The organism is Luteibacter sp. NPDC104163, from assembly GCF_055584245.1.
This window is the reverse complement of the sequence record NZ_JBVJMK010000012.1, coordinates 1-57,671: the sequence shown is the minus strand read 5'-3', so window position 1 is coordinate 57,671 and position 57,671 is coordinate 1. Positions and strand designations below refer to the sequence as shown.

Here is a 57,671-nt window from a genome sequence, read left to right as displayed (position 1 = left end):
GCACGCCGCAAGTGTGGCGCCAACCAGCTTGCGTGGCAGCGCTAGGGTTACGTTTCGAAGGGGCTTCTCGAGATACTGCCAGGTGCCCAGCGCCAGGATGAACCCTGCGAGCACAAGGCCGGCACGCGTCACCGCCGGGACCTCGCCAGGGATCGCCACCGCCGCCAATGCCAGCAACGGCCAGTGCCACAGATAAAACGGGTACGACACCTTGCCCACCAGCACCATCGCGGGCGACGCAAGTACGCGCCAGGCCCCTCCGTGCACCGTGGACGCATGCACCAGCATCGCCGCGCCTAGCGTCGCCGGCACGGCGCCGATGCCTGGAAAATGGCGCGTGGGGAATGCCATCGCAACGAGGATCAGCGATATGCCGGCTATGCTCTCCCAGCGTCCGCTACGCTGTCCGGCGGGCGGTGCCCACGCCACCAACGCACCCAATGAAAGCTCCCACCAGCGCGACGGCATCGCGTAGAAGGCTGCCTGGCTGCCGTGGTAAAGCGCCCACTCGGCATACGCCAATGATCCGGCCGCGCATGCGCCGAACACAGCACAACGGGCCCTGAGCGGGAGCTTCCTCGCCATCAACAACGCCACGGGCCAGAGCAGGTAGTACTGCTCCTCGACGCCCAATGACCAGAGGTGCAGCAGCGGGAGGTGGTTTACGTCGGGCCCGAAATAACCCCCGGTCGTGTACTGGAAAAAGATGTTGGCGCCGAACACGCACGATGCGGCAACCGAGCGGAGTGCCGCCGTCAGCTCGCCATACGGCGAGAGAATCGCAAAACATCCGGCGACCGTCGCCAGCAGCACGATTGCCAAGGCGGGCAAGAGCCGCCGGGCCCGGCGCGCATAGAACGCGGCCAGGTCGATGCGTCCGCTCCTGTCGAGCTCAGCCTCCAGAAGGGACGTGATCAGAAACCCCGAGATCACAAAAAACACATCGACGCCAACAAACCCACCCGGCGGGCCGAACCCGGCGTGATACAGGACGACGCCAAGAACCGCGATAGCGCGAAGGCCATCGACGGAAGGGCGGTAGGCGAGACCTGGATGGTCCGCTGTCGCTCGGGTGGCAGTCATCAAGTCGGTCGGCGCTCTGGAGTGGGCGCCACTATAGCCAATGTTCACCCTCGCCCGGGCTGATGCCGTCGCCTTTCTCTTGCTGAAGCAATGATTTGTGATCGGAACCCACTATTGTGTGGCCGATCGTTATTATTTACGATCCGCCGCGGGGGCGAGTGCCCACGGCCATGGAAGGGTTGCCCGATGCTCAATGACGACGACAAGATGGCTCTCCGGTGCCGCGTTCCCGTCAATGAGGCCATCCGTGAGCGCTAAAAGCACTTACGTATCGTTATGTGTGGCCTCCTTTGCGGTGACGGCGGTGGTGGCTGCGGTGATCGCGTACGTCGCATCCAAAGATCGATCGTTCATGGACGTAATGATGTCAATAGTCCATGCGGCGCCGCTCGTGCCTGCACGTCGCTGGTCGAGCGCCTCAAGCTATCCGGAGTTGTCCGAGCTTTACTACTTCTTCGTTTGGCCCTCATTTTTCGCGGTCCTCGGCGCGGTCGTCCTAAAAATTGGCAATCCACCCAATAAGTTCGGCTCTGACTTTACGGTCACCAGGCGCGTCAAGGCAGTTCTCGCGTCACTCCTTCTCGTCGGCTTCTCATTCCTGGTCCTTGCCAGTGCGCACGGTGGGGATATACGCGCATTCCTCTTCGGCACGTCGTTCCAAACCCTTCTTCTTTTCGGATGGTTCAATTTTGCGCTTACTGGCGTCCTGTCCGGCCTGGCCATTGTTGGTCTCGTTCAATGCGTCACCTACCGCAAGAACGACTTTTGACTGCCTTGGCTATCGCAAACAAACCGCTATGTCTGAGTTCGACACTGTAACGGGGGCGCTGGCGTGGAATATGGCAAAGGAGCGCCACACGGGATTACTCGTGATCGGATGACGGGAAATTATCAGGCTACGATCGCGGTGACACGGCTATGATCAATCGCTTAAGCGCACGGATTGCGTCCATACATGATGGCGGCTGGCAAAAGACCAGCACAGACTTTATGGGCGACATTCTTTCCGTGACGCCGCGGTCGATGCCGCGTTCAAGCCCATGCAATAAGTAAATCTGAGGTGCGCGCTTCGTGACGCTAGTGGTGGGATCACGAATGCGTCAGCGGAACTCTCCATGGAAGATGGCTGGCGCAGGGTAGTACGAATCGCCCGAGTGGAGCGTGCGAAACGAGTAGTCAAAGTTTAGGGTGTCAGGGCTGTCGACCTTACAGACCCGGTGCTATGTCCGATGAAATGGATGAGTTCACTGAGACTATAGTGCCTTCAAAAATACCATGAGGTCCCCTCGCTCCTGCGCCGTAAGCCCAATCGGGTAACCAGTATCGAGCCCTCGGTAGTAAACCTCTCGATCCACTGCGGCCTCAAGGCTAGGAACGCTCCCATCATGCATATAGGGGGCGGTCAGCCGCACCTCGCGTAATGACGGCGTGGCAAACGTCTCGATATCCGAAACCCTATGGCTCGCGGCAAAATGGCCGAGCTGGGCTTCGTCCGCGTGCGTGGCGATTCTGTCGCCGAGAGCGGCTCCGCCGAGGCTTCGTATTAGCACGCCTTGCGTCAGCTCGGGCAGGCGTGCCGCGATGTCGTCCATGCTCACGCCTGAGCGGTGGAAATCGTGATCGGTGAGTTGGGCGCCCTGGAGCGCATGGCAGGTCGCGCATTGTCCCTTGCCTGCAAAAATACGCATGCCGAGTTTTTCGCGCTCGTCGAGCGCGGTCGCATCGCCGCTGGCGAAGCGCTCGTACCGCGTGGGGGTAAGGCTCAGTTGCCGCAGATAGGCAGCGAGTGCATAGGCGATGGCTCGGTCAGCCTCGGTCAGTGGCGTATCCTTGCCTGCGGGAAACCACGTGGCGTATTCGGGCAGGGCAGTTGTCGTGGTGGCAATCGCTGTGCGCCCGTGAAGCCCCATTTCCACTGGGTTACTAAAGGGGTCCATCACCGCGTCTTCCAGACGGTCACGTCGCCCGTCCCAGAAGAACGTAGTTCGCTGCGATGCAATCGTGGTGGTCAGTGATGGGGTGTTGCGGGTGCCGGGAAGGCCGTGGACGCCAATGGCGACGGGCTTGCCGTCGCTGAAGGCCATTCCTGGGATGTGGCACGTCGCACAGCTGGTTCGCCCGTCCGCGCTAAGGCGTGGGTCGGCGAACAGCTTCTGGCCGAGCGCGACTTGGCTGGCATCAGCCGCCGTGGCTGACGCCGCCTGCGAATGCGCAAACGCAAACGCGAGTGCCCCGGCAAAGACAAGCGATATACAGGTGATGACGAGGACCGGGCGCATCCTTCGCTCCGAAGGCGCTACTGTCCCTTACATCGCTGCGACGCGGACGCGTGCACCCGTGGAGGCCAGCGTCTTCGACAGTTCATCCTTCCGGGCACCGTCGCCAACGACGAGCACGGTCACGCCCTTCAGCGTGTCAGGCTTCACTTCCTTGCCGAGGGCGGTGGTGAAGGCGTTAGTCGTTGCGGCATCCGGGCCGCCCAGGATCAGCAGGGCACCGGGAATAAGGATCGAACCGGCACCGTTCACGATCGAATCCGTTTCGTTCTTCCGCCTATCCTCGGCCATGGCGCCATCGCCAGCGGGAATCACGTAGATGTACGGCTTCATGCCGATATCGTCGGCGTGCACCTTGCCCTGGTCGGCCAGATACAGTCCCCAGCTGTTTTCGTCAGCGTTCGCTGCCGGGCGGGGTACCGTGGCTTTCCTCGCGGCAGTGGTGTCCCCGGCGGGGGTGGTTGCAGCCTGGTCGTTCGACTTGCTGCAAGCACCGAGTGCCAGGGCGGTGGCCAGCGCAAGGGCGCAGGCGGTCCATTTCTTCATCGATGTCATTCCGGACATGGGCCCGATCCCCCTCGGATCGGCGAGGCACGAGGCAGCTCCGCCCCGGCGTGCCGGCATTCATACCAGATCGTAATTACAAACGCACGCCTCGCAGGTCAGCGCGGATTCGGCAGGCGCATTGCGCAAGAAACTGTGATGAGCGTAGCATTCTGCGAATTCTGGGATCCGTACATTATTGCGACGTTACAGGGGGCCGGGCAGGGCAGCCGGCAGCGAAAGGGAAGGCTGGCGGGGTGCTGGCCACAGGGGATGTGCGTATGTTGTCGCAGGGATCGCGCGCCACGAGCGCGCGCAGGAGGCTCGCCTCGTGGTTTGTCACCGCCGCCGTCACTCTCCTTGCGGGAGTGGGGCCCGTCGCGGCGACACAGTACGTCTACGATGCGAACGGCCGGTTGGCCGTGGTCACCGACGATAGCGGCGAAAGTGCCCGTTACGTCTACGACGCCATGGGCAACATCCTTCGCATCGAGCGCGTGCAGGCCTCCGAGCTACGCATCTTCGCGATGACGCCGAGCCACGGCACGGTGGATACCCCGGTATCGATACGCGGCCAGGGCTTTTCGAGCCTTGCGGCTAACGACACGGTGAAGTTTAACGGCACGCCAGCCACGGTTTCTTCGGCGACCGCCAACGAACTTAAGGTCACGGTTCCCTACGATGCCACCACGGGCCCCGTCACCGTGGCCGTCGGTGGTCGCACTGCGACGAGCGAGTCTTCCTTCACTGTTGACGAGACCGGTTTGCCGCCGGCTATTGGTCAGGTGATGCCTGACATTGCAGTGGCCGGGACATCGATCGGTGTCGACGGATCGCACCTCTACCCTATCTCCGGCAAGACCTCGCTCCGCATCGGTGGGCGCTCGCTGGATGTCGGTCAAGGCACCACCAACCAGCATCTGGTAGCCGTCTTGCCTCCCTCCGCGAGTAGCGGCCGTGTCCGTGTGCAGACCCCGTACGGCTCCGACGAAAGCGTCCAAAGCGTTCTTGTCGTACCTGCGGGTATCGACCCGGCGAACGTGCGTTCGCGCGGCGTTGCCACGATAGACGCGAGCCCGGCCCACGTTGACCTCGCGGGCGGTACTTCCTACGGCGCGGTGATGTTCGACAGCGAAGGCAAATTCTGGATCAGCCTTCAGCTGTCGAATTTCTCTGGCAGTTCAAAGAACATTGGCTACACCGTTTACGCTCCAGGCAACGTTGCTGTCCAGCAAGGAACGGTTTCGACAAGTGCCGCTTCCATCCACCTGGGCCGTGTGCGGGGTAGCGGGACCTATCTCGTGATGTTCCACCCGAATGACGCTGGCTCGTCGTCGTTCGACGTGGCATCGGTATCCAATGCTTCCTTCGGCAACGATGAGCTGACGCTCGTAACCCAGGCACCCTCACAGAGCGTACGCGCTACGTTTGATGCGCAGGCAAAAGACACGCTAGTCGTGAAGATTGCGGGAGCTACTACCGTACCGGTCAATGCCGCCGTGACCTACAGCGTGTATAGCCCCGCAGGCACGCTATATACGAGTGGCGTCGCGTCAGGCGTGGGCACGATCAACCTTGCGAACCTTCCGTCAGGCGGTTCATGGCAGCTGATTGCCTCGCCGGGTGTGGGTGTCAAAGGAAGCATGCGTGTGGCGGTGCTCAAGGGTACGACCGGCGTGCTCGTCCCGGGATCGGACCCCGTCTCGCTTGAGGCGAAGTCTCCGGGCCAGAACGTGTACATGAATTTCCACGCCAACCCGTTTGATGACGTGGAGTTGGTCGTCTCGAAGGCGTCTCTGACAGACACGACTCAGGTTGCTTATGAGCTGCATGTCTACGCCGCCGCCGGAAACGAGGTCACGTATACCAGTTGTAACGTGACCACGCCGGGTGGCAACTGCAACCTGCATCTCTGGTATCTCACCGAGGGTGACTATCAAGCGGTCGTGGTCCCTACACGTGGTGGCACATTGCACCTCAACGCGACTCTGCAGAAGCACCTCGCCGGCCGATCGATCACTCGCGATGCGACCCTCGGGATTGACCTCGCGTCAGGTCAGGCTGAGCGCATCACCTTCGACGCGCAGGCTGGAGACACGCTGGCGATGTACGTCAGCAATACGCGCACCGTTCCACAGAGTCAGAACATCCGCTACCTCGTCTACCGCCCGGATGCGGGTGCGATCACCACGCAGACCCCCGCATACATGGACTTCTCGACGAACGGGTCGCGAGTCGCGAATCTTCCGGATCTGCCGGTCGCAGGACGCTATACAATCCTGGTGCTACCTGACTATGGGTTGTCCGGCGCCGCACAGTTGAGCTTGATAACTGGGACGACGACGACGCTGCAGGCCAACGCCGCGCCCGTGGTGCTGGATACACACGTGAATGGCCAGTCGATGTACGTTGATTTCGACGCGACGGCTGGTGAGCGCCTGGAACTGACGCTGTCCGAAGCGGTGCTGACGGGTGCGACCAATACTGCGTACACCGTTGACATTCGCGACGCCGTGGGCAGGTCCGTCCAGAGTCGGACCTGCTATACGACCGCTTACGGCTGCCAGTTCCACCTGTGGTACCTGACCGCAGGGCATTATCGCGCAACGCTTACCATGAACTGGGGCGGTACCCTGCACGTGAAGGCCGCCCTGCGTGACGTGATCGTCGGACGAAGGATCGCGGCGGATACGCCGGCACACGTCGTGTTGGACGGCGGGTCGGCGGAGTACCTGACTTTTCACGCCAATGCGGGGGATACATACGCATTTGCCGTGAACAGTCTGGCTACGACGCCGCAGGGTCAGGGCGTCCGATACATCGTCTACCGTCCGGATGCGGGCGCAATCGCGACCAGCACGGCGAGCTACACGGAGTTCACCGCCACTGGTCCGCGCCTTCTAGACCTTCCAAACCTGCCTGTCACGGGCGACTACACCGTGGCAGTTCTCTCTGATGCGGGTGTCGGCGTCGATACAACGGTGCAGTTGATCACTGGTGAAGTGGGCAGCCTCCCTGCCGATGGCCAGTCAAGCCATTTCTCGACACGTAGCTCCTCGCAATCAACCTATATCGAGTTTTCGGCTTACCAGGGCGAGAGCCTCGAGCTTTCCTTCTCCAACATCGTGCAGACCGGAGCCAGCTACGGTGGTTTCGCCGTTGACATCCGGGATGGGGTCGGTCGCTCCATGGGAGGAGGCACTTGCGCCGTCGCGAACCCGGGCTGCGTGTACCATCTTTGGAATCTGCCTGCCGGTCGTTACCGCGTTAGCATCGGCTCCAACTGGGGCGGTACGCTATCTTTCGACGCGGCGGCACGCCCGCACAAAGTTTTCCCGCAACTGACCGGCGACGAGCCACTTACCGCCTCGCTAGGTCGAGGCGAAGCCGGACGTTTCACTTTCCACGCTAACGCTGGCGACACCCTTGCGCTGATCGAATCGGGTATCAAGACTGAGCCTCTTGGCCGAAACGTCCGCTTTGTTGTGTATCGTCCGGATGCCGGAACGATATCGACCGTCACTCCGGCATACACCGAATTCACACGCTCGGGCGATCAGCTTCTCGATCTGCCGAGCCTGCCGGTAACTGGCGACTACACGGTCATTGTCCTGCCAGAGTACGGTGTTCCTGCGGAAGTCCACTTCACGCTCATCGGCGGTGTGACCGGGTCGTTGCCAAGTGATGGCGCATCACACACGTTCGAGACCAACGCGGCTACCCAAACCACGTACATCGACTTCACGGCTGGGCGAGGTGACAACCTCGAGCTGGCTTTCTTCAATGTCGTGCAGTCGGGGTCTACCTATGCCGGCTATAGGGTCGATATACGTGACGACGCAGGCCGCAGCATCACCAACGCGACATGCAGCACTTCGGAGCCCGGATGTGAGTTGCACCTATGGGCGCTGGCTGGCGGAACATACCACGCGACCGTCTCGCTTATTGGGGGAGGCACGCTGAGGTTCGATGCCGCCGTTGTTCCGCAGCGATCGGGCCGTATCCTTTCTTTCGACGCGCCCGCGTCGTTCGACCTGGGCGTTGGGCAGGTCGAGCGGATGACTTTCCACGCGAGTGCCGGCGACACCCTGGCGCTGCAGGAAACCGGCATTGTGACCACGCCGGCAGGGAAGAACGTGCGATTCGTGGTGTACCGCCCCGATGCCGGGGTGATCACGACGAGCACGTCGCCCTACCTTGACTTCACGCGGACGGGTAACCAGGTCGCGGATCTAAGAAATCTCCCGGTGACGGGGAACTACACGGTTCTAATCATCCCCAGCGCCGGCGTTCCTGCGCACGTGCGCCTCGACCTGCTGCATGGAACGACGGGCGAGCTGGTGACCGATGCCCCGCCGCAGACCTTCAAAGTGCCCGGCGTAGGCCAGACATCTTTTCTCAAGTTCCACGCACGCTCATTTGATGACCTGGAGCTGTCATTCTGGAACGCGGTAGTCACCGGAGCTCTTTACGGGAACTACAACATTTATGTTGCCAACGCGCTGGGGCAGCAAGTGGCGACGAAGAGTTGCTACTACGCAGATCCGGGTTGCGATCTGCATCTTTGGCACCTCACGGAAGGCGACTACCAGGTTAGCGTCGTGATGAACAACGGGCAGGCCACGCAGTTCGACGCCATGATCACGTCGCACAAGCAGGGCCCCAAGCTCTCAGACGGCAATGATCTCGCAATCGTTCTAGGTAGCGGCCAGGCTCAAAGAGTGTCCTTCGATGCCATGGCTGGCGACACGCGCACGCTTCTTGTGCAGGATGTACTCACTTCGCCTTCGGGGCGTAGCGTGCGCCTTGCGGTATTCTCCCCTAGCGTAGGCGCGGTCACCACTTCGACACCTCGTATTTTCGAAGACGGAGCGGCAGGCAATCGCCTCTTCACGCTTTCGAATCTGCCGGCGACGGGTACATACACCGTGCTGGTCCTTCCAGATTTCGGCCTGCCTGCTTCGCTGAGGCTGACGGAAGCGTTCGTTCGTTCCGGCGATACACCCGCGCCTAAGCCCGCAAACCTGACCGTGGACGCGGCACCGAAGCACTTCGGTTGGACGGCGCCCGACCTGGCCGTCTCCATGGTGTTCAATTCCACGGGTGGCCAGAACCTTGACCTCGTCGTCACGGGTGCATCCAGTCCGGCCAGTTATTACTACGTCAACGTGTATGATCCGTCGGGCGCAAATGTCGGAAGTTCGACGTGCTACAACACGCAGGCCGCCTGCACGGCGGATGTGTGGAACACAAAGGTCGGTTCCTACACGGTTACCGTGTCGCCGAACAATGGTTCTGGCATGTCGTTCGATGCGATGGTTCACAGCAACCCGAAGGGTGGGGCGCTCGATCGCGGAACCACAAAGGATGTCGCTGCAAAGGCAGGCGATATAGTCCGCTACACCTTCGACGCAGTTCAGGACGAAACCCTGGCGCTCTATCTATCGAACGTTGCCGTTGCGGCACCGGGAACCAATGTCGGGATGCGTGTGTATCGTCCGGATGGTGGACTCATTCAACCAGGTTCACCGTGGAGCAGCGTCACCACGAATAGTCGTACGACCATCAATATCAATCGTGTCCCTGTCACCGGCACATACACGGTCCTGCTACATGCCGATTGGCTCCTCGCATTTAACGCAAAGCTCATGGTTGCGCCGGGCGCCGTCGGTTCAATACTCACCCCGGGTGCGACTACGCATATTGATGCAAACGCTCCGGGCGAGAACGCATGGGTCGATTTTGACGCGAGCGCCGGCGGTAACTTCGAGCTGTTCATTACGAATGCCAACCTTCAAGACGGCAACAACTACTACCAGGTAAGTATTTACAACGCCGCGGGTATCCAGGTGGATAACTTCAATTGCCGCCCGACGGACCCGTCCTGCTCACGTGACATGTGGAACCTTGGGTCAGGCACTTACCGCGTAGTCGTGCTCCCTCAGTACGGCACCTCCAAGCCTTCGTTCGACATCACGTTCGTTCGCAATAAGGAAGGTGGCCAGCTCGTGCGCGGCACCGCTGCGAACATCAGTCACGTCGGCGGCGACATTCTGCGCTATACCTTTGACGCATCGCAGGGGGAAACCATCGGCCTGAGTCTCTCTGGGGTGACCACCACCCCTGCGGGCTTCGCAACAGCTATCCGTGTCTATCGCCCGGACGGCGGCGTGATTCTGCCGGGCAATCCCTATTCGTCGATATCGACGACGGCAGTGAACACGCTCAACCTGACGGATCTGCCGGCCACGGGTACCTATACCGTGCTTGTCCACAGCGATTACCTGGTCGCCGGCAGCGGTCAGCTGACTCTGGTAGGGGCGGCTTCAGGGGCCACGCTTACCGAGGCGTCACCCCTGCATGCTTCGGCGAATTCGTCAGCGCAGAACGTGTACTTCGACGTTGACGTGGGCTCGGCGGGTGCTTACGAGCTCACCCTTTCAGGAGCGTCGTCCGGCGACGGTATTGATCATTACTACACGGTCACGCTGTTCTCGCCGTCCGGGGTGCAGATCGATTCATTCAACTGCTACCCGTCGTGGCCCAGCTGCGCGCGCGATCTATGGAACCTCAGAGCCGGCCGCTACCATGTTGTAGTACAGCCGGCGTATTTGTCCTCGACCCTGAGCTTCAATGCGATGCTCCGCGCCAATCCGCTCAAGGGCGCACTGACACGGAATACGCCGACGGACGTCACGCGCGTCTTCGGCGACGTGCTTCGCTTCACGTTCCAGGGGAGCACGGGCGAGGCTGTGGCGCTTCGTCTCGATAGTCCGTCCACAACGCCGACGGGCTACAACACGAATATCCGCGTGTATCGCCCGGACGGTGGGTTGATCACGGGTGGGGCGCCGTACAGCTCGATGGCCGTGCGGGATTCGCGGACACTGAACCTGCCATCGTTGCCTTCGACCGGCACCTACACGGTGCTGGTCAATTCCGACTACCTGGTGCCGGCTGCGGGGACGCTGACGTTAGTTGACGGCGCGACGGGACACACGCTCACCGAAGGGGTGGCGACGCACCTTGGAGCAGGTGTCGCTGGTCAGAACATCTACTTCGATGTCAACCTGACGTCGGGTGCGAGTTCCGAGCTGGTCCTCTACGGGATGTCGCAGGGCGACGGAGGCGACAACTATTTCACCGTAAACATATACACGCCAGCGGGTGTGCAGATGGATAGCTTCAATTGTTATCCTTCATGGCCGAGCTGCGCCCGCGCCCTATGGGACCTGCCGGGCGGCGTCTATCATGTAATGCTGCAGCCTGCTTATCCGTCGCAGCGACTATCGTTCGACGGCCTCATCAAGGCGAACAAGGCGAAGGGCGAGTTGGCACCCGGCGTGCCGGCCGATATCGCCCATGAGAATGGCGACGTGTTCCGCTACACCTTTAACGCTGGTGCGGGCGACACGGTGGCCTTGCGACTGTCGGACATCGCAACCATCCCAGCCAACCTGAATACGATGATCAGGGTCTACCGGCCGGATGGTGGTCGTATCGTCAGCGGTGCCTATTACGCCCAGGCGAGCACAAAGAACACTACGCTGATCAATCTGCCCGACCTTCCGGTGGGCGGTGCGTATACGGTCATTGTGAATTCGGACTACGACATGGCGGGCGTCGGAAAGATCACGCTCGTGCCGGGTGCCGGCGGTATTAATATAACCGGCGGTGCTACGGTGCACGCGCATTCCAACGCGCAGGGCCAGAGTGTCTATTTAGACATGGATGTGCCGGTCGCAGGCAACTTTGAGCTGACGCTCTCCGGTACTGCGCAGGATTCGTCGTCGAACTACATCAATGTCACGCTGTTCAGTGCGGCCGGCGCGCAGGTTGATAATTACAACTGCTACGTGTCTGGCAATTGCGCTCGTGACTACTGGAACCTTGCCGCTGGTCATTACCGCGTGGTCGCAAAACCCAATAGCGCGGATGGCCAGATCGGATTTGATGCACGGTTTCTGGCGAATGCCGAGCGAGGCGCCCTTGCCATGGATGTTCCGGTGGATATCAGCCGCGGACTTGGCGAGGTCGTACGCTACACGTTCACCGCCCATCGCAACGAGTCCGTGGCTGTTCGGTTAACCGGTGCGACGACTACGCCTGTTGGTGGGGCGACAAGTGTGCGCATCTACCGTCCTGATACCGGGCTCTTCAACCCAAGTGTCCGGTATGCAGCGCTTACGACGACCGGCAACGGTATCTTGAATCTGCCGAACTTACCGGTAGACGGGACCTATACAGTCGTAGTCAGCAGCGATCTTTTGTCGGCGGCGCAAGGCACGCTGACGCTTACCGCAGGGAGTTCACCGTGACCCACGATGTTCAGGCAGGCACGGTTATCAGCATGATCGAAGGAACCAAGGGGAAAGCCATGGACAAACGGACGCTGGCGGGTGCAATCTCGGTCGTCGCGCTAAGTGCGCTCGCGGTTGCGATCCAGCATCACCATCCCATCGCGCAGCGTGTCGTTTTTCCTGGGCCGTTCGCGACGGACCGGATGGCGGACGAATCGCAAGTCACACTCGGGGATGGCCGTTCATTGACGCTCAATAATGCGTCGCTGGCGCTTGGTGACAAGCGGTTCCCGCTTACCACGCCTCGCCATTTTGCTTCGCTCACCGCCATGCCAACAGGCCAGGTACTGATCTGGGGCGGTGTGGATAACGAAGGCCGCCTTGTTGAAACGGGCGAATGGTTCGAGCCCTCGACCGGCGCACTGGTAACGACGGGGAGGCTAGGCCTACCCGTGCGCGCCGCGCATACGTTGAGCGTGCTGTCCGACGGTTCGCTTGCCATGACGGGCGGTTGGGGTCCGGGTAACGTGCCAGCGCATGAGGTCGCCGTGTGGCGCCCACTGGATCGGAACCTCGAATTAAAGGCTGGCGACACAACCCACGTGCGCCTCGGTGGCCAAGCGTTGCTGTTGGCCGACGGGACGCTGGAGGTCACGGGCGGCATCGACGAAGTCGGCCGACCGGTGCACGATACATGGCGGTTCGGCACACCGGAGCGCCAGGATGCGGGCACCCCCGGCATCGCCGCGTCATATCCGCTCAAGGATGCCGGTAACGCGTCGCCGATCGGTCCGTTGGCGCTGCGCTTCGACGAGCCCATCGATGTTGCGCAACTCGGCCACACGGTGTCATTGCTCGGCCCCAACGGCGTGGTCAAAACCCGGGTGGTCGGTGCCGAGAATGGCCGTCTGGCCTTCATCCAGCTACCTGACGAGCTCTACCCGTCGGCGCGCTACACGATCTTCGTCCAGGGCCTGCATACTGCGGGCGGCAAGGATGTGCCCTACGAGGCCATCGGTTTCACGACCCGGGCGTCACGCAATGGCGTGGTGCTGGCCGGCGAAGGCAAGCGGCCTGGTGCTGATGTCGCGAAGTCGTCCGAGCCGGCGGTTTACGTCATGGCCGGGGAGGGCAGGGCGAAACCCTGCAAGCCAGGCGATGCCTTCCACCTGTGCCGCGACAAGGGCGAGGTGAAGGATGGTGCGTTCTACCCCGGCCAGGACAACGTGGCAACTGCCTCAGGCGGCCACTGGCGCCTCTACAAGGATCGCCAGACGCTTCCCGATACGAAGCAGCTGGAAGCGAACTTGCCCAGGGGCGCCACGGCCCTGATCGGCCAGGTCCGCCGGATCGACGACACCCCGGTGGCCAATGTGGCCATCACGCTCGGCGAGCAGACGGTGCAGACCGACGCACGTGGCGTCTTCGTGCTGCAGAACCTTCAGTCGGGCCGTCGCGAGCTGTTCGTCGACGGTGGTCCGGCCGGCAAGCCCGGCACCGAATATGGTCGCTTCATCGTGGGCGCGGATATCACCGCGGCGACCGTCAACCACATGCCGTTCGTGATGTACCTGCCGCGCGTGCTCGAGCGCGACAAGATCCCGCTACCGTCGCCGACCACCCGTGAGACGGTGCTCACCCACCCGGACATGCCCGGTCTCGAACTGCGCATCCCCGCCGGCGCCGTGTTCAAGGATCGCAACGGCAAAGTGCTCAACGAGATCGCGATCGTGCCCACCCCGGTGGACCACGCCCCGTTCCCGCTGCCCGACAACTTCCCGATGTACTTCACCATCCAGCCAGGCGACGCGGTGGTGCAGGGCATGACGCCGCAAGCAGCGAAGGGCATCCAGGTCGTCTATCCGAACTATGGCAAGCAGAAGCCGGCGGACAAGGCCGACTTCTGGGTGTACTCGGCCGAAAAGGGCTGGGAGATGTATGGGGCGGGGCATGTGTCGCAGGATTCAAGCCAGCTCGTGGCGGACAAGGACACGCGTCTGGTGTGGGCGCTGGGTGCGGGTGCGTCGACCAATCCGCCGAAGCCGGACAATGGCAAAAAGCCTAACGGGAAATGCGCAGGCGAGCCAGTAGATCTGCAGACGGGCATGTTCGTGCGTCGATGGACTGACCTCACCATCGGGGATACCCTCCCCATATCGATCGATCGATCTGCCGGGGACCTGAGTGATCCGGCGGCACCATTCGGGCTAGGTTCGGGTAGCTCGCTGAATATGACGCTCTCAAGCGCTGGAAATTTTGTATCGCCGCGGCTCACTCTACCTTGCGGCGAGCCGATCGCATTCGATCTCGTTGCAGGGCAGGCGGTGTGGCCACTGGTGGGCACCGTGTGGCGCCATTCGAAAACAAGGTCGGCGTTTTTTGGCGCAACGCTTCAGTTTCTTACCGACAACACGCCGGAAGGCGCCCATTGGATCATTACTCTTACCAATGGGATGCAATACTGGTTCGACAGGCATGCCCCAAACAAACTGTATCGTAAGGTTGACGCGTACGGGAACACAGTCCAGTACAGGTACGAATCCGGGCTGATCTCGCAGATCGTGTCGCCGAATGGTCGATTCATTAATATCTCGCACCTAAGTAACAACCTGATTGGATCGGTTTCCGACGCGATCGGCCGGACCGTAACGTACGAATATGCACCCTTGGCCGGGGTCAGTGGCGGTGGATCTCCAGTGTTGCGTCGCGTGACTTTTCCCGACGGGACTCATGAGGAGTACACCTATCGGACCGTCAATGGGGTTGAGACGCGCTACGTCGAATCCATTCTGAATCGGCGGGGCTACATTGACGAGCGTAACCACTTCGAATCCGAAAGTAGTTCGAGGGTCGTAAGCCAGGACTACGCGGACGGTGGAAGAATGCGCTTCGCTTATGAGACCAATAGCTCCGGAAAGATTGTGTCGGTTGTTACAACCGATCAAAACGGCGGCAATGAGCGTACGGATTTTGACGCGGTTACGGGATACCCGGTAAAGGAGATACTTGCGTACGGATCCTCGATCGAGCAAACACGCACGACGGAGATGAATTCGTCGGGGCAGATCGCGTCTCGCACTGACGTAGCCGGTCGGAAAACAAAATACGAATATGACGCGGTCGGCCGTATCCTTTCGAGCGATCGCCTCGTTGGGTCGCCTGATGAAAACAAGACCTCCTACACCTGGGCAGAAAACGGTCGAATCGCGTCAGTCACCGATGCTCTCGGTCACACATCACGACTTGAGTACCAAGGGGGCTGTGTCTCGAAGGCAACGGACCCGACGAACCGTTCGATGATGTTCACGTGTGACGGACAGGGGCGTGTGACGTCCTTCGTCGACGCCGAAGGAAATAAGACAAGGTTTATGTTTAGCGGTGGCGATCTTGTCTCAGTGGTCGATCCGCTCGGCCATGTATCAAACTTCGTCTACGACGTCGTCGGTCGCCGAGTCGCGGCCACGACCAGTGACGGTGGATTGAGGCAGGTGACCTATGACTTGAACGACAGAGTCATCTCATCGACTGATTCACTTGGCAACTCGTCCACTTTCACGTACGACGCCCTCGGTAATCCGCTGATGGTGACGCTTGCGAATGGCACGAGCATGAAGTATGCGTACGACGCAATCGGGAATCGCGTTTCGTATACGGATGCATCTGGTCGAACGACCCACTTTGGCTACGACCTGAAGGGGAACCTGGTTTCCGTCGAAGACCGTAAGCATCAGTTAACAACTTATGAGTACAACGCGCTCGATCTGCTCATCTTCCGGACATTCGCAGATGGATCTGGCACGTCGATTACGTACGGTCCGAATAACCGTCCGGTTGAATCGTTGGACACGGTGTCTGGCCGAATGACGTGGACCTATGATGATGGCGACCGCGTAACCTCTGAAGTTACCGACAAGAGTTCCGTGCAATACATGTACGACGCCGCCGGTCGGCGAATCTCGATGATCGTCGACGGCCGGGACGCCACGACTTACGAGTACGATGACGCGAATCGCCTTATTGCAGAGGGCGACGGGACGAGTTTCTATCACTTCGCTTACGACCCTCTGGGCAGAAGATCCTCGATTCAGTTTCCAAACGGGATGTCAGCGGTATACACCTATGATATTTCCGGGCGGCCGACCGCCATTCAGTATGTCGATTCAAATTCTCATGTGCTCGCTTCATCGGGCTACGCGTATGACACGGTCGGCCGTAGGAAGATCGCGTCGGGAGAGGGACAGAGTGATCTTTCGGATCCGACTGCCATTGACAGCTCCTTTGATGGGTCGAATAAGGTATTGTCGGCATCTGGAAAGTCATACACCTATGACGAGGACGGGAATCTCACGTCCGATGGTGTGCGTCAATACGAGTGGAATGCGAGAGGTCAGCTTGTCCGGGTCAGTTCAAGTGGTGTAGACCTCTTCCGCTTTACGTACGATGTATTTGGTCGTCGCACCGCGAAGACGTCTGATGTCACCAAACGCTATGTGTACGACGGAGTGAATGAAGCCAAGGAGGTTGTCGGTGATGAGGAGTTCCGTTTGGTTACCGGCCCTTCGGTGGATGAACGTCTGGCTCGCATCGGGTCGGCAGGTGCTCAGTTCTTCATGGCCGATGGCGTTGGTTCGTCCATTGGCCTGACTAACAGCGGAGGGCAAGTAGTAACCCGATACTCCTATGACGCCTATGGAAGGAGCTCCGTAGCGCCAGCGCCTCAGGACAACGCCTATCTTTTCACTGGGCGAGAACTCGATGGCGACGACCTCTACTACTATCGGTCTAGATACTACGTCCCTTCACTGGGGCGCTTTCTCAGTGAGGATTCATTTGGGCTGGCCGCTGGTCAGGAAAACCTCTATTCGTATGCCAGAACGTCGCCGACGAATTTCACCGATCCAAGCGGACACTGCCCTTGGTGCGCGGGGGCGGTGATCGGTGGAATAATTGGTGGAATCTCTGGGGGAGTTGGAACGGACAGCCAGGGCAATTTGACTTGGGACTGGGGCGGGGCGGTTGCGGGCGCGGCCGCGGGTGCTCTGACGGGCGCTCTCGGCGGTGGTCTAGTGGGGGCGGTGCAGAAGGGAGCTACCGCTCTCGGTGGTGAGATCGCCGGAATGTTAGGCGGCGCCGCGGCAACCTCTGCCTACGGCGCTGCATCGGGCGTCGCCGGCACGGTTGCGGGTAACGTCATGGGCAATAAACCTCCATTTAAGCGTGCTTCTTGGGGTGCCATGGTGGGGGCAGCGGCTCCGTTCATGACAGCCGAGGCGTTCGTGGCTGGCGCCGGCGAGGCTGTGGTGGGAAGCGGCGCAGTCGATACCTTCGGGGGCCTCAGTGGCGTCGTCGGCGCTATTGGTGGAAAGATGGATCCTTTGGCTGAATGCGCTGTCGCCGAGCCGCCTATGCCTGACAACCATTTTCCGTGGCCTTCGTTGAGCAGCTTTTAGGATCTTTGATGCAGCACACCTTCACTTACGGGCGGAGAAGGTACATCAGCGCCGCCATGGTTTTCGCCTTCTACGTTCTGGCGGGCTGTACGCTTGCGTTCGGAAAATTTCGCCCGGAAGATTGGTGGTATGCCGCCATCTTTGTCAGCCTGATGACAGTTGTCGCCGCCTTTTCGATGATCATTTGGCTTGATGTGGTGATAACTGACGACGGCATACGGAAGAGGATATTTGGTTCTGCTGGATGGTTCCTCAGCTGGGGCGATATTCGAGCCGTTCGCGTCACCCCGAACCAGGGTGGAAGCTGGGGATGCATGTTCTTACCTAGGGACCGTTCGGTGTTCAGTGCGATCCTTGTTCAATCTTCGATCAGGGATATCGAAATATTTGTCAACGTCGTGAACGAACAGCTGCGCCGCCACGGTATTCCGGTTCAGGAGTGGAAAGGCAATAGACTGAGTGAGTTGGAAGGCATTCCAAATCGTGGACGTGCCTGATTCTCCCTTGATCGGGGCGTACGCGAAGTTGTTGGCAAGTGACCCGCATCACTGCTGAATGCGACTGCGCCGTTGCCTAAGTTACCGTGTAACGGTATCTGGCGCCTGAAGTCTCGGCCTGATCTGAAACGAACAGAAGTCATTGTGCGACTGCAGATTCGATCAGAGTCTGGAAAAAATGAAAATGGAAACGCGCATCGCCAGGGCACTGCTCTTGTTTGGATGTGCGCGTTAGTTTTGCGACTCGACTAATCGCGTCAATCCGAACTCCCAACGCCCCACCGTGTACGTCCACCATTGCGACGTAACAAGCGGGCGGGCAGGCTAGGTGGTGGCGAAATGAAGGCCGGCACAGCGCCGGTGCAGGGGATGTCGTATGGTTTCGCAGGGATCGCGCGCTACAAGCGCGCGCAGGAAGCTCGCCTCGTGGTTCTCAATTGCCGCTCTCACGCTGTGTGCGTGGACGGGGTCAGTCGAGGCCACCCAGTATGTTTACGATGCGAATGGCCGCCTCACAGTCGTCACGGCCGACAGCGGCGAAAGCGCCCGGTACGTCTACGACGCCATGGGCAACATCGTGCGCATCGAGCGAGTGCAGGCCACCGAACTGCGTATCTTTACCATGGTCCCTTCACACGGGACGGTAGAAGCCCCAGTCACCTTACGCGGCCAGGGATTCAGCAGCACGCCCGGTGGCAACACGGTGCTGTTCAATGGGGTAGCAGCCACGGTCATCTCGGCGACAGCGAATGAGATACGGACCTCCGTCCCGTATGGCGCAACGACGGGGCCGGTCACCGTAGCCGCCTCCGGCCGTGAAGCGACCAGCGAAATGCCCTTCATGGTCGATGACACCGGGCTGCCACCCGCCATCGCCGACGTCACGCCGGACACTGCGGTGGCCGGAGCCATTCTTTCGGTGGATGGAAGTCACCTTTACCCCATTCCCGGGAAGACGTCCCTACGCCTGGCGGGTCGATCGCTGGATATCGAGCAGGGCAGCACAAACAGCGCGCTATCGGCGGTGCTGCCGCTGTCAGCCAGCAGCGGCCGTGCCTCTGTGCAGACTCCGTACGGTGTCGCCGAAGGGAGCCAGACCGTGCTGGTCCTGCCGCGAGGCGTCGACGCGGCGAAGGTGGCATCGCGTGGCGTCGCCACCATCGATTCGACCCAGGTCGCGTTGCAAATGCCTGCGGCGGGGCAGAGTGGAGCGCTGTTGTTTGACAACGAAGGCCACGCATGGACCTCCATCCAGATCAGCAATCTGGTTACCAACAATTCGAGCATTACATACACGGTCTACGCGCCGGGCAACGTTATCGTCCAGCAGGGAGCGATTGACCCAGCGCAAACGTCGCTACACCTTGCTCGGTTAAGTGCGTCGGGTACGTATCTTGTCCTCTTCACGGCCGCAGGTGGTCGAGCCAGCTTCACTGCCGGTGTTGAATCAAACAAGGTCATTTCTGATAGTCAGACGGTAATGTCTGTGCATGGCGTGTCTCAAAGCGTTCGCGGAACGTTTGAAGCGAAACAGGGGGACACCATCGTCGTGAAGATTGACCCGGCGAATACGTCCCCGGTTGGCGCGAACGTCGGCTATAGCGTGAGAACGCCGAGTGGCGTTGTATACACCTCAAGCAGCTTCACCGGTGTAGGCGGGCTGAACATCTCGCCTGTTCCAGAAGGCGGTACCTGGCAGGTGATTGCGTGGCCCGGTGCCGGGTACATCGGTGATATGAAGGTTTCGGCACGCCGCGGCAGTGCGGGCATCTTGTCCGCGACCGGGGACACGCAGCACTTTGACGCCATCACTTCAAAGCAAAACATCTACTTCGAGTTCGACGCGGACGCCCTGGAGAGCTACGAGCTGGCCTTCAGCAACGCAAAACTCCTTGGAACCGGATACACGCAGTACCAGGTCTATGTCTCCGGGCCGGGTGGGCAGCAGGTAGCGAACCCCACGTGCTACACCGGTGACGCAGCAGGGAGTTGTTCCCTCCATCTATGGTATGTCACCGCTGGCCATTATCGGGTGACCGTGGCGCCGGTTTACGACGGTGAGCTGCATTTTGACGCGGTGCTTCGCAAGCATCTCACCGGACGTACGTTGCCATTGGATGGGGAACTCGCATTCAAGCTGTCCACGGCCCAGGCCGAGCGCGCGACATTTGATGCCACGGCGGGCCAGAACGTCGCGCTTCACGTAGCCGACGTCGCTACGCAGCCAGCCAACCAAAAGGTACGCATCCTTGTGTATCGCCCGGATGCTGGAGCTATCACTACGCAGACGGTTGCCTACGCTGACATGAGTGTCTCACCGGCAGGCACGGTCAACCTTCCGCAACTACCCGTCAGCGGGAAATACACGGTTATCGTCCTTCCCGGCAGCGGCGCGGCGGCAGACCTCCGCCTCCAGCTGTTTTCGGGTGCGATGGTCACGTTGGCTGCTGACGGTGACGTTGGGCACCTTGCAACTCGCACGGATCGACAGGCCGGATACATTGAGTTTGATATCGCACCGAACGAGATGTACGAGCTCACATTGGATCAGCTGGTGCAGATTGGGTCAGCGTATCCGCAGGCGTATGTAAACATCTATGACACCGCGGGTCGAAACATTTCCGGCGCCTACTGCGTGCAGCCGCGCTGTGAATTCCACCTCTGGCGCCTTCCCCCTGGCCATTACAGAGCCGTAATCGATCCGACCTACGGTGGGACATTTACGGTGGATGCGTGGCTGAGAAAGCACTTGCGTGAACGGGTTCTTACCAAGGATACCTCGCTTGGTTTCGACTTGCCGACGAGCGTTGCCGAAGAAATAGGCTTCGACGGAACCGCGGGCGATACTATCGCGCTTCGGGTGGCAAACATCGTAAGTACGGGTGGACAGGGCGTTCGTTTTATCCTTTACACCCCGGAGGTCGGTGCAATTAGCGCGAGCACGCGCGCGTACAGCGACTTCACCAGTGGGGCGTCGGCATTGATCAATCTGCCGGACCTCCCCGCAACCGGGCGCTACACGCTTATTGTATTGCCCGTGGCCGGCGTTTCAGCGTCGGGCACCGTCGCCGTTGTGTCAGGCACGACGGGGCAGGTCAGCGAAGGCAGCGACGGATCCACGTTCGACACATCGGTTCCTTCGCAATCAGCCTACGTCGAGTTCGATATTGCGGCCAATGAGGATCTCGAGCTGACACTGGCTAACGTCATGCTGACGGGGTCGCAGTATCCTCAGTTCATGGTCGATGTACGCGACCAGACAGGTCGGTCGGTCGCGAGCAACTGGTGTGTCACGGTAAACAAGGGCTCGAGCTGCCAGTTTCATCTTTGGCAGCTGCCCGCAGGCCGCTACCGAGCGACAGCCAATCCTAGCTACGGCGGCACGGTGCATTTCAATGCAATGGTCCGGCGGCGCGCTAACGGGCCTGATCTTGGAAGGGACATAGCGACGCCGGTAACGCTTGCGCAAGGGCAGCCGATGGAACTTAGGTTCCAGGCGAATGCGGGTGATGGCATCTCGCTGAAATTCGAGAATGCCGACACGACGCCAACCGGTGCAGGCATTCGCGTGGTCGTCTATCGACCGGATGCGGGCGCGACGTTCCTCTCAACGCCGGCGTACTCGGATTTCAACGTGGGAACAGCGGGTCTGGTTGACCTGGTTGACCTCCCTGTTAGCGGATCATATCGCGTGGTGCTTCTGCCAACTGACGGTCTGCCTGCCGGAGCGACCGTCACCGCCGTGTCTGGCGGTCGGAAGCCCGTGCCTGTGAACGGCGGGGCGGTGCACTTCGATTCGCTTGCCAACAGGCAGGGCGCCTATGGCGAGTTCACCACGGCAGGGCTTCAGGATGTGGAGCTTACGCTGAGCAATGTCGCTGCCAGCGGTGCGGAGTATCCGCAGTTCTATGTTTATGTCTGGAATTCGGCCGGAGCGCAGGTCGCTTCGGCTTCCTGCGTCACCACGAATGCCGGGAATGGCTGCGAATTCCATCTGTGGGCGCTTCCGGCAGGCCATTATCGGTTTTCGGCATCCCCAAACTACGGCGGTATGCTGCATTTCGACGCGCGCGTGCAGACCTTCGTCGGTGGAGTTCTGGCGCCTGGCGTATCCACCCCTCTGGCGGCAGGCATCGGCCAGACCAGACGCTTTACCGTGAACGTCAACGCCGGCGACACGCTGACGCTTCAGCTCACCGATATGGTCACGGCTCCGGCGGGACCGTCCATCCGGTTCATCGTGTATCGACCGGATGTGGGCCCGATAAGGACAACCACGCCAGCTTTCGCGAACGTCCTGGCGAACGGATCGCGGGTCCTGGAGCTCGCGAACCTGCCGGTCGGAGGCGCGTATACGGTACTGGCGATCCCGGACTACGGTCTGGCGGCTAGCGGTCATATCAAGGCTCTGATCTCAGCGGGTTCAGACCAGCCGCACCACCAGCCGGTCAATCTTCCGATGGACGGAGCCAAGCACTCGTTCAGCTCCGGCAGCGCTGCGCAGGATATTACGCTGACCCTCGATGCCAATGCAGGCGACAATCTGGAGATCGCCTTCACAGACGCTCTTCGCAATGGCGGGAAGGGGGGCAATTCGTATATCCAGGTTTACGATCCGAACGGGAAAAATATTGACAACTTCACCTGCTGGCCGGTTGATCCGGCCTGTGCACGCAGCCTGTGGAACCTGATGGAAGGAACCTACACGGTGGTGGTGCGGTCATCGGGCGCAACTCTGGCGTTCCAGGTGACCGGACGCCCGAATACCGTGGTGGGTGCGATGACCCCAGGTGTGGCGGTGGACATCCGCCGTGGACTCGGCGAGGCGCTGCGTTACACGTTCCACGCGGAGGCGGGTGAGACCGCCACTCTCCATCTGGATAACACGGTATCGACGCCTTCCGGTTACTTCACCAACGTACTGATCTACCGACCTGACAGCGGGGCAATATGGGAAAGCAGTCCATATAGCAGCTTCTATTCACGCGATCGGACGACGCTAAACCTTCCGAACTTGCCGGTGTCTGGCGACTATGTCGTCATCGTGGGCGGAGACGGTGGTTTGCCTCAGACTGGCTCACTCACGCTATATAAGGCGCAGGCCGATACATCGGTCTCGGTATCGCATGCGAATCGCTTTGATGCTGCCGCAGGCAGCCAGAATATCTACATGAACGTCGACACCGGCACCGGCGGCGATTTCGAATTTACGATGTACCACGGTGTTAGCTCAGGATCGACTTACTACTACGTTTCGGTGTTCGACCCGGATGGTGTCAATGTCGATAACTATGTGTGCTACACCTCGGACCCCGCATGCACCCGCGACTGGTGGAATGCCCGCGCGGGCGTATACACCTTCGTCGCCCAACCGAATCCGAACGTAAAGATCGGTTTCGATGCCGTGCTTAAGCGGAATGTCGATGGGGGTGCACTGCAGCCCGGCGTCGCGACGGACGTGTCGCATGACCTGGCCGAAGTATTGCGCCTGAAGTTTCATGGAACGCTTGGCCAGACGGTAGCGTTGCGCCTTGATGGCGTCACGTCCTCGCCCGTGGGTTACAACTCGACCGTCATGGTATTCCGCCCCGATGGTGGTCTTGTAGCCACGAACAAGGCATACAGTTCCATGTACTCGCGAAACGGCCACATACTCAACCTTCCCGACCTCCCGGTCACGGGCGACTACATCGTGACGGTGGGAAGCGACTTCGGTCTCGGAGGAGGCGGCTCGCTCACGCTGGTTCCCGGTGTATCAGGCGATGTTGTGTCAGAGGGTACAACGCAGCACTTCCAGGCGAACGCCGGTGGTCAGGTTGTCTACTTCGATTTCGACAGCATTGGCGGTGGCGATTTCGAACTGGTGATGACAAACACCTCGAACGACGGGGGCAAGGCGTCCAATTACTATGTCTCCGTATTCGATCCTAACGGCGCGAACGTCGATAACTATTACTGCTACTTCAGCGATCCTGCGTGTGTCCACGACTTTTGGAATGCGAAAAGCGGCAAGTACCGGCTCGTCGTCCAGCCCAAGGACGAGGACAAGATCCGGTTTGATGCGACGATCCGGCGTAACCCCGACCTGGGGCCCATGTCATTCAATGAGCCCAAGGACTTCGGACACGGGTTGGGTGATGTCGTGCGTACGCGCTTTCATGGCGATCTGGGCCAGACCGTCGCACTGCGCCTGAGCGATCTGTCGTCAGTCCCCGGGGGGTACAACGTCACGGTGTCGGTGTACAGGCCGGATACCGGATTGATCTGGGTGTCAAATCCGTATGCACGGTACTACTCGCGTGATGCGCTTACGCTCAACCTCACTGATTTGCCAGTCGAGGGCGACTATGAGGTCATTATCGGGTCGGATTATGGCATGCCGGTGCAAGGCAAGCTCACGGTCGTCCCGGGCGTTTCGGGTTCCACAGTCTCGGAAACGACTGCCCAGCATGTTTCGGCTCGCGTGCCACGACAGACCATTTCGCTAAACGTCGATACCGGCACCGGCGGCGACTTCGAGCTCATCATGGAGGACATCAGCATCGTAGGTGCGAACGGAAGCTCGTTTGGGGTTACCGTTTATGACCCGGACGGTCGACAGGTGGATAGCTATTCTTGCGGCGCCTCTAACCCAGCCTGCATTCGCGATTGGTGGAACACCCGGTCAGGTGTGTATAAAGTGATCATCGCTCCAAACAGCGACAGCCTCGTTAGTGCGGATGTTTCTCTCACGCGGAATGCAAATCTCGGTCCCATGGCTTACGACGAGCCGAAAGACATGGCCAATCAGCGCATGATTGTTTCTCGCACATCGTTCACCGCGGATATCGACGACACGGTCACGCTGACCTTCGACGATATAGTTGCGGACATCGCGGGGAGGAGGGCGACGATTTCTGTATATCGGCCCGATGTTGGTCTCATCTGGCTGCAGAATCCGTATGCGCGCGTCACTACCGCACAGGCTACGTCACTAACGTTGCCAGGCCTTCCCGTGGGTGGGACTTACACGGTTGTTATCGGGACGGATTGGGGCGTTCCTGTGCGTGGACATATTTCTGTCCACAAGGTAGTTCATTGAGGCGTCGCCGGAAGTGATCCTTTGCGGCAGCGCCCATCGCGCGCAAGCGCGCTCCCACATACAAGCAGCCAGCATCACTCGTGCAGCGATGTCCTCCACGAGTGCGGCGTGCTTCCGGCAAATCGCTTGAACACCGTCGTGAAGTGCGCCTGCGTCCGGAACCCCACTTCCATCGCGATATCGATCAGCGAGCGGTTGCCTTCGGCCAACAAACGCTTCGCGCGCTCCACCCGGCACAGCTGCAGGTACTCATGCGGCTTGTGCCCGGTAGCCGCCCGGAACCGCGCCGCGAAATGCATCGGCGATAGCCCGGCGACCCGTGCAATGTCGGCCAGGGTGATGCGTTCCCCCAGGTTGGCATTCACGTAATCGGTCACGCGCACCAGCCGCCAGTTCGGCAGCACGCCGCGGGGCTGGCCCGGGTGGGTTCGGGCATGTTCCGCGCCCAGGTGGCGCAGTCGTACGACGATGGGTTTACCGAGGGATTCCGCGCATCGCGACATGCAGCCGATGTCGTGGGCGGCGAGCAGGGCGCGGGCGAGCTTGTCGATGGCCTCGTCACGGTAGATGCCGGCCTGCAGCGGCAAGGCCGCGATCTCCCGGGCCAGTTCGGCACCTTCCACGAAGGCGCTTTCCATGTGCAGGTGCAGCGTGTCGACGGGCTCGAAGAATTCGGCCGCGACCTCCTGCCGGGGCGAGGTCACCACGGTCGTCCCCACGGGAATGGCGCCGGCATGCCATGGCTTGCCGTCGACGTGGAGGATGCCGCGGGTAGCGCGGAGGAAGATGGCGACCACGTGCGTCCCCGGTGGGGTGACCGCGCGCAGTCCTTCAACGGGTGGCGAGGTCCAGCGCGAGGCGACGACGGGATCATTGCCGTCATCGGCGAAGCGCGGCACGCGCCAGGCCATTTCCCGGTGAACCACGGGAAAGGGTGTTACCGATTCTGTGTCATCCGTGAAACATGCTTCCAGGACTTCAGCACATGCTTCTGCACGACGAATCGCCACGGCCGCTCTCCTTATGGCAGGACCGTTGACCCCCTGAATTCGTATGCCGGCTGTCGCGCATCCTGGCGACGAAGTGTCCGACTACTGATGGTCAAAATATTAGCCATGGTTTTGCCGGATTCGCAAGAAGCTATGACACCGAAGATGTGAAGACGCAGGGGCCGGGCGAGGGCGGCCGGCCGGGCACGTCGCCTCCCGGCCGGCCGCCCACCCCGCACCGGGTGCCGTCAGTGGCTCATCGACGCGTAGTCGTCGTATTCCTTCTGGTTGAGCTTGCCATCGTGGTCGAGGTCGGCGTCGTCCCAATGCATCTTGAGCCCCTCGAGCCGCGGGTATTTCTTTTCGAGGGCGGGAGTGATCGCGTCGCGGTCGATCATCTTTTCGCCTTTCGAGATCGAGGCGAAGGAGGGGTAGTCCTTGCTTCCATCGGCCATGGCGGCCATGGAGAACGAGGCGGCGCCGGCAAGCGCGAGGGCTAGGAGCGTGTAGCGGGCCGAGATGAACATGAGGATCTCTCCTGGTGCGTGGGTGATCCGCTGGTGGTGCCAGCGGGGGTGGCGCTATCGGTGCGCCGCAAGCGTCGCCGCCACGCGGGCGGCGACATCTTGTTCGGGAAGCTTCCGGCCGTAGTGGTCGAGCAGGCGGCCATCGGGCCCCACCAGGTAGAGCACGGTGGAGTGATCCATGAGGTAGGTGCCATTGGCCGGCACCTTGTTGAAATAGACGTGGTAGGCATCGGTGACCCGCTGGATCTGCGCGTCCGAGCCGGTGAGGCCGATGACGTCGGGGCCGAAGGCGCGCACATAGGCCTTCATGCGGGCAGCGGTATCCCTTGCCGGGTCCACGGTCACGAATACGGGCGTCACGGTGATGCCGGTGCTCTCGCGCACGCTGCGCGACACCTGGACGATCTTCGCCAGGTCCACCGGGCACACATCCGGGCACGAGGTGTAGCCGAAATACATCAGCAGCGGCTTGCCGCGGTAGGTCGCGTCGGTGACCGCATGGCCGTCCTGGTCCACCAGCTGGAACGAGCCGCCGACATCGGCGCTGTTCGCGAGGGCTGGCGCGGCGATGAGCAGGGTGAGGAGGATCAGCCCACGGATCATCAGAAGGCGCCATTCAACACGAGCTGCATGCCTACCAGGTTGGAGGTCTGCCCACCCTGGCGTGAACGCCCGCCGGACAGGCCGACATCGATCAGCCCGGTCAGGTGATAGACCACGCTTGCTTCGGTGAGATATTCCGTAGAGCTCCCGCTTCCTGCCGGGGAAATGTGCCGGTTGGTGTGGGTCAGGCCCCAGGCCAGCCGGCCGGTATCGAGGGTTAGCGAGGTGGTGAGATAGGAGGTGTTGTAGCCCGGCACGCCGTTCTCGTTGTGCGTACGCACATACTCAACGAAGGGCACGAGATCGACATAGCGAGCGGCCAGGGTCGGCGAGAGCAGGGTCGTTGGCGCGAATGGGATGAGGTAACGCACAGAGGCAGTACGCGATTGCTCGTTGGCCGCGGTGGGGTTCGCGGCGTTGGTGTCGCCCTTGTGGTTGGCCATGTAGCCGAGCTGCACCTCGAGGTACGGCAAGGCGGCGGGCGCGCGCCAGTTCAGTACGGCGGCTACGTTATTGGGCTTGCCGGTGTTCGTGGCCCCGCCGTCGGAGCGCCGCGCCTGGCTCGAGGGGCGGAAATACGCGCGGCTCAGCACCGAGGTGTCGGCGGCATAGACGCTCAGGCTCGGTGCGAGGGTGCCGAGGGTGTAAGAGGAGAAGCGCCGCTCGTAGGTGCCGCCGATCATGCCGCCCAGCGCATAGGGCGCCACGAAATCCCCGGTGTAGAGGCCGGGCGCCGCGCTCTGCGCACGGCCGAACGGAACGTCGAACTTGCCCAGCCGCCACGTGTCTTCCTCGCCCTGGTGGTACCAGTGGAGGTCGGCTACGTTGAGGCCTGTCCCGCCGAGCCAGCGCCGCTCGCCGGGGCGCGTGGTCGTGACCGGGCTGATTTCCGTGCTCAACCAGATCTCGTTGTTCGGGTTGAAGCGGAAATGCATGTCGTTGGTGATATCGAAGTAGCCGTTCGTCGTGACCTTGTTGCCCTGGTCCGATGCGCGAAGGCCGCTGAAGTCGTACTGGACCGCGGTGCCGAAATCGATGCCGTAGCCGGGATAGCGGCCGGTGGAGGCTTGGGCGGTGATGCATGTGCCCAGGGCCAGGCAAGCACCCATCGCGCGCAAGCGCGCTCCCACACGAGCGTTGTCGCTCCTGTGGGAGCGCGCTTGCGCGCGATGGGTGCTCGCGACATGTTTCAAGGCGCACCCCCAAGCGGCCGCGCATCCTTGGGCGCCGTCTTGTCGATCGCCTCGCGCCCCGTATTCCGCAGGTACACGCAGGTCTGGTTATCGCCGTAGATCCCACCCAGCGGTTCCAGCTTCACGGCCTGCGCGTAATCCTCCGGCTTAACGACCTGGATGATCTGCATCATCCCGCCATCCTCGTGTTCCATGATGTGGCAGTGGTAGACGAACTTGCCGAGGATGACCGGATCGGTGAACGGCACGCGCAGCGTGATCGAGCCCAGCGCTGGGATGAACACGTTATCGCGGTAACCGATGAAATCGACGGGCTTGCCGTTGATCTTGGTGACCTGGAAATCGAGCTGGTGGATGTGGAACTGGTGCAGTTCCTGGCTCGGGTTGAACAGCGTCCATTCCTCAATGTCGCCGAGCTTCACCGTGGTATCGACCCGGCTCGGATCGAACCGGCGGCCGTTGATGAAGAATGCGTTGCCATCGTCCTCCGCATCCTGGAAGACGAAGCGCCGGTTCACCGCGATCGGTGCCTGGCGCAGGTCGCGCGCCTGCGGGTAGGGGCTGGTGATGCGAACCGTCGGCACCGTCTCGCCCGCCGACACAAGCGTGCCGAGGTCGGCCGCGGCGTAGGTATCGCCTGCCGGCCCGGTGTTCGCGGAACTCATCGTCAATGGATAGCGGCCAGGCGCAGGCCCCGTGACCAGCACGCTGATGCGCGCGGACGGGCCGAGCAGCATTTCATCGATATCGACGTCCTTCACTACCGTATCCGCATCCTGCGAGAGCAACTGCACATGCAAGCCCGCGAGGTGCATGCGGAAGTACTGGTTGGCGTCGACGTTGAAGATGTGCCAGAGCTGCGTTTCGCCTGGCTTGATCGAGATATCCGGCTTCAGCTGGCCGTTGATGGTGCGGATCGATGGCCAGCCCGTAACGATCTCGCTGGCCAGCCGGCCGGTCAGCGTGCGCTGGAAGTTGCGCAGGACAAGGATGCGTTCGCGTACGTCGCGCAGTTCCGGGAACTGGTCCTTGATGCCGTCGACCAGGATCGGCCCGGAAAGTCCGCCGGAGACCTGGCGTTCCGCGCCACGGTGGAAATGGCTGTGATACCAGTATGGCCCGGGCGAATGATCGTCGGGCAAGCGAAGGACGTACTCGCCCTTCGTGTGCGGCGCGGTATCGCGGAAGATGCTGTCGCCCTCGTCCAGCGGCGATACCTGCATGCCATGGAAGTGCAGGTTGGTGAGCTCATCCATCTGGTTATCCAGCGTCAGCCGGATCGTGCCGCCGGGGCGGGTGCGGATGAGCGGGGCATCGTAGCTGCCGTTGAACACCAGCGAGGTGTACGGCCGGTCGCCGACCATGACCGCGGTCTGCGCCGCGGTGAGCGTCACCGTGGTGACGCCATCGGCCCCGTAGGTGAATTGCTTCGGCTCGCGCAGTTCCTCGCCCGAGGGCGCGGCGTGCGCGACGCCGGCCAGCAAGAGGGCGAACACGAGCGCCACCGCTCTTGTGGGAGCGCGCTTGCGCGCGATGGATATGGCCGCAAGCTCCATCGCGCGCAAGCGCGCTCCCACAAGGGGTGGACTACATGGCGCGCTCGACGCCATCACATCACCAGTTACGGCCGTGCTGGTTCGCTACATCCGCCGCCAGGCGGACTTCTACATTGGCCTGGCTAAGCAGGTCCTTCGCACGCTGGGCATGGCCGCCGAGCTGATCGTCATTGGCCTGCTGGCCGCGGCTGATCGCCTGCCAGGCGGAGACGATATTCTCCTGCGCCGCACGCAGGTTGCCGTGGCGCTGCCCGATGTCGACAAACGGCGCCTCCTGGGCTACGACCGCGCAGCCGACCGAGATGACCGCGCCAAACAGCGCGCCCGCAAGAAACGCATTCGCTTTCATGATGTGCCCTTTAAAGATGAGTGCAGGCCGGGATGGCCGGCACGCATATCTTCCGGGGCGCGGGCGTTCGGGTCTTTCCAGAACGCAAGGATTGTTTCGGAAACGAACGGTTTTAGCGCAGGGCGCCCATCCAGATGGCGACGGCCACGGCACCACCGTCGGCGATGCCCATGGCGCGGTCGCCCAGGTAGGCTGCGCGCCCGGCCCGTGCCTTCAACGTGGCGGTTTCCTCGGCGCCGCGCGTGGCCGCCAGGTGCAGCGCTTCCAGCGCCTCGAACGGCGCCATGTTGGCATCCAGCGCGGCCTTGTACGCATCGGCGGCGGGGTAGAGCGCATCCAGCATCGTGCGGTCGCCGGGTTTCGCGCCGCCCAGGTTGGCGATGGCGTCGGCGGCCGCGACCAGCGCGGCGTGCCATTGCCGCGGTGTCGGCTCGGCTACGCCGTTGAGCTCGCGGGCGGCACGCATCAGGCCCGTGGCGTAGAACGGCCCCGAGCTGCCGCCGATGGCCTGGCGCATGGCATCGGCCATGTGGCGCAGGGCGCTCTCCGGGGTGTGCCAGGCGTGGTCGGGCAGGGTGAGCACCGCTTCCGCGCCGCGGCGCAGGCTGGCGCCGAGGTCGCCATCGCCAGCCCTGGCATCGAGGTCGGTGAGCTCATGCTCAGCCTTGATCAGGGCTTCCGCCGCGGCATGGGCGGCGCGGCGTACGGCGTCGCCCGCCGGGGTGGGCGAGCCCGACACGGGCGCTTCGCCGGGCGCGGCGGGCACGTCCCTGATCGGCGCATCGTTCAGCAGGCCGCCACCGGGCCAGGCCGGCGCGTGGGCCGGGGCATCCAGCAGGGCGAGCAGTTCCTCATCCACCTTGAGCAGGGAAAGCGAGGCGCCCGGCATGTCGAGCGCGGTAAGGAAGTTGCCGCACCAGGCGCGGACGACCTCGATGCCACGGCCGCGCAGATGGTTCAGCGCCCCGCGTAGCAGGATGTCCAGTTCCATGGGAGGGGTGGCGCCCAGCCCGTTGACCAGCAGCGCCACGCGCTGGCCGCTGGCCAGGCCCAGGTCCTCGATGATGCTGGAAAGGATGGTGCTGGCGAGGCCGTCCGCCGGGGCGATCGGCCCCTTGCGCACGCCGGGTTCGCCATGGATGCCCAGGCCATATTCAACTTCGTCCTCGCCCAGCTCGAAGCCGGGATGGCCAGCGGCCGGCACGGTGCACGAGCCGAGGGCCACGCCCATCGAGCCAAGGCCCGCCGCGGCACGGCGGCCAAGTTCCGCCACGTCCACGACCGACTTGCCCGCGGCGGCCGCCGCGCCCACCACCTTGTGCACCAGCACGGTGCCCGCGATACCGCGGCGGCGGTCAGGCGCCACGGTATCGCGCAGGGCGACGTCGTCGGCGACGGTCACGATCTCGACCGGGATGCCCTCGCTGCGCGCCATCTCGGCGGCGAGACCGAAGTTGAGCCGGTCGCCCGTGTAATTCTTCACGACCAGCACCGCACCCGCGCTTCCACCGACCGCACGGATGGCGGCAAGCACCGCATCGACGCTCGGCGAGGTAAAGACATCACCCGCGATCGCCGCCGCAAGCAGGCCTTCGCCGACATAACCCGCATGCGCCGGTTCATGCCCACTGCCACCACCGGAAAGAATCGCGACGCTGGCATGCCCATCGTGCTGTTTGCGCACGACGACGTTCTGGTTTGAAAGCAGTGCCTGTCCGGGCGAACGGGCTACCGCGCCCTCGAGCATTTCACGGACGACATGGCGCGGATCGTTGATGATCTTCTTCATGGGAACCGGGGCCTTTACACGGGGGAGGGAGGCTCCACCGAGCATAAGCCCGCACAAGGCGCCGACGCTACCGCCACGCTGCTCTTGTGGGAGCGCGCTTGCGCGCGATGGGCCTTGCGGCAAGCACCCATCGCGCGCAAGCGCGCTCCCACGGGTCGAGGCACATCAGAACCAGCGGTTCTTCTTCAGCATGATGAAGATGCCGCCCACGATGCACGCGACCAGGCAGGAAATCGCGGGATACGCCCATGGTTTGTCGAGCTCCGGCATGTGCGCGAAGTTCATGCCGTACCAGCTGGTGATCAGGGTCGGCGCGGCGAGCATGGCGGCCCAGCCGGCGAGTTTCTTCATGACTTCGTTCTGGCCGAATGTCACGAGCGCCAGGTTCACGCCAATGGCCGCGCCAAGCATTTCGCGCATCGCGGAAATGGATTCGTTGACGCGGAACACGTGGTCGTAGATATCGCGGAAGTACGCGCGCAGCTCGTCATGGATCAGGTGCGGATGCAGGCGGGTGAGCTGGGCCACGATGTCCTGCAGCGGTGCCACCGCGAGTCGCAGCGTCATCAGTTCGCGCTGCATGTCGTACAGGCGCTTGATCGTCTGGCGGTTGTAGGTTTCGGCGAAGATATCGTTCTCGAGTTCGTGCAGCTCCTGCCGGAAATCCCGCACGATCGGCAGGAAGTTATCCACGATGAAATCGAGCACCGCGTACAGCGCGTAGCTCGGGCCCATCGCCAGGAGTTCCGGCGTCTGCTCGCAGCTGCGGCGGGCGGGGGCGTAGGAGAGCGACGCACCGTGGCGTACCGTCATGAAGTACCGGCGGCCGAGGAAGATCTGCGTTTCACCGAAGGCGATATTGCCGCCCACCAGCTGCGCCGTCTGCGCGACGATGAACAGCGAGTCGCCGTAGGTTTCGATCTTGGTGCGCTGATGGGCCAGCTGGGCATCCTCGATCGCCAGGTCGTGCAGGTCGAACTCCTCCTGCAATTTCAGCAGCAAGGCCTCGTCCGGCTCGTGCAGGCCGACCCAGACAAAGGTATCGGGCTCCTTCAGCACATCGCTGATGGCCTCGATCGAAATATCGCCAATGCGCTTGCCATTGGTTCGGTAGGCCACGCAGTTCACGATCATGCCACCGGCATGGTCGACGGACGTGGGCTCGGGAATCAGGGGGACGGTAGCCATGGGTGGGGATGATGCCGTGGGCGGGGGGCGGGCGGCAACGCCGGGTCAGGCATCGCCCCGGTTGCGTGGGTGGGCGCCGACGCAACGGCTAGGGCGCACGCCGATGTGGGTGCATGGCCCCTTTATATACCTTCGTAAAGCGGTGGTTTCGTGACGAGCAAGAAATTGCGGGCACGTCAGCCAGCCGCCCCAAGGAACCACATCAAGGACTGATCCCATGACCCAAGCAACCCCCGTGCTGCCGAAACTGTCGTTCGATTACGCCACCTGGAACAAGGACACCTACCTGCCGCCCGCGGTGACCGATCTCACCGGGCAGGCGAAATTCAAGGTGCTCGACAAGGCCGTGGAGGCCTACCTGAAGACGCCTTCGCAGGCCACCCTGACGACCATGCGCAACGCGCTGTACGACTGGACCGGCTACAAGGACCGAAACGATGGCGCCGGAGCATGGAAGAAAAGCCACCGCAACAAGAAACTCTCCATCTCCATGCTGATGGCGGCCATCGAGGGCAGCGGCGACACGGATGCAGGCCTGGGCATGCCGGATTTCATGAGCGAGAGCATGCTGAAATCGCGCCTCGGCATCCTTTATCTGTTCGCCCACCTTGCGTGCGACGAAGGTGTGTTCCGCTTCGCCACGAACGGATTGCTGGACCTCAACGGCAAGGGCGAGGCGAAGGGCAAACCTGCGCAGCGTGAGACCGGATCGGCGGCGATCGGCGCGAAGCAGCCGGCCCGGAATGCGTCGGAAGAGGCCGTTCGCACCGAGGTCGCCAAGGCTCTGCGCGAAACCGGCGATGCCCTCGCCAACGCAGCGTGCGGGCGGGCCGAGGACGGCCTGGATGACAGCACGACCACGCACGTATCGCGGATGTGGGACATGATTCCCGGAGGCAAGGAGGCCGTGTGCAGCTATCTGGCCGACAAGCTGATGGATGAGATCTCCCCGTACCTCGCCAACTCGGTGCATACGGTGGCGGGCTTTCGCAAGGCGGTGCAGGCGGCGAGCGATCGTTACGCGCTGCATGTGCGCGGCAAAGCCGTGGTACTCGTTCCGGGCGTGCCGACCAGCACGATCGATGGCGTGAAGCGCGCGATGGACCTGAGCCTCGCGGGCGACGTGTACGGTGTGTTGAAGTCCGGCGCCGTGCTGGCCATGGAGGGCGTTGCCCCGGTCGTTGCCGGCAAGATCGCCGAGATGGCGTTCTCCGCGGTGGAAGCCCTGATCACCATCACCCGCAAGGTGTACGAGCTGTACCGCATGCGCGTGTTCACGCACGAGGCGGCAGCGTACTGGGCGCAACGCGATGCGGTGACCTCGCTGCATCGCCAGCCCTACGCCTTCAATCGCTGGTACCGCAAGGCGGCGTTGCGCGTACCTGCCATCCCTTCCCTCGCGATGAAGAGCGGCCTCTGCGGCGACAAGATGCACATGCTGTGTATGTTCACCAGCCAGGGCGAGGTGATCACACAACAGCGCTTCGACGAGGGTGTCGTTTATATCGACAAGATCAAGGCGTGGGGCACCGAGTACCTGGCCGGCTGTGGCTACGCCTTCAGCAGCAAGGAGAAGCTGGTGGCCAGCGCGCTGGGCCTGCCGGTGAAGTGATCAGTCGTGCCGGCGGCACAGGCTCGCGAACAAGGCGGCCCAGCAGGGCAGTGCGAACAGCAGCCAGGGCATGTTCCGCTGCGGGAAGTCCGGCCACAGGTGCAGCAGCAGGCCGATCACGCACGCGGCGAAACTGATGCCGGTGACGCGCGAGGCCAGTCGGCTCAGGGGCCGGCCCGCGCGGCGCAGGCGCCAGATGCCGGGGATGATCAGCAGCGCGAACGGCTGGTAGGCCAGCAGGTTGAAGTTGCCCCAGGCCGAGCGGTGCAGGGTCAGCGTCCACAGGCCCAGCATGAACAGGCCCGCCAAGCCGGCGAACACGGTGAAAAGGGTGCCCGCGGCCACGAAGACGCCGCGGGCGCCACGATGGCGCGTGATGGCGGGCAGGGCAAGCGGAATCGCGAGGATGATGCCGGCGATGAGCAGGGGCCAGCGCAGGTCGGGGGCCTTCTCGGGCGGCGGGACGAGCGTGGCTTCCGCCAGCGACTCGTCCTTGAGCACCAGCGGCTGCCCATTCACTTCGGTCTTGCGCACCAGCGCTTCCAGCTCCATCGGGAGGAAGGCTTCGCGCCACGACGTCATCGGCTGGTCGGCGAAGGGGCCGAGGCCGAGGTCCATGCCGAGCATCAGCCACGCCTGGTTGCTCATCAGGCGCGCGGTCTGTTCGCGGTAGGTCATGCCGCCGCGCTGGGTGCGCCACTGGCGATCGAGCACGCCGCCGAGTGCGGAATCCAGGGCATCGCGCACGCGCGTGGTGCAGTTATCCAGGTAGTAGTCGTAGTTGTAGCCCGCGTTCTCCGGGCGGATGTTCCACAGCAGGAACTGGCGTAGCGTGCCTTTCTGGTCATCGCTCAGGGCCAGCACCTGGCGGTGCACGTAGCGACCCTCGCTCTTGTAGAACGCCACGTCGGAGGCGGTGGTCTCCGCATCCATGCGGTAGGCCATGATGCCGCGCGCGAAATTCAGGATGAAGCCGTCCTGGTCGAAATCGAACACGCCGTAGTTGAAGGCGATGGCCTCGCCGCTGACCGTGTCCCTGACCTCCAGCGCATCGTGGCCGAAGCGCTCCCAGTAGATATCGCCCGGCCCGTAGGTGAGCAGCGATATCTCGAGATTCGACGCCGGTGCGTCGACGATGCCGGCCCGGGCGAGCGATGGGACCAGGCACAGGGCGAGGAGGAAAAGCAGGGCGTGGCGCATCGTGCGTATCGGTCTCAATAAGATGATGTGGGAGCGCGCTTGCGCGCGATCGCGCGCAAGCGCGCTCCCACAGGGTCCCGAGGGGTTCCCCCGAGGGCCCAGGTCAGTCCGCCCCGGTGATCCGGGTAACATGAAACTGCTGCACGCGGCGGTCGTCGGCTTCCGTGACGCGGAACTGGAAACCGCCGATGGTGATTTCCTCGCCCACGCTGGGGAGGTGGCCGAACTCGGAGGTGACCATGCCGCCGATCGTGTCGAACTCCTCATCGGAGTAGTGCGCGCCGGTCTCCTCGTTGAAGTCCGCGATGGGCGTCAGCGCGCTGACCGTGAGCGCGCCGTTGTCCAGCGACTGCACCAGGATCGGGTCTTCCTCGTCATCGTGCTCGTCGTCGATCTCGCCGACGATCTGTTCCAGCACGTCTTCGATGGTGATGAGGCCGGCGACGCCGCCGTATTCATCGACCACCAGCGCCATGTGGTTGCGCGTGAGGCGGAACTCCGCCAGCAGCACGTTCAGGCGCATCGATTCAGGGATGAGCACGGCCGGGCGCAGCAGGCCACGGATATCGTTGCACTCGGCCTTGCCGAAGTACTTCAGCAGGTCCTTCGCGAGCAGGATGCCCAGCACCTCATCCTTGTCTTCGCCGTGGACGGGGAAGCGCGAGTGGCCGGATTCGACAACGGCCGCCAGGATATCGGGGAGGGGGGCTTCGACCGGGAGGCTGACGATCTGGGCCCGCGGCACCATGACATCGTCGACGCTGAGTTCGGTCACCTTGATCGCACCCTCGACCATGGTCAGGGTGTCGTTGGAGAGGAGGCCATTGACCTGTGCGGTGCGCAGCTCCTCGATCAGTTCACCGCGGTTGCGCGGCTCGCTGGAAAACAGATGGCCCAGTCGGTCCCACCACGATCGGTGAGCCGGGCCGTTGGTACTACCAGGGTCCTCGTTCATTACTCTTTGATGTTCGGCCCAAACCGGGCGGAAGAGGCAGTCTACTGGAATTTCCGTGACGGTTCAGGGGATGCCCGCCGCCGCCCCCTGTAGGCGTGCGCTGTGGAAGCATGCTGTGGGAGCGCGCTTGCGCGCGATGGGTGCTCGCGCCATCCCCATCGCGCGCAAGCGCGCTCCCACAAGGGCGGCGAAGGGCCCAGGAGGGTTTAAGGGCTCAGGTAAGGGTCGGCGATGCCCAGCCCCTTGAGGATCCGGGTCTCCAGGGCTTCCATCTCCTCCGCCTCGCCATCCTCGATGTGGTCGTAGCCCAGCAGGTGCAGGGTGCCGTGGATGGTGAGGTGGGCCCAGTGGTCGTTGGGCTTCTTGCCCTGTTCGGCGGCCTCGCGGGCCACCACGGGCGCGCAGATCACCAGGTCGCCGATGAGCGGCAGGTTCACCCCGGGCGGAAGATCCGCCTCGAAGGAAAGCACGTTCGTGGCGTAGTCGCGGCCGCGGTACTGCCGGTTCAGGGCCTGGCCTTCCTCGGCATCCACGATGCGGATCGAGACCTCGGTCGCCTTGCGGCGGCGCGCGCCCTTCAGCGCCACTTCCACCCAGTGGCGGAAGCTGGCGGCGGCGGGGATGCCCTTGCGCGAGGCGGTGGCGTAGCCCACGGCGACGTCGAGCTGGCTCACTGTTCGTTATCCTGCTTCTGCTCGAACGCCTCGTAGGCGCGCACGATCTTGGCTACGAGCGGGTGGCGGACCACGTCGCGCGAGGTGAAGAACGTGAAGCTGATGCCGTCGACGCCGCGCAGCACCTCGATGGCGTGGCGCAGGCCGGAGCGGATGTGCCGGGGCAGGTCGACCTGCGAGACGTCGCCGGTGATGACCGCGACCGAGCCGAAGCCGATGCGGGTCAGGAACATCTTCATCTGCTCGACCGTGGTGTTCTGCGCTTCATCGAGGATGACGTACGAATCGTTGAGCGTGCGGCCGCGCATGTAGGCCAGCGGCGCGATCTCGATCACGTTGCGCTCGATCAGCTTGGCTACCTTCTCGAAGCCGATCATCTCGTACAGCGCGTCATACAGCGGGCGCAGGTACGGGTCGATCTTCTGGCTGAGGTCGCCGGGCAGGAAGCCGAGCTTCTCGCCCGCCTCGACCGCGGGGCGGACCAGCAGCACGCGCTGCACGCGGTTGGCTTCGAGCGCTTCCACGGCGCTGGCGACGGCGAGATAGGTCTTGCCGGTACCGGCCGGGCCTACGCCGAAGTTGATGTCGTGCGTGGTGATGGCATGCAGGTAGCGGGCCTGGTTGGGGCCGCGGCCCTTGATCACGCCGCGCTTCACCTTGATGACGACGTCCTGCGCGGATTCCGCGGCTTCGGCGTTCAGCGCGTCGATGCCGGATTCCGCCAGGCGCACGTTGATCACCTGGCCGTTGAGCGTCTCGCTGGCGGTCGCTTCGTAGAGCGAGCGCAGCACCTGCTCACCGGCCTGCGCCGACGCATCATCGCCGATCACGCGGAAGATGTTGCCGCGGTGGTCGATCTCGATGCCGAGGCGCAGCTCGATCTGGCGGATGTGCTCATCGAGCGGGCCGCAAAGGTTGGCGAGACGGGCGTTGTCCTCGGGATCGAGGGCGAAATCACGCTGGGAAAGACCTGAGTTCATAGAGCCCTGGAATCGAATGGGTGCGGTGCTCGTCGTGGGAGCGCGCTTGCGCGCGATCGCGCGCAAGCGCGCTCCCACGAGGTGCAGGTATCAGGACGCGAGCGCGACCTCATCATCGAGGCGCACGCGGCCACGCAGCGAGTTGCTCATGGCATCGGTGATCACCACGTCGACGAACTGGCCGATCATCCGCGGGTGGCCGGGGAAGTTCACGTAACGCATGTTCTCGGTGCGGCCGGTCATCTCGGCGGCGTTCTTGCGGCTGACCTTCTCGACCAGCACGCGCTGGACGGTACCGACCATCGCCTCGTTGATCTTGCGCGCGTTCTCGTTGATCGCGGCCTGCAGGCGGGTAAGCCGCGCATGCTTCTCGTCGGCCGGCGTATCGTCGGCCAGGTTGGCCGCCGGCGTGCCCGGGCGCGAGGAGAAGATGAAGGAGAAGCTCTGGTCGAAACCGATGTCGTCGATCAGCTTCATGGTCTTCTGGAAGTCATCTTCCGTCTCGCCGGGGAAGCCCACGATGAAGTCGGAGGAGATGCAGATGTCCGGGCGCACGGCGCGCAGCTTGCGGATCTTCTGCTTGAACTCCAGCGCAGTGTAGCCGCGCTTCATGGCCGAGAGGATGCGATCGGAGCCGGCCTGGACGGGCAGGTGCAGGTAATTGCACAGCTGCGGCACGTTGGCGTACGCCTCGATCAGCGAATCCGAGAACTCCAGCGGATGCGACGTGGTGAAGCGGATCCGGCCGATGCCGTCGATCTGCGCGATCGCGTGGATGAGCACGGCGAGGTCGGCGACGCCGCCATCGTGCATGGGGCCGCGGTAGGCGTTGACGTTCTGGCCAAGCAGGTTGACCTCGCGCACGCCCTGTTCGGCGAGCTGGGCCACCTCGACGATCACGTCGTCGAACGGGCGGCTGATCTCTTCGCCGCGCGTGTACGGCACCACGCAGTACGAGCAGTACTTCGAGCAGCCTTCCATGATCGAGACGAAGGCGGTGGGGCCTTCGGCGCGCGGCTCCGGCAAGCGGTCGAACTTCTCGATTTCCGGGAAGCTGATGTCGACCTGCGCCTTGCCGCTGTTGCGCTGGGCTTCGATCATTTCCGGCAGGCGATGCAGGGTCTGCGGGCCGAACACCAGATCGACGTAGGGCGCGCGCTTGAGGATGGCATCGCCTTCCTGCGATGCGACGCAGCCGCCCACGCCGATGAGCACGGGCTTGCCGTTCTTCTTGTGTTCCTTCCACTTGCCGAGCTGGCTGAAGACCTTTTCCTGGGCCTTCTCGCGGATGGAGCAGGTGTTGACCAGGATGACATCGGCTTCCGATTCGTCCTGGGTCAGTTCCAGCCCATGGGATGCGCGGAGCACGTCGGCCATCTTGGTCGAGTCGTACTCGTTCATCTGGCAGCCGTGGGTCTTGATGAAAAGCTTGCCGCTCATGGGGCTTGGGTACCGTGTTGCATGGCCTATTACCGAACCGCGCAGTTTACGCCGGGGCCGACCCCGGCGCCAGATGCCCGCCGTGGATCAATGACTTGCGTGAAGAAGGTCACGTTGTTCGCCCTTGCTGGCGGGGCGGTGGTGGCGGACAATCGCGCCCATGGTTGACGACGCGACGCCAGGGGAAAGCGCCGGCCATCACGCCCGCCGTTTCCTTGCCTGCCGGCCGGTCCTGAAAAGGGCCGCGGCACTCTGCGTCCTGCTCCTTGGGCTGGCCACCGGGCCCGCGGTGGCGGGCTCGTTGTATCGCTGCACCGGTAGCACCGGCGAAACCGTCTTCTCCGGCAGCACGGCCGGGTACAAGGACTGCAAGCGGATCGGCAGCACGCCCTCGGCCAGGCCAGCCCGGCCGGCGCTGGGGAAGGGTGCTGATCTGCCGCTGGCGGCGACGCCGCGCCCCGCCGCGGCACCGCTCCCCGGGCCGGACCCGGCCGCGGCGCCTGGACCGGTCGCGACCGCGGTGTCGTTCAAGGGCGTGTCGGGCGGCGTGGTCGGGCCAGACGAACCCGTGACCTCGCTAGCCGGCGTGACTGGCGGCGTCGTGACGGAGGCCGAGGCGAAGATGGAGGCGGCCAAGGCCGCGCTTCCGCCGGTGACCGCCCCGAAGGGCAGCTGGGACTACAAGGAATCCGCTTCGGCCGACCTCGCAGCGGCGCCAGCGCCGGAGGCCCCCAAGGGCTCGCGTGTGCTTCGCGGCGCCGTCTACCGGATCACCCGGCCCGATGGCGGCGTGGAGTACACCAATATCCCGCAGGCGGGTGCCGGGAAGGGCGGGAGCGTCAAGATGCTCTTCACCTACATCGCCACCTGCGTCGCCTGCGATGTGCACTCGAAGATCAACTTCAACGCCGTCGCGCTGAATTTCACCTCGTTCGGCGATGTGATCCGCACCGCCAGCCTCGACTACCACGTGGACGAGGCGCTGCTGCGCGCGGTGATCCACGCGGAGAGCGCATTCAATCCGAGGGCCCTTTCCATCGCCGGCGCGCAGGGCCTCATGCAGCTCATCCCCGGGACGGCGCGCGACATGGGCGTGCAGGATGTGTTCGACCCGCAGCAGAACATCCGTGGCGGCGCGCGTTACCTGGCGCTGCTGTTGCAGACCTTCAACGGCGATGAGCGCCTGGCTGCCGCGGCGTACAACGCCGGGCCCGGGGCCGTGCAGCGCTACAACGGCGTGCCGCCGTACGATGAAACGCGGGTTTACGTGGAACGCGTCGGCCTGCTGCGCAAACGCTATGCGGAAGGTTTGAAGCGGCCGGCTACCGGGGTGCCGCTGGCGGATCGCGGGGGCTGACGGGGGCATCGCGCGCAAGCGCGCTCCCACAAGAGCTGGCACGAGCGGAGGTTGTGGGAGCGCGCTTGCGCGCGATTGCGCTCAGGGAACCGAAGGCTGCTGGGTCTGCACCGGCGAGGTCGGCGGCCGCTGGCTCGGTACGACCGATAGCGAGAACGGCTGCCCACTGCGCAGCCCCGATACGTTCACCGCCACCCCGGGCTTCAGCGAGGCCTCCAGCTTGCGCAGGTCAGAGGCATCCAGGATGTCCTCGTCGCCGACCTTGAGCAGCACATCGCGCTGCTGGAGGCCGGCCAGCGCGGCGGGGCCGCCGGGCGAGACCTCGTTCACCACCACGCCACGCGCGGCAGAGGGCAGGCCGCTTTCGGCGGACACGGGGACGGGGCCGTAGTCGGCGCCGATCCAGCCACGTACCACGTGGCCGGTCTTGATGATCTGTTCCAGCACATCGCGCGCGCTCTGCACCGGGATGGCGAAGCCGATGCCCTCGGCGCCCACGGCTTGGCCGATCAGTGACGTGTTGATCCCTACCAGCTCGCCGTGCGCATTGACCAGCGCGCCACCCGAGTTGCCGAAGTTGATGGCCGCGTCGGTCTGGATCAGGCTCTCCAGGCTCGACAGGTTGAGCTGGCGGCCGATGGCGCTGACGATGCCCATGGTCACGGTCTGGCCAATGCCGAAGGGGTTGCCGATGGCGAGGACCACATCGCCCACGCGCGGCCGGCTCTCGGCATCGGTCATCTTGATCGCCGGCAGGTTGTCGGCATCGACCTTCAGCACGGCCAGGTCGGTCTCGTCATCCGACCCCACGACCCTGGCGCTGGCGACTCGGCCGTCATACAGCAGGAGCTGGATGTCGTCCGCGTTGGCGATCACATGGTTGTTGGTCAAAACGTAACCATCGTCACTGACGATGACGCCCGAGCCCAGGTTCTGCTGGCGCCGCGTGCGCACCGGGCCGGTCGGCACGCTGAAGATGCGCTGCAACACGGGATCGGAGTACAGCTGCCGGGGCTGCTCGGTGACCAGCTTGTTCGCGTAGATATTCACGACGGAAGGCGCCGCCTGGGCCACCGCGTCCGCATACGAAACCGGGGCTCCCGCGGCCACCTGGGTCGCCGATTCCGCGTGTCCGACGATGCGCTGCCGCAAGAGCGCACCGCTGCCCGGCCAGAACAGGCCGATGACGAACGCGATGGCAAGGCCAAGCACGACGAAGCGGGCGACGAAGGCGAACGTGCGGGCAGCTTGGTTCATGGGTGGCCGAATTTTCCGCGTCCTGGCGGGGAGTTAGCTGCCATGTCTTTACATCTGGCAAGGGTTTGTTCACTTTATTGTACGTGGCTAGTGCTGACGTTACACTGACGTAATTTTGCGGAAGCCGATTTCCAGATAGCGGCGACGGGGCCCGCAAACCTCAATGGCATAAGTTCCGGAGAGCCTGATGGCGAACGAAGAAGTCGTCGATCACGGGCGCCGTCGCTTCCTTACCACGACGACGGCCGTTGTCGGTGGCGTGGGGGTGGTTGCGGCGATCGTGCCCTTCATCAAGTCGTGGGAACCATCGGCGAGAGCCAAGGCGGCGGGGGCGCCCGTCACGGTTGACATCAGTGCGATCGACCTCGGGCAGAAAGTCACTTTCGCCTGGCGTAGCCTTCCCGTTTTCGTCGTCAACCGCACACCCGAGCAACTTGCCCAGCTGAAAGGGCTGGAGCCGCGCCTGCTCGATCCCTCGTCGTCCGATGCCGGCCAACAGCCGAAATACGCGACGAACGAGACCCGGTCCATCAAGCCCGAGTGGCTCGTCGTCATCGGCCTGTGCACCCACCTGGGCTGCGTGCCGGACTTCGTGCCGGATATCAAGCCCGAGCCGTTCGACGCGAACTGGAAGGGCGGCTTCTACTGCCCCTGCCACAAATCCCGCTACGACCTGTCCGGCCGCGTGTTCAGTGGCGTACCGGCACCGAAGAACCTCCCGGTGCCGCCGTACCACTTCATTGACGACACGCACATCCAGATCGGCGTGGATCCGGAGGGGAAGAGCTGATGGCCAGCACAATGTCGCGCCTTGGAAACTGGTTCAACGAACGTGCCCCGGGCTTCATGCCGATGTACCGGAAGCACATGACCGAGTACTACGCGCCGAAGAACTTCAACCTCTGGTACTACTTCGGTTCGCTCGCCCTGCTGGTGCTGGTCAACCAGATCGTCACCGGCATCTTCCTCACCATGAACTACAAGACGAGTGCGGCGGAAGCCTTCAACTCGGTCGAGTACATCATGCGTGACGTGGAGTGGGGCTGGCTCATCCGCTACATGCACTCCACGGGTGCCTCGCTGTTCTTCGTGGTCGTGTTCCTGCACATGTTCCGCGGCATCATGTACGGCTCGTTCAAGAAGCCACGCGAGCTCGTGTGGATCCTGGGCATGCTGATCTTCCTCGTGCTGATGGCCGAGGCCTTCATGGGCTACGTGCTGCCCTGGGGCAACATGTCGTTCTGGGGCGCGAAGGTCATCATCTCGCTGTTCGGCACCATCCCCTTCATCGGCGACACGCTGGTGCAATGGATCATGGGCGATTACCTCCCGGCCGATTCCACGCTCAACCGCTTCTTCGCGCTGCACGTGATCGCGCTGCCGCTGGTGCTCCTGCTGCTGGTGGTGCTCCACCTGGCGGCACTGCACGAGGTGGGCTCGAACAACCCCGATGGCGTGGATGTGAAGCACGGCCCGAAGGGCAACCGCTGGTCGGCGGACAAGCCGACGGATGCGATCCCGTTCCACCCGTACTACACGGTGAAGGACTCGTTCGGCGTCGGCTTCTTCCTGATCATCGCCGCCTTCATCATCTTCTTCGCGCCAACCTTCGGCGGCTGGTTCCTCGAGCACGATAACTTCACCCCGGCCAACAACCTGGTGACGCCGAGCCACATCAAGCCGTCGTGGTACTTCACCCCGTTCTACGCGATCCTGCGCATGATCCCGTCGTTCTTCGGCACGGCCATCTGGGGCGTGATCGGCATGTTCGGCTCGATCCTGCTGCTCGGGTTGCTGCCCTGGATCGACAAGGGTGCGGTGCGTTCGGTGCGCTACCGCGGCGTCGGCTTCCGTATCGCGCTGGCCGTGCTGGTCATCTCCTTCCTTGCCCTGGGCATGGTGGGTGCCGGTGTCACCGCCGAGCTCATCCCCGTGTGGTTCCCGGGCGCGGATGTCACCACGGTCGAGAACGCCTTCGGGCGCCTGATGGTGCTCGGCTACTTCGGCTTCTTCGTGTTTGTCTGGGTTTACACGCACTTTGGGTTCGAGAAGACCAAGCCGGTTCCGGAACGGGTGACGATGCATGATTAAGCGCTATCTCTCCTCCCTCGCCCTTGCGCTGGGCCTTGCCGTTGTCGCCATACCCGCTCTTGCCGCCGAAGGTGAAGACCTTCCGCCGTCGGGTGCCAACGTCTACGACCAGGCCTCCCTTCAGCGCGGCGCCAAGCTGTTCTTCAACTACTGCGTGGGCTGCCACTCGCTGAAGTACGTGCGCTATTCGCGCCTGGCCAGCGACCTTGGCCTGAGTGAAGACGAGGTGATGAACAACCTCAACTTCACCGGGGCCAAGTTCGGCGAGACCGTTGTCTCGCACATGCCAGCCGACGAGGCCAAGGCCTGGTTCGGCAAGGAGCCGCCGGATCTTTCGCTGGAGGCGCGCGCCAAGGGTTCGGACTTCATCTACAACTACCTGAACTCGTTCTACCTGGACCCGAGCCGGCCCGTGGGCTGGAACAACACGGTGTTCCCGAACGCCTCCATGCCCAACCCGCTGTGGGAACTGCAGGGCCTGCAGGTGGCGGTGCATGCCGAGGGCAAGACGGGTGCGGATGCCCCGGTGGAGAAGCTCGAGCTTCACAGCAAGGGCACGATGACTCCGGAAGAATTCCAGGCGGCCACTCGCGACCTGACGGCATTCCTGGAATACACCGCGGAGCCCGCGGCACTGCAGCGGCAGTCCGTCGGTATCTGGGTATTGCTGTTCTTGGCCGGCCTGACCTTCCTGCTGTACCTTCTGAAGCATGAATACTGGAAGGACGTTCACGAAAGTCACTGAGTGATGTCCCCCGGGGCGGCCACAGGGTCGCCCCGTTCCGTTTCGGCGCAGCAGGGAGGGAGATCGAAAGCATGGTCCAGAATGCACGTTCGCGCACGGCACTCACGCTCTACACGAGCGCCGACGATATCCAGAGCCACCGTACCCGCCTGGTGCTGGCGGCGAAGGGCGTAGCCTACGACCGGGTGATCCTGCGACCGGAAGAGCCCACGCCCGACCTGCTCGAACTGAACCCGTATGGGACGCTGCCCACGCTGGTCGATCGCGACCTGACCGTCTACGACACGCTGATCGTCGTCGAATTCCTCGACGAACGTTACCCGCACCCCCCGCTGATGCCGATCGATCCGCTCTCGCGGGCGCGCCTGCGCCTGGCGACCTGGCGGATCGAGAATGACTGGCTGCCTGAGATCGAACTCATCCAGGAGGGCGGTAGGGAGGCTCCGGCGGCTCGCAAGCGGCTACGCGAGCACCTGCTGGTCGCGGCGGAGCTGTTCAAGGCATCCCGGTTCTTCCTGAACCCCGAGATGAGCCTGATCGATTGCCTCGTGGCCCCCGTGGTCTGGCGCCTGCCCTGGCTGGGCGTGGACCTGGGGCCTGCCGGCAAGCCGATCGTGGATTATGGCGAGCGGCTGTTCCACAGCCAGGGCTTCGCGCGCAGCCTGACCCAGGAAGAGCGCAACATGCGGCCCGATTTCGACTTCAGCCCGGTCGGTTAGCCCTCCGCGCCCGTATCCCGTAAACTCATGTCTGGCCTTGCCCTGCCGGGGCTTTGGTGATCCCCGACCAACCGGCGGGTACGACGAGGACGAGTGATGGATACGAACGAAACCCAGGGCATGACCTCCAATCGGCCCTACCTGCTACGCGCCATCTACGACTGGATCAGCGATAACGGGCTGACCCCGTACGTGCTGGTGGACGCCGCCCAGCCGGGTGTGAAGGTCCCCGCGCACGTGGTGAAAAACGGCCAGGTCGTGCTCAACCTGGCCATGCGCGCCGTGGCCAACCTGGACCTTGGCAACGACAAAATCGCCTTCCAGGCACGCTTCTCCGGCGTAAGCCAGAACATCGTGATCCCGGTAGCCGCCGTGCTGGCGCTTTATGCGCAGGAAAACGGCCAGGGCATGATGTTCCCGGCCGACGAGAACGAGGGCGCGGCCAACCCGGTCGAGGCCGTCGACGACGCGTCCGATACCCCTCCCACCGGCGGCGACGACGACCGACCCAAGCGCGGCGCCCCGCACCTGCGGGTGGTGAAGTAAAAAAAAACCCGCCAATCGGCGGGTTTTTTCTGCGCTGTTGTGGGAGCGCGCTCGCGCGCGATGGGGTGCTAGCCGTAACGCCATCGCGCGCAAGCGCGCTCCCACAACGCCTTGCGGTATCAATGCACTCGGCGGCGGTCGGCCAGCGAAATCACGTTGGTCGGCAGCCCGGTCTCGGTAGCAACCACGGTCTCCAGCTCAGGGTTCCCAGAGTGGGGTAGTGCATAACTCGCTACCTCGTCCCCGGCCATCCAGATCTTCGCCGGCTGGCGCGACTGGCCGTCGTCGCTCACTTCGAACGCGTAGCAGCGTTCAAGGCGGCGGACACCATCGACGCCCTGCAGGCGGATGGCGCGGAGCCCGACGGACTGGTCCAGCAGCTGCAACCCATGGCGGCGGCAAAGCGCGGTCGCGGCGCGTACCGCCACTTCCCGGGCCCGGGTCAGCCGATACCAGCTCGCGATCAGCGCGGCGAGGCCAAGCAGCCAGAAGAGATCGGAAACTGAGTTCATGGGGCCAGTGTGTGGCCGACGGCCGCCATCCACAAGTGGCGCAAGTGACCTGTGGGAGCGCGCTTGCGCGCGATGGGGCTACGGCAACGTCTGTCGCGCGCAAGCGCGCTCCCACGAACAACCGGGCAGGCGGTTCAGAGATCCAGGCGTAGCGAGAGATCGATGGCGCGGACGTGCTTGGTCAGTGCGCCGCTGGAGATGAAATCCACGCCGGTCTCGGCGATAGCGCGGATCGTATCGATCTCCACGTTGCCGGACACCTCGAGCGGGATGCGGCCGGCGGTGAGCGCCACGGCCTCTTTCAGCATCTGCGGCGTGAAGTTGTCGAGCAGCGCGCGGTCGCCACCGGCCTCGATCACCTGGGCCAGTTCGTCCAGCGTCTCCACTTCCACGATCAGCGGAAGGGAAGGGTGGGTGGCACGGGCAGCCCGCACGGCGGCCGGGATGCCACCCGCCGCGATGATGTGGTTTTCCTTCAGCATCATCGCGTCGAACAGGCCGATGCGGTGGTTTGTGCCGCCACCGCAGAGGACGGCGTATTTTTGCGCACGGCGCAGGCCGGGGATGGTCTTGCGCGTATCGAGCACGCGGGCCTTCGTGCCGGCGATGGCATCGGCGTAGTGCGAGGTCACCGTCGCCGTCGCCGACAGCAGCTGGAGGAAATTAAGGGCCGTGCGTTCCGCGGTCACCAGGGCGCGTGCCTTGCCGGCGAGCCGGCAGATGGCCGCGCCGGCGGCGATACGGTCGCCGTCCTTCGCCAGCCATTCGATCTGCACGGCGGGATCGAGCTTGCGGAAGGCTGCGTCGAACCACGCCGTGCCGCTGAGCACCGCATCCTCCCGGCAGGTCAGGACCGCCGTGGCACGGGCCTCGGGGTCGAGCAGGTCGGCGGTGGCATCGCCCGGGCCGATATCTTCGCCAAAGGCGCGTTCGATGTCGGCAAGGATCTCACTGGCCGGCGGCAGTGCGCCGGCGAGGGGGGCGTTGGTCATCAGCTCAGGCGTTTTCGGGCGTGCGCAGGCGCTCGACGATCGCATCCATGGCGCGATCGAACAGCAGCGTGGAATCCAGGACGCGCGCGGTGTTCTGGGCGAACGCCTGGGCGAGGCCGGCGAGGCTGTGGTCGGCGACCTTGAGGCCACGGCGGTTCACGAACAGGAAGCGGCCGCTGATCGGGCTGACCCACGACAGCTTGGCACGATCGGTCGTGCCATCTTCCGAAGTGAACTCCAGCCACTGGCCGACCTTCAACTCGCGCGCCTGCGAAAGGTAGCGCTCGTCGAAGGCCTCGTCGGCGAGGATCTCGGCGTCGTCATCCGGCTCGGGCTCGACCACCGGTTCTTCGATGGCCTGGATGGCTTCCGGCAGCGGCATGACGCTGGCGACCAGAGTGCCGCTCTCGACATCCGGCGCCACCTCGCCCAGCTGCTGGCGATAGAACGCGTGCAACTGGCCGAGCAGCTGCTCGGTGTCGGCCTCCTGGAAAGCGACCGAGGCAAGGCCGCGGCGCAGCGAGCGTTCGATGCCCGGCAGCAGCGCGCGGAGATCGCGGCGGCTGTTGGCATCGCTGGCGGGCCGGGCGCTGGCGACGAAGTGATCGATGAAACGCAGTGAGTCGGCGAACTCCGCGGACTCCTCGCCCTGGCGGAGCAGGGTGAGCACCACGTAGTTGGCCCACGCGCGGGTGAGCACGCCATAGATCAGCGGGGGCAGGTTCGCGCCGGCGGTGCGGCTGACGATCTCTTGCGCGGCGCGGCGACGCGCCTGTTCCAGCTTCTCGCGGCCGCGGGTGGATTCCGCCACGCGCTGCTCCGCGAGCTCGGCGCGCTTGCGGGCCACGTCGAGGAAATCCTGCAACTCGGCGGCAAGCTTGTCGAAGATGGCGATGTCGTCATCGAAATCGTGCAGCAGACGCTCGACGATGGATTTCACCTTGTCGAACAGGCGGCCATCGCGGTCACCCTCGGGCGACCAGCCCTTGGCCGCATCGGCCAGCGCATCGAGCAGCTGGCGCGCCGGGTGCGACTTGTGCGCGAACATCCGGCGGTCGAGCAGCGCGACCTTGAGGTAAGGGATCTGCAGGCGCGCAAGCATCACCTGCATCTCGGCCGGCAGGTTGCGGTCCTCGAGGATGAACTCGAAGAGCATGCCCACCAGGTCGATCGTGTCTTCATCCACGCCGGAAACGTGCGCGGTCTGCTGGCCGCGGAGCTGGCCGATCTGCACCAGCAGCTGTTCCTTCAGCTGGGCCACGTCGCGCGCGATCTCGCCCTGGGTGGCGAGCTGCGCCGCGCTGGCCGGCAGCACGGTCATCTGGCTCTGCAGCAGGGTAAGCGCGCCAAGCAGCTCAGCCGGGCTCGGCAACGGGCCGGTCGGCAGCGGTACGCCGGTGCCATGCATGCCGGCAACAGCGCCGTCGACGGCGACGCCACGGCGCGCGGTAAACAGGGCATGCAACGACTGCATGAACTCGGCAGCGGCCGCATCGGTGACCGGCGCTGCGGGACCGTGGGCAACAGGCGTGGCCGTGGAGTCCGGGCCGGTTGGTGCCGGTGCATCGCTACGCCGGGTGGAAATCTCGTGGCGCAGCTGCGGCAGGACGCCGGCTGCGGCCAGTTCGTTATTGATGTCGTCGTAGAGCTCGTCGATGCCGGCGAGCACGTAGCGATCGAACAGCTTGTAGATGATCAGCTTGACGCGCACTTCGACAAGCAGCTCGCGCAGCGCCTGGCGGAAGGCATTGGCGAGCGACGCCGGACCCACCGGGTTGCTGGCGTCATCCATCTTGTTGCCGCCGCAGATCACCGACAGCCGCTGGTTCACGGCGAACAGGGCGCGCGCCAGGCGCTGCTCGTTCTTGCCCACCATGGAGGTAACGGCGAGGGATTCTTCCAGCTCGTTCTCGCCGACGAGGCTGAGCTCGATATTGGCGAGCGGGCGCGTGTGCGCATCGGCTTCCGGCGCGCGCATGCGGCCTGCTGAAAAATCGGCCAGGTCACGGGCGACCTGGCCGAGGAAGGTACGCTCGACGATCGCGCGCTTCTTGCGGACCTCGCGCATGCCGTCGAAGAACTGGGTCTGCGCCGCGTTGTTCTCGGCCTTTTCGGCCAGGTCGAACAGGGCGTCGTCGATGTTCTCGAACATGTTGCTGGCCAGCGCGTGCAGGCGCTTGGTCGCCAGGCCGCGAACCGTCGCCAGCAGCGCGCCCACGCGATCACTGCGCGGATCCAGGCGCTGGCTCAGATCGACCACGTTAGACGGTTCGCTCGCGTTACTCATCGCGCATCCTGGAAAAACTAAGGCCCCCGCCTGAGGGGGTCATTGTGCGGGAACCCGGGTCTCAAAGTGTGACTTGCGTCACGGATTGTGCGCGCGACCCGCTTCAGCCGCAAACCCTGCCAGCTGCGTGGTGCCGATGCCGGATTCGGGCAGCATGACGGGGATGCCATCGTCGACCCGGTAGACCACCTGGCCGTCGGTCGTGATCAGCCCTTCGGAGAGGGGCTCGGTCACCTTTTCACCGGCCACGGTATCGACCGTTCCCGCCTTCACGGCGGTATTGAGCTGGTCGCGTTCGGCGGCGGTGAGCGGGCGCAGCGGGCGCTTGCTGACAGGGCAGCAGAGGATATCGATGAGGCGCTTGTCCATGGATGCGGCCCTGGAGGGCCAACCTTATTAAACCGAATGTCCGTACAATAACGACTTTTGGGTGCTCCGGCCATGACTTCCACCAAGGGTAGCGAAGCCTCCGCACCGCGCGTCGGCGTGGTAATGGGTTCGCGTTCGGACTGGGAAACGATGGAGCACGCCTCCTCGATGCTGACCCGCATGGGCATCGTCCACGAGGTGCGCGTCGTCTCCGCCCACCGTACCCCCGACCTGCTGTTCGACTACGCCGATGGCGCCCGTGGCCGTGGCATCCAGGTGATCATCGCCGGTGCCGGCGGCGCCGCCCACCTGCCGGGCATGCTGGCGGCGAAGACCGCGCTGCCCGTCTTTGGCGTGCCGGTGCAGTCCAAGGCCCTGAACGGCATGGATTCCCTGCTGTCGATCGCGCAGATGCCGGCCGGCATCCCGGTGGGCACCTTGGCGATCGGCCGTGCCGGCGCCACCAACGCAGCCCTGCTGGCCGCGTCGGTCCTCGCCCTGCACGACCCGGCGGTAGCGCAGGCGCTCGATGCGTTCCGCGCCGAGCAGACCCAGACCGTCCTCGATAACCCGGATCCGCGCACGTGACCCGCAAGCTCCCCACCGTCGGCATCCTCGGTGGCGGGCAGCTGGCCCGCATGCTTTCGCTGGCGGCCGCGCCGCTGGGTATCCGCACGCTCGTGGTCGATGGCAGCGCCGACGCCTGCGCCGGCCAGGTCACCGACCTGGTGGTGGCGGACTGGTTCGATGATGCGGCCATCGATGATTTCGCGTCCCGCGTGGACGTGGTGACCTTCGATTTCGAGAACGTCCCCGCCGCTGTCGCCGAACGCCTGGCCGCCAAAGTCGCCGTGTTCCCGAACCCGCGCGCGCTGGCCGTGGCCCAGGATCGCCTGAGCGAAAAGACCCTGTTCCGCGAAAGCGGGCTCGATACACCGGATTTCGAACCGGTCGATACCCGTGAGGACCTGGTCCGCGCGGTCGAGCGCATCGGTGCGCCGGCCGTGCTGAAGACCCGCCGCCTCGGCTACGACGGCAAGGGCCAGTTTCGTCTTAAGACCGCTGCTGACATCGACGCCGCCTGGGCCGCGCTCGGCGAGGCCGCCGGGAAAGTCGGCCTTATCCTCGAGGCCTTCGTGTCGTTCGAGCGCGAAGTGTCGGTCGTGGCCGTGCGCGGCCGCGATGGCGCGTTCCGTAGCTGGCCGCTCACCCGCAACTGGCATGTCGATGGCGTGCTCTCGCTCAGCCTGGCCCCGTCGCCGGGCTGCACGGATGAGCTGGAGCGGGCCGCGAACGCCCATGCGCGCAAGGTGGCGGAAGCCCTGGACTACGTGGGCGTGTTCGCCCTCGAGCTGTTCGTGTGCAACGGCCGCCTGCTCGGTAACGAGATGGCGCCGCGCGTCCACAATTCCGGGCACTGGACCATCGAAGGCGCGCATACCAGCCAGTTCGAGAACCACGTACGCGCCGTGCTCGGCCTGCCGCTCGGCGACACCGGCGTGCGCGGCCCCAGCGCCATGCTCAACTGGATCGGTGAGATGCCGGATCCGTCGCCGGTGCTGAACGTGGCCGATGGCCATTGGCACGATTACGGTAAGGAAGCCCGGCCGGGGCGCAAGGTGGGCCATGCCACCGTGTGTGCGCCGGATGCCGGAAGCCTGCGCGAGAAGCTGGCGGCGGTGGGGAAGGGGTTGGGTCGGGAAGACCAGGTGGCCCCTGCCATCGAGGCTTTGAAGTAAAGAGAAGGCCGGTCTGCGAAGACCGGCCTTTTCGTTTGCTGGTTATCGCGTGCAAGCACGCTCCCACAAAGAGCCAGATGCGTTTGTGGGAGCGCGCTTGCGCGCGATGGCTTCGCCTCACGCCAGGTTCTTGGCCGCAAAGTCCCAGTTCACCAGCGCCCAGAAGTTCTCAAGATACTTCGGGCGGGCATTGCGGTAATCGATGTAGTAGGCGTGTTCCCACACGTCCGCCGTGAACAGCGGCTTGTCGCTGCCGGTGATCGGGGTGGCGGCGTTGGAGGTGTTCACGATTGCCAGCGAGCCATCCGGGCGCTGCACCAGCCAGGTCCAGCCCGAACCGAAGTTGCCGGTGGCCTGCTTGGTGAACTCTTCCTTGAACTTGTCGACCGAGCCGAAAGCCTTGGTCAGCGCGTCGGCGAGCTTCGCCGGCGGCTCGGCCTGCTGCGAGGCAGGGCGCATCGAGTGCCAGTAGAACGTGTGGTTCCAGATCTGCGCGGCATTGTTGAAGATGCCGCCCGAGGAGCTCTTGACGATCTCTTCGAGGCTCTTGTTCTCGTCCGGGGTGCCCTTCACCAGGTTGTTGAGGTTGGTGACATAGGCCTGGTGGTGCTTGCCGTAATGGAACTCGAGCGTCTCGGCCGAGATGTGCGGCTCCAGGGCATTCTTCTCATAGGGAAGCGGGGGAAGTTCGAACGCCATTGTCTGGGCTCCTTAGCGGTGGCTGGGGGAAATGGATGAAGCAGGGCGCGGCCCGCGCGGCTGCTACACTATGAAACATTCAGCATTCTAATGATGAAACCCGACCTATGGACGTCGTAGACGAGATCAAGGCCATCGTGGCGGCACATCCCATCGTGCTTTTCATGAAGGGCACGCCCGAATACCCGACCTGCGGCTTCTCCGATCGAGCGGCGAAGGCGCTGGAAGCGGCGGGCGCGACGTTCTTTGCGGTGAACGTGCTGGCCGATGCGCGGATCCGGGCCGGCCTGCCGCATTACTCGAACTGGCCGACCTTCCCGCAGTTGTTCCTCCTAGGGGAATTCATCGGCGGTTGCGACATCGTCGAGGACCTGCATGCGGCGGGTGAACTCAAGCGCATGGCGGCCGACGTGGCCGGGGCCGAGTCGTGAGCGCGTTACCCTCGGCGCGGCTGCCTGGTGGCTGGTCGCCGCCGCCCGGCGCCCTGGCCGGCCGAGTGTTCGTCGTGACCGGCGCCACGGGTGGCCTCGGTGGCGAGACCGCGCGGGCGATCATCCGGGCCGGCGGCACGGTGGTCATCACGGGCCGCAAGGTGCGCCCGCTCGAAAAGCTTTACGACGAGCTCGTGGCCCTGGGCGGCTCCGAGCCGGTCATCCACCCGCTGGACCTGGAAAGCGCGACGCCCAACGATTACGCCGCTCTGGCCGACGGCCTCGAGAAGGAATTCGGCCGGCTCGATGGCGTGGTGCATGCGGCGGCGCATTTCAACGAACTGACCCCCATGGCCATGCACAAGCCGGATGACTGGCTGCGGGCCATGCAGGTCAACGTCTCGGCGCCGTTCGCGCTCACCCAGGCCTGCATGCCCCTGCTCACCGGCGGGGAGGACAGCGCCGTGGTGTTCGTGCTCGACGATCCGGAGCTGGTGTCACGCGCCCACTGGGGTGGCTATGGCGTCTCCAAGGCCGCCGTGGAGCGCATGGCCGCCGTGCTGCATGCCGAGAACCACGGTGGCGCCATGCGCGTGCATGCGCTGCTCCCCGCGCCGATGCGCACGGCCCTGCGTCGCGCTGCTTACTACGGCGAAAACACGCTCGATCGCCCCCTCCCGACCGCATCGGCCGAGGCCATCGTCTACCTGCTCTCCGGCGCTGGCGCCGAGGCACGGGGCACGGTCCTGGATATCCGCCACACCCACTGATCCACCGAAATTTAGGAGTACCTCCCCATGGAAACGCAGATGACGACGTTATCCGCGGGCATCCTGCTGTTCCTGATCATGGATCCGCTGGGCAACATTCCGCTCTTCCTTGCCCTGCTCAAGGACGTGCCACCGCAGCGCCGCCGCAAGGTGATGATCCGCGAACTGCTGATCGCGCTGGCGGTGCTCGTCGCGTTCCTGCTGGGTGGGCAGTTCATCCTGAAGCTGCTGCAGCTGCGCCAGGAGTCCGTCAGCATCGGCGGCGGCATCGTCCTGTTCCTGATCGGCATCCGCATGGTGTTCCCGCCGGTGGAAGGCGGGGTGTTCGGCAAGCCCGGCGAAGGCGAACCCTTCATCGTGCCCATGGCCATCCCCGGCGTGGCCGGCCCCTCGGCCATGGCCGCCCTGCTGCTGCTCACCAACTCCCAGCCCGGCCGCACGGCGGAGTGGGGCATCGCCCTGTTCCTGGCCTGGCTCACCACCTCGGCGATCCTGCTCAGCTCCACCTTCCTGTTCAAGTGGTTGGGCGAAAGCGTGCTGACCGCGCTGGAGCGCCTGATGGGCATGCTGCTGATCGCGCTTTCGGTGCAGATGTTCCTGGGAGGTCTATCCTCCTATCTGCACATTGCCGTATGAACATACGTAGCGGTAGGGTAACTGTCATAATTGCCCGCGAGCATGGGCGGGGCCGGGACTGACCCGGCGTCGGGCATCGCTCACGGGGTCCCGGCAGGGGCCAAACCAGGTGTTCAAAGGCGCTATGACAAACCACGACTCCGCACCACGCCCGGCCGGTACCGTCCGTCTGACGTCTAAGGGAGCCACATCATGCTGAGCATCGATCGCACCCTCTCCGAACGCATGCCATGGCTGGCGCAGCACCCCAAGGTCCGCAAGCCGCTCGCCGGCCTGCTGGGCACGCTGGCCCATGAGCAGCGCTTCAATGACACCCTCGATGCCCTCCGCGATACGCAGGGCATCGAATTCGCCGAACGCGTCCTCGAATACCTCGGGGTGAGCTGCAGCGTCACCGAGCGCGAGCGCGAGAACATCCCGGTCGAAGGCCCGCTGGTCGTGGTGGCTAACCACCCGCTCGGCATGGTCGACGCCATGGCGCTGGTCCAGCTGATCGCTTCGGTCCGCCGCGATATCCGCATCCTTGGCAACGAGGTGCTCGCCGCCGTCCCGCAGATGGAGCCGATCCTCCTGCGCGTGGATGTGTTCGGCAAGGGCGCCTCGTCGCGCATGCGTGCGATCTTCCGCAGCATCGAAGCCGGCGAAGTCCTCATCATCTTCCCGGCCGGTGAAGTTTCCCGCCTCGGCGCCGGTGGCGTGCGCGATGGCAAGTGGTCCGATGGCTTTGCCCGCATCGCGGCGAAGGCCGGCATCCCGGTGCTTCCGGTGCACATCAACGCCCGCAACTCGGTCGCGTTCTACGGCCTGTCCATGCTGGCCAAGCCGCTGAGCACCGCGATGCTTCCGCGCGAAGCGACCTCGGGCAAGCAGCGCCTGGGCATCCGCATCGGCAAGCTCGTCGATGCCGAAGAATTGAAGCAGGTGAGCGGCGGTTCGTCCGAGCGCGCCGCCAAGCTGATGCGCCGCCACGTTTACCGTGTCGGCCAGCAGCGCGGCCTGGTGTTCGGTGGGCAGACCCCGCTGGCGCATCCCGAGCCGATCGAGCGTGTCGTCGCGGAACTGGCGAAGGCGGAAGTGCTCGCGGAACTGGGCGGCGGCAAGAAGGCGTTGCTGGTGCAGGGTTCGAGCGACAGCGCCGTGCTGCGCGAGATCGGCCGCCTGCGTGAGCTGACCTTCCGTCGCGTGGGCGAGGGCACCGGCAAGCGCCGCGACCTCGACGCGTACGATCCGTATTACGAGCACCTCGTGCTGTGGGACGAGAAGGCGCTGCGCATCGTCGGTGCGTATCGCTTCGGCCATGGCGGCAAGCTGATCAACGAGCGCGGCATGAGTGCGCTCTATACCTCTAGCTTGTTCGATTATTCGCCGGCGCTGGAGTCGCGCCTGGCACAGGGCCTGGAACTCGGCCGCAGCTTCATCGCGCCGGCGTACTGGCGCTGGTCGCGTGCACTGGACCAGCTGTGGCAGGGCATTGGCCTGTACCTGCAGCGGCATCCGGATATCCGTTACCTGTTCGGTCCGGTGAGCATGTCGGCGGCGATCCCGCGCGAGGGCCGCGAATGGATCGCGGCGGCGCACCAGCATTTCTTCGGCGTACAGGGCCTGGCCGCGGCGCGGCAGCCGTTCGTGATTCCGCAGGAGACGCTGGAGCAGGTACGCGCGGAGCTCGAAGGCCTCGACGCAGCGGGTGGCCTCGGCAAGCTCAAGAACCGCCTGGATGCGCTGGGCGTGACGTTGCCGGTGCTCTACCGCCAGTACGTGGACCTGGTGGATCCGGAAGGCGTGCAGTTCCTGGCGTTCGGCGAGGATCCGGATTTCGCAGGCTGCGTCGATGGCCTGGTGATGCTGGACCTGATGAGCCTGAAGCCCGCAAAGCGCGCCCGCTACCTCGGCGGCTGACCGCGCCCATGTGGGAGCGCGCTTGCGCGCGATTGCTCTACCCAAGAAACCCGGCCACGCAGCCGGGTTTCTTTTGCCCGCTCGAGAAGGCTCGCCTTCGGCTTCGCGCTATCGGATCGGTTCATTCGCTGGCGCGAATGCATGTGACCAGCGGCTGACGCCGCCTCGCGCTCGGGCGTCTCCGGAAAGAGGCCTTGGGGCCCACCCTCGCTGCTCAGACAGGTCCTGTGGGAGCGCGCTTGCGCGCGATTCGGGAGTTCGGCCAGCCCCATTCGCGCAAGCGCGCTCCCACAGCACTCATGTGGGGAACAAGCCACGATGGTGGGGCCCCAGAACA

At 63.7% G+C, this 57,671-nt stretch carries 40 protein-coding genes (1 of these 40 running past the window's edge); 18 read left to right on the top strand and 22 right to left on the bottom strand.

Annotated elements, in window-relative coordinates; all coding sequences use genetic code 11:
* On the bottom strand, positions 1-1,083 hold the 5' portion of the coding sequence (locus ACZ6YI_RS15010; RefSeq protein WP_465779361.1) for an acyltransferase family protein. Its footprint begins 813 nt before the window's first position; only the first 1,083 of its 1,896 coding nucleotides appear in the window; it begins with the start codon at positions 1,081-1,083; its stop codon lies off the left edge, out of view.
* 247 nt (positions 1,084-1,330) lie between these two features.
* On the opposite strand from ACZ6YI_RS15010, the gene ACZ6YI_RS15005 reads away from it, so the two are divergent.
* Positions 1,331-1,852, top strand: a complete 522-nt coding sequence (locus ACZ6YI_RS15005) for a hypothetical protein (protein WP_465779360.1) — start codon at positions 1,331-1,333, stop codon at positions 1,850-1,852.
* 484 nt (positions 1,853-2,336) lie between these two features.
* Here the strand turns inward: ACZ6YI_RS15005 and ACZ6YI_RS15000 are convergent, their stop codons facing one another.
* Both ACZ6YI_RS15000 and ACZ6YI_RS14995 read right to left on the bottom strand, forming a co-directional pair.
* Positions 2,337-3,362 carry a cytochrome-c peroxidase gene (locus ACZ6YI_RS15000; protein ID WP_465779359.1) on the bottom strand — a complete coding sequence of 342 codons (1,026 nt, stop codon included), beginning with the start codon at positions 3,360-3,362 and terminating at the stop codon, positions 2,337-2,339.
* A 27-nt stretch (positions 3,363-3,389) separates the two neighbouring features.
* Positions 3,390-3,905 carry a hypothetical protein gene (locus ACZ6YI_RS14995; RefSeq protein WP_465779358.1) on the bottom strand — a complete coding sequence of 172 codons (516 nt, stop codon included), beginning with the start codon at positions 3,903-3,905 and terminating at the stop codon, positions 3,390-3,392.
* A 419-nt stretch (positions 3,906-4,324) separates the two neighbouring features.
* Between ACZ6YI_RS14995 and ACZ6YI_RS14990 the strand changes: the two genes are divergently transcribed.
* From ACZ6YI_RS14990 to ACZ6YI_RS14975, 4 genes are all read left to right on the top strand, one after another.
* Positions 4,325-12,220, top strand: coding sequence for an IPT/TIG domain-containing protein (locus ACZ6YI_RS14990; RefSeq protein ID WP_465779357.1), 7,896 nt, complete (start codon positions 4,325-4,327; stop codon positions 12,218-12,220).
* Complete coding sequence (locus ACZ6YI_RS14985; RefSeq protein WP_465779356.1) at positions 12,217-17,652, top strand: RHS repeat domain-containing protein; 5,436 nt, start codon at positions 12,217-12,219, stop codon at positions 17,650-17,652. Before ACZ6YI_RS14990 ends, ACZ6YI_RS14985 begins: the two co-directional genes overlap by 4 nt.
* 8 nt (positions 17,653-17,660) lie before the next feature.
* A complete protein-coding gene (locus tag ACZ6YI_RS14980; RefSeq protein ID WP_465779355.1) occupies positions 17,661-18,149 on the top strand; it encodes a hypothetical protein in 489 nt (162 codons plus the stop codon).
* A gap of 376 nt (positions 18,150-18,525) precedes the next feature.
* A complete protein-coding gene (locus ACZ6YI_RS14975; protein WP_465779354.1) occupies positions 18,526-25,230 on the top strand; it encodes an IPT/TIG domain-containing protein in 6,705 nt (2,234 codons plus the stop codon).
* 74 nt (positions 25,231-25,304) lie between these two features.
* Here the strand turns inward: ACZ6YI_RS14975 and ACZ6YI_RS14970 are convergent, their stop codons facing one another.
* From ACZ6YI_RS14970 to ACZ6YI_RS14935, 8 genes are all read right to left on the bottom strand, one after another.
* Positions 25,305-26,141 carry a helix-turn-helix transcriptional regulator gene (locus tag ACZ6YI_RS14970; RefSeq protein ID WP_465779353.1) on the bottom strand — a complete coding sequence of 279 codons (837 nt, stop codon included), beginning with the start codon at positions 26,139-26,141 and terminating at the stop codon, positions 25,305-25,307.
* A 326-nt stretch (positions 26,142-26,467) separates the two neighbouring features.
* The gene (locus ACZ6YI_RS14965; RefSeq protein ID WP_465779352.1) at positions 26,468-26,746 is read right to left on the bottom strand and encodes an EF-hand domain-containing protein; all 279 of its coding nucleotides are present in this window, start codon (positions 26,744-26,746) and stop codon (positions 26,468-26,470) included.
* A 54-nt stretch (positions 26,747-26,800) separates the two neighbouring features.
* Entirely contained in the window at positions 26,801-27,349 is a 549-nt protein-coding gene (locus ACZ6YI_RS14960; protein WP_465779351.1) for an SCO family protein, read from the bottom strand.
* Positions 27,349-28,467 carry a hypothetical protein gene (locus ACZ6YI_RS14955; protein ID WP_465779350.1) on the bottom strand — a complete coding sequence of 373 codons (1,119 nt, stop codon included), beginning with the start codon at positions 28,465-28,467 and terminating at the stop codon, positions 27,349-27,351. Before ACZ6YI_RS14955 ends, ACZ6YI_RS14960 begins: the two co-directional genes overlap by 1 nt.
* Before the next feature lie 71 nt (positions 28,468-28,538).
* On the bottom strand, positions 28,539-30,038 hold the full coding sequence (locus tag ACZ6YI_RS14950; protein ID WP_465779349.1) for a multicopper oxidase family protein: 1,500 nt from the start codon (positions 30,036-30,038) through the stop codon (positions 28,539-28,541).
* 118 nt (positions 30,039-30,156) lie between these two features.
* On the bottom strand, positions 30,157-30,447 hold the full coding sequence (locus ACZ6YI_RS14945; protein ID WP_440328693.1) for a hypothetical protein: 291 nt from the start codon (positions 30,445-30,447) through the stop codon (positions 30,157-30,159).
* A gap of 112 nt (positions 30,448-30,559) precedes the next feature.
* Positions 30,560-32,236: a dihydroxyacetone kinase family protein gene (locus ACZ6YI_RS14940; RefSeq protein WP_465779348.1), complete on the bottom strand. Its 1,677-nt coding sequence runs from the start codon at positions 32,234-32,236 to the stop codon at positions 30,560-30,562.
* Between the two features lie 165 nt (positions 32,237-32,401).
* On the bottom strand, positions 32,402-33,424 hold the full coding sequence (locus ACZ6YI_RS14935) for a magnesium and cobalt transport protein CorA (RefSeq protein WP_465779347.1): 1,023 nt from the start codon (positions 33,422-33,424) through the stop codon (positions 32,402-32,404).
* 217 nt (positions 33,425-33,641) lie between these two features.
* On the opposite strand from ACZ6YI_RS14935, the gene ACZ6YI_RS14930 reads away from it, so the two are divergent.
* Positions 33,642-35,036, top strand: coding sequence for a hypothetical protein (locus ACZ6YI_RS14930; protein ID WP_465779346.1), 1,395 nt, complete (start codon positions 33,642-33,644; stop codon positions 35,034-35,036).
* On the opposite strand, the gene ACZ6YI_RS14925 is transcribed toward ACZ6YI_RS14930, so the two are convergent.
* The 5 genes from ACZ6YI_RS14925 to miaB all read right to left on the bottom strand — a co-directional run bounded on the left by ACZ6YI_RS14925 (position 35,037) and on the right by miaB (position 40,285).
* Positions 35,037-36,236, bottom strand: a complete 1,200-nt coding sequence (locus ACZ6YI_RS14925) for a lipoprotein N-acyltransferase Lnb domain-containing protein (RefSeq protein ID WP_465779345.1) — start codon at positions 36,234-36,236, stop codon at positions 35,037-35,039.
* Positions 36,237-36,339: 103 nt separating this feature from the next.
* Positions 36,340-37,191 carry an HlyC/CorC family transporter gene (locus ACZ6YI_RS14920; protein WP_465779344.1) on the bottom strand — a complete coding sequence of 284 codons (852 nt, stop codon included), beginning with the start codon at positions 37,189-37,191 and terminating at the stop codon, positions 36,340-36,342.
* Between the two features lie 206 nt (positions 37,192-37,397).
* The gene (gene ybeY, locus ACZ6YI_RS14915) at positions 37,398-37,865 is read right to left on the bottom strand and encodes an rRNA maturation RNase YbeY (protein WP_465779343.1); all 468 of its coding nucleotides are present in this window, start codon (positions 37,863-37,865) and stop codon (positions 37,398-37,400) included.
* A complete protein-coding gene (locus tag ACZ6YI_RS14910) occupies positions 37,862-38,845 on the bottom strand; it encodes a PhoH family protein (protein WP_440324796.1) in 984 nt (327 codons plus the stop codon). Before ACZ6YI_RS14910 ends, ybeY begins: the two co-directional genes overlap by 4 nt.
* A gap of 90 nt (positions 38,846-38,935) precedes the next feature.
* The gene (miaB, locus tag ACZ6YI_RS14905) at positions 38,936-40,285 is read right to left on the bottom strand and encodes a tRNA (N6-isopentenyl adenosine(37)-C2)-methylthiotransferase MiaB (RefSeq protein ID WP_465779342.1); all 1,350 of its coding nucleotides are present in this window, start codon (positions 40,283-40,285) and stop codon (positions 38,936-38,938) included.
* A gap of 160 nt (positions 40,286-40,445) precedes the next feature.
* On the opposite strand from miaB, the gene ACZ6YI_RS14900 reads away from it, so the two are divergent.
* A complete protein-coding gene (locus ACZ6YI_RS14900; RefSeq protein WP_465779341.1) occupies positions 40,446-41,642 on the top strand; it encodes a lytic transglycosylase domain-containing protein in 1,197 nt (398 codons plus the stop codon).
* A gap of 81 nt (positions 41,643-41,723) precedes the next feature.
* Here the strand turns inward: ACZ6YI_RS14900 and ACZ6YI_RS14895 are convergent, their stop codons facing one another.
* Positions 41,724-42,899 (bottom strand): S1C family serine protease, encoded by a 1,176-nt coding sequence (locus ACZ6YI_RS14895; RefSeq protein ID WP_465779340.1) that lies wholly within the window; start codon positions 42,897-42,899, stop codon positions 41,724-41,726.
* A 187-nt stretch (positions 42,900-43,086) separates the two neighbouring features.
* On the opposite strand from ACZ6YI_RS14895, the gene petA reads away from it, so the two are divergent.
* The 5 genes from petA to ACZ6YI_RS14870 all read left to right on the top strand — a co-directional run bounded on the left by petA (position 43,087) and on the right by ACZ6YI_RS14870 (position 47,000).
* Positions 43,087-43,689, top strand: coding sequence for a ubiquinol-cytochrome c reductase iron-sulfur subunit (gene petA, locus ACZ6YI_RS14890; RefSeq protein WP_440328864.1), 603 nt, complete (start codon positions 43,087-43,089; stop codon positions 43,687-43,689).
* Positions 43,689-44,990 (top strand): cytochrome b, encoded by a 1,302-nt coding sequence (locus ACZ6YI_RS14885; RefSeq protein WP_440328866.1) that lies wholly within the window; start codon positions 43,689-43,691, stop codon positions 44,988-44,990. Before petA ends, ACZ6YI_RS14885 begins: the two co-directional genes overlap by 1 nt.
* Positions 44,983-45,735, top strand: a complete 753-nt coding sequence (locus ACZ6YI_RS14880; RefSeq protein WP_465779339.1) for a cytochrome c1 — start codon at positions 44,983-44,985, stop codon at positions 45,733-45,735. Before ACZ6YI_RS14885 ends, ACZ6YI_RS14880 begins: the two co-directional genes overlap by 8 nt.
* 71 nt (positions 45,736-45,806) lie before the next feature.
* Positions 45,807-46,454, top strand: coding sequence for a glutathione S-transferase N-terminal domain-containing protein (locus tag ACZ6YI_RS14875; RefSeq protein WP_465779338.1), 648 nt, complete (start codon positions 45,807-45,809; stop codon positions 46,452-46,454).
* A 120-nt stretch (positions 46,455-46,574) separates the two neighbouring features.
* A complete protein-coding gene (locus tag ACZ6YI_RS14870; RefSeq protein ID WP_440328876.1) occupies positions 46,575-47,000 on the top strand; it encodes a ClpXP protease specificity-enhancing factor in 426 nt (141 codons plus the stop codon).
* A gap of 119 nt (positions 47,001-47,119) precedes the next feature.
* Here ACZ6YI_RS14870 and ACZ6YI_RS14865 read toward each other — a convergent pair whose 3' ends face one another.
* The 4 genes from ACZ6YI_RS14865 to ACZ6YI_RS14850 all read right to left on the bottom strand — a co-directional run bounded on the left by ACZ6YI_RS14865 (position 47,120) and on the right by ACZ6YI_RS14850 (position 51,160).
* Positions 47,120-47,512, bottom strand: coding sequence for a DUF3301 domain-containing protein (locus tag ACZ6YI_RS14865; RefSeq protein WP_440328871.1), 393 nt, complete (start codon positions 47,510-47,512; stop codon positions 47,120-47,122).
* A 134-nt stretch (positions 47,513-47,646) separates the two neighbouring features.
* Positions 47,647-48,504 (bottom strand): carboxylating nicotinate-nucleotide diphosphorylase, encoded by an 858-nt coding sequence (nadC, locus tag ACZ6YI_RS14860; RefSeq protein WP_465779337.1) that lies wholly within the window; start codon positions 48,502-48,504, stop codon positions 47,647-47,649.
* A 4-nt stretch (positions 48,505-48,508) separates the two neighbouring features.
* Entirely contained in the window at positions 48,509-50,791 is a 2,283-nt protein-coding gene (locus ACZ6YI_RS14855) for a DUF1631 domain-containing protein (protein ID WP_465779336.1), read from the bottom strand.
* 78 nt (positions 50,792-50,869) lie between these two features.
* A complete protein-coding gene (locus ACZ6YI_RS14850; protein ID WP_440327511.1) occupies positions 50,870-51,160 on the bottom strand; it encodes a Trm112 family protein in 291 nt (96 codons plus the stop codon).
* Between the two features lie 72 nt (positions 51,161-51,232).
* Between ACZ6YI_RS14850 and purE the strand changes: the two genes are divergently transcribed.
* Together purE and ACZ6YI_RS14840 are read left to right on the top strand one after the other, a co-directional pair.
* Complete coding sequence (purE, locus tag ACZ6YI_RS14845) at positions 51,233-51,748, top strand: 5-(carboxyamino)imidazole ribonucleotide mutase (RefSeq protein ID WP_465779335.1); 516 nt, start codon at positions 51,233-51,235, stop codon at positions 51,746-51,748.
* A 50-nt stretch (positions 51,749-51,798) separates the two neighbouring features.
* Positions 51,799-52,899 carry a 5-(carboxyamino)imidazole ribonucleotide synthase gene (locus tag ACZ6YI_RS14840; protein ID WP_465779430.1) on the top strand — a complete coding sequence of 367 codons (1,101 nt, stop codon included), beginning with the start codon at positions 51,799-51,801 and terminating at the stop codon, positions 52,897-52,899.
* A gap of 117 nt (positions 52,900-53,016) precedes the next feature.
* On the opposite strand, the gene ACZ6YI_RS14835 is transcribed toward ACZ6YI_RS14840, so the two are convergent.
* Positions 53,017-53,598 carry a Fe-Mn family superoxide dismutase gene (locus tag ACZ6YI_RS14835; RefSeq protein WP_465779334.1) on the bottom strand — a complete coding sequence of 194 codons (582 nt, stop codon included), beginning with the start codon at positions 53,596-53,598 and terminating at the stop codon, positions 53,017-53,019.
* Between the two features lie 107 nt (positions 53,599-53,705).
* On the opposite strand from ACZ6YI_RS14835, the gene grxD reads away from it, so the two are divergent.
* The 4 genes from grxD (at position 53,706) to olsF (ending at position 57,334) form a co-directional block, all read left to right on the top strand.
* Entirely contained in the window at positions 53,706-54,029 is a 324-nt protein-coding gene (gene grxD, locus ACZ6YI_RS14830) for a Grx4 family monothiol glutaredoxin (protein WP_465779333.1), read from the top strand.
* On the top strand, positions 54,026-54,799 hold the full coding sequence (locus ACZ6YI_RS14825; RefSeq protein ID WP_465779332.1) for an SDR family NAD(P)-dependent oxidoreductase: 774 nt from the start codon (positions 54,026-54,028) through the stop codon (positions 54,797-54,799). Before grxD ends, ACZ6YI_RS14825 begins: the two co-directional genes overlap by 4 nt.
* Before the next feature lie 39 nt (positions 54,800-54,838).
* Positions 54,839-55,435: a YhgN family NAAT transporter gene (locus ACZ6YI_RS14820; protein ID WP_465779331.1), complete on the top strand. Its 597-nt coding sequence runs from the start codon at positions 54,839-54,841 to the stop codon at positions 55,433-55,435.
* Between the two features lie 192 nt (positions 55,436-55,627).
* Entirely contained in the window at positions 55,628-57,334 is a 1,707-nt protein-coding gene (gene olsF, locus ACZ6YI_RS14815; protein WP_465779330.1) for a bifunctional ornithine lipid synthase OlsF, read from the top strand.
* Positions 57,335-57,671: the final 337 nt, after the last annotated feature.

Excerpts from the sequence above, each read along its gene's own strand:
- ACZ6YI_RS15000 (WP_465779359.1), bottom strand. The coding sequence starts at position 3,362 with ATGCGCCCGGTCCTCGTCATCACCTGTATATCGCTTGTCTTTGCCGGG.
- ACZ6YI_RS14995 (WP_465779358.1), bottom strand. The coding sequence starts at position 3,905 with ATGAAGAAATGGACCGCCTGCGCCCTTGCGCTGGCCACCGCCCTGGCA.
- ACZ6YI_RS14980 (WP_465779355.1), top strand. The coding sequence starts at position 17,661 with ATGCAGCACACCTTCACTTACGGGCGGAGAAGGTACATCAGCGCCGCC.
- ACZ6YI_RS14975 (WP_465779354.1), top strand. The coding sequence starts at position 18,526 with ATGGTTTCGCAGGGATCGCGCGCTACAAGCGCGCGCAGGAAGCTCGCC.
- ACZ6YI_RS14970 (WP_465779353.1), bottom strand. The coding sequence starts at position 26,141 with ATGGCCTGGCGCGTGCCGCGCTTCGCCGATGACGGCAATGATCCCGTC.
- ACZ6YI_RS14965 (WP_465779352.1), bottom strand. The coding sequence starts at position 26,746 with ATGTTCATCTCGGCCCGCTACACGCTCCTAGCCCTCGCGCTTGCCGGC.
- ACZ6YI_RS14960 (WP_465779351.1), bottom strand. The coding sequence starts at position 27,349 with ATGATCCGTGGGCTGATCCTCCTCACCCTGCTCATCGCCGCGCCAGCC.
- ACZ6YI_RS14945 (WP_440328693.1), bottom strand. The coding sequence starts at position 30,447 with ATGAAAGCGAATGCGTTTCTTGCGGGCGCGCTGTTTGGCGCGGTCATC.
- ACZ6YI_RS14940 (WP_465779348.1), bottom strand. The coding sequence starts at position 32,236 with ATGAAGAAGATCATCAACGATCCGCGCCATGTCGTCCGTGAAATGCTC.
- ACZ6YI_RS14935 (WP_465779347.1), bottom strand. The coding sequence starts at position 33,424 with ATGGCTACCGTCCCCCTGATTCCCGAGCCCACGTCCGTCGACCATGCC.
- ACZ6YI_RS14930 (WP_465779346.1), top strand. The coding sequence starts at position 33,642 with ATGACCCAAGCAACCCCCGTGCTGCCGAAACTGTCGTTCGATTACGCC.
- ACZ6YI_RS14925 (WP_465779345.1), bottom strand. The coding sequence starts at position 36,236 with ATGCGCCACGCCCTGCTTTTCCTCCTCGCCCTGTGCCTGGTCCCATCG.
- ACZ6YI_RS14920 (WP_465779344.1), bottom strand. The coding sequence starts at position 37,191 with ATGAACGAGGACCCTGGTAGTACCAACGGCCCGGCTCACCGATCGTGG.
- ACZ6YI_RS14910 (WP_440324796.1), bottom strand. The coding sequence starts at position 38,845 with ATGAACTCAGGTCTTTCCCAGCGTGATTTCGCCCTCGATCCCGAGGAC.
- miaB (WP_465779342.1), bottom strand. The coding sequence starts at position 40,285 with ATGAGCGGCAAGCTTTTCATCAAGACCCACGGCTGCCAGATGAACGAG.
- ACZ6YI_RS14900 (WP_465779341.1), top strand. The coding sequence starts at position 40,446 with ATGGTTGACGACGCGACGCCAGGGGAAAGCGCCGGCCATCACGCCCGC.
- ACZ6YI_RS14895 (WP_465779340.1), bottom strand. The coding sequence starts at position 42,899 with ATGAACCAAGCTGCCCGCACGTTCGCCTTCGTCGCCCGCTTCGTCGTG.
- petA (WP_440328864.1), top strand. The coding sequence starts at position 43,087 with ATGGCGAACGAAGAAGTCGTCGATCACGGGCGCCGTCGCTTCCTTACC.
- ACZ6YI_RS14885 (WP_440328866.1), top strand. The coding sequence starts at position 43,689 with ATGGCCAGCACAATGTCGCGCCTTGGAAACTGGTTCAACGAACGTGCC.
- ACZ6YI_RS14880 (WP_465779339.1), top strand. The coding sequence starts at position 44,983 with ATGATTAAGCGCTATCTCTCCTCCCTCGCCCTTGCGCTGGGCCTTGCC.
- ACZ6YI_RS14875 (WP_465779338.1), top strand. The coding sequence starts at position 45,807 with ATGGTCCAGAATGCACGTTCGCGCACGGCACTCACGCTCTACACGAGC.
- ACZ6YI_RS14870 (WP_440328876.1), top strand. The coding sequence starts at position 46,575 with ATGACCTCCAATCGGCCCTACCTGCTACGCGCCATCTACGACTGGATC.
- ACZ6YI_RS14865 (WP_440328871.1), bottom strand. The coding sequence starts at position 47,512 with ATGAACTCAGTTTCCGATCTCTTCTGGCTGCTTGGCCTCGCCGCGCTG.
- nadC (WP_465779337.1), bottom strand. The coding sequence starts at position 48,504 with ATGACCAACGCCCCCCTCGCCGGCGCACTGCCGCCGGCCAGTGAGATC.
- ACZ6YI_RS14855 (WP_465779336.1), bottom strand. The coding sequence starts at position 50,791 with ATGAGTAACGCGAGCGAACCGTCTAACGTGGTCGATCTGAGCCAGCGC.
- ACZ6YI_RS14850 (WP_440327511.1), bottom strand. The coding sequence starts at position 51,160 with ATGGACAAGCGCCTCATCGATATCCTCTGCTGCCCTGTCAGCAAGCGC.
- purE (WP_465779335.1), top strand. The coding sequence starts at position 51,233 with ATGACTTCCACCAAGGGTAGCGAAGCCTCCGCACCGCGCGTCGGCGTG.
- ACZ6YI_RS14840 (WP_465779430.1), top strand. The coding sequence starts at position 51,799 with ATGCTTTCGCTGGCGGCCGCGCCGCTGGGTATCCGCACGCTCGTGGTC.
- ACZ6YI_RS14835 (WP_465779334.1), bottom strand. The coding sequence starts at position 53,598 with ATGGCGTTCGAACTTCCCCCGCTTCCCTATGAGAAGAATGCCCTGGAG.
- grxD (WP_465779333.1), top strand. The coding sequence starts at position 53,706 with ATGGACGTCGTAGACGAGATCAAGGCCATCGTGGCGGCACATCCCATC.
- ACZ6YI_RS14820 (WP_465779331.1), top strand. The coding sequence starts at position 54,839 with ATGACGACGTTATCCGCGGGCATCCTGCTGTTCCTGATCATGGATCCG.
- olsF (WP_465779330.1), top strand. The coding sequence starts at position 55,628 with ATGCTGAGCATCGATCGCACCCTCTCCGAACGCATGCCATGGCTGGCG.